This is a genomic window from Brevibacillus sp. HD3.3A, assembly GCF_013284375.2.
GTDB classification, from domain to species: Bacteria; Bacillota; Bacilli; order Brevibacillales; family Brevibacillaceae; genus Brevibacillus; species Brevibacillus parabrevis.
The window spans coordinates 999,754-1,047,500 of sequence record NZ_CP085874.1 but is presented as its reverse complement, the minus strand read 5'-3'; the positions used below and the strand labels follow the sequence as shown (position 1 = coordinate 1,047,500).

Here is a 47,747-nt window from a genome sequence, read left to right as displayed (position 1 = left end):
TGGGCATCCAAGATCAGTCCTTGCTGAAGAAACTCTTTTGTCTCGTGGAAAAAACGGAGGAGTTGGGAATACTCCCTACAGATAAACTTTTTTTGCAGCGCAACAGGCAGACGACTCAGCCGACTCTTCATCTGCTTCATATAACCGTCTTTGTCCCAGACAATATCCGCTCTCCAAAGCAACGCAGCCAGACGTTCATCCAGACCGCTAACCGCCCCTTTTTCAAGCTGCCAGGTACTAATCTGTTGCTCCATGACCACTCGTCCCTGAATGTGCAGACGGCGGATTTTTCCCTCTGCTTGCGGCTGGTTGACCACGACAAGATAAAAGGCGCCATCGCGAAACGGAACCAGCAGATCCGAAACAGGCAAAACCAGCACAGCTTGTACATCCGGGCGCTGCCGCAGCTTATTCAGATACGTTTGCTGACTCTCCTCTCGCTTCATTGCCATGTCAGTGTTCCTCCCTGCCCCTGGGTTGAACTTATGGATTCTACACGATTTGTCCGTTTCCTGCTTGTCAACAGACAAATCCTTTGTATGCTATACTGTATAGTAGGAGGAATGATGATGAAAAAAACTGAACGCCTGAGCAAAATCAAACGCATGCGCACATGGGGTAACTGGAGCATGGTGATCGGCATTTTGCTGATGTATACAGGGTACGCTTTTTTCGGAGGATATCTGGACTTTATACCTTTCCTTGGCAACCTGTTAAAAGGCTCTCACATCTTCATGACGCTGCTTTTGATCATCGGCTTTATTTTGACGATGGGCAGCACCGTCTTGTTTATGATCTCCGGCATGGTATCTACCTCTGCTCCTCAAGTAGAATGTCCTTCGTGCCAAAAAGTAACGAAAATGCTTGGGAAAGAAGATGCCTGTATGTTTTGCGGACAGCCTTTGCGTCTGGAAGACGGGCAGCCCCAGCAAAACCAGACATGATCGATTTCTCATTCGTTCGAGATGCAATAAGCCACCTGCACTTTCCCATTCGGGCAGCAGGTGGCTTCTTTTTTACTGAGCGGTTATAGCGTTTTTCAAGCCTTCCTCGATGGTCGGCCAAATCTCCGGCACTTCGAAGCCTCGCCGCCACGAGGCGACTCCAGCCAAATCGTATTTCTTCACTAACTCCATCCGCTTTGCCATGGACGAGACGTCCTCCAACCACATCTTGTAGACATTCCCGTCTTTGGGATCGCGGTATTCCACATACTGCTGACCAGATGCTTTATCCAGGACCGGAGTCAGCTTTCGCTCCGCTATCCACTCCTGCGCTCTCGGCATGGACAGCGCCTTGGAGCTTACCTTGACTGTTCCGTCAGCCTGCTTGGCTTCTGTCCACAATCTTGTGTAAAAAGGAACACCCAAAAGCAGCTTTTCGTTCGGCACTTCTTCCAATACTCCTTGCAAGCCTGCTTCGACCCATGGCAATGACGCCACCGAGCCTGCTTTCGGGCTTGCCGCCCAATGCTCATCGTAGGTCATGACAGCCATGTAGTCGACGACTTCGGCCAATGCTTTGCGATCCAGAAACATCGACCACGTCTTGGCGTTGGACTTGATTGTCACATCGATGGAAACGGTTAGTCCTTGCTGATGCAAGTAAGGCGTCAGCTCGCGGACAAACTGGACGAGCCGCTCCTTGTCCTCATAATACACGTTTTCAAAGTCGATGTTGATGCCGTCCAAATCATACAAGTGGGCATAGTGGATCAACTGGACAATCAGCTTGTCTCGCTTGTCGTAGCTGCCGAGAACGGATTGGGTCCAGTCCGGGTTGAAGCCGTTCGTGACCAGCCCCCACACTTGGTAGCCGCGCTTATGCGCCCATTTTACATACGCCGAGTCCGCTCGGTTTATAAGCGTTCCTTCTGCATCTTTCAATTCAAACCAGGTAGGTGCGATCACATTGACGCCAGGCAGCGTCTCGATCTGGGCGACATTCGGATTTTTGCTGACGACGTGCTCCCAAACCATGTTCACCTTTTGCCCATCAGGCTTCCATGCGACTTGCTCGCCAGAAGACCCGGCATGCTGCAAGCTGACCTTTCGCTTTCCGGACATCTCAACGCTTTTCTCCGGAAGAAAGCCTGCAATCCCGGATGCTGTCAACACGCGGTAATAGCCTTCCTGTTCTCCGAGAACATCAACTGTATCCCCGGAGGATAGCTCGCTTACGATCGGTGTCCGGTGAGAGGCTCCAACACGGACGAGCTGCTTTTCCTCTCCACCGATCACATGCGCCTGCTCGATCTCGTACCCTTCCTGCTCTACAAGGAGCACGCCTGTATCGGCTTTTCGCTCGAAGGCAAACGGATACAGCTTGGTGAGCGGATCAAGCGGCACATAGCGCTTTCCTTCCACTTCCTTCACGGGCACCTGCAAATTGACTGGCTGCTTGTTCAGATGAGCTACGACTTCCCCGCTCTCCATCCGCAAAACTTTGTCCTTCGTCGTCACGATTACAGAACGGGTAGGCTCATCCCAAAAGATCGCCGGGTCGATTTTCTCTTTAATGAAATCAAAAGGAAGCAAGATTTGCTCCCCGTCGAGCAAGTAAGTGGCATCCATGCGCTTTCCTTCAAAGACGATGACATCTTTGGCGCCGTCGTACGGCTGCACATGTTCCGTTGATGCCCGCAGCACGAAAAACCAGTAAATGCTCCCAAAGATGGCGAGCAAGAAAAACATCAGCATGAAAAGTCTGCGCAGCGCTCTTCCCCTTCTGCGTCTGGGACGAGGTACTGTATTAAGCTGCATGCTCACGGTTATACCCTCCTCCCAACCAACGGGCTTTCGCCACGGTTCCGATCATCTGTATCATTCCTGCAATATTTCGATCATAGCCTTGGTTCAAACGATTCACAACCTTTTGTATACTGGAAAACGCAGGACGAGCCGTTCTCCCTCCAAAAAAAGACGTTTGAAACAGCCAAAACGTTACACATTTCAACAGAAAAACACCTTCTGCCTCAACTCTTCGACATTCGTTGAGGCAAAAGGTGTTCATCCACATAACTCAATTTAGGGTACTCTTTTGACAGGACTCGCAGACGCCATATACTTCCATCCGATGGCCGGTGACTTTGAACCCGATATCTCTCGCCGCAGCCTCTTCCGCCTCCCGCAAGTACGGGAAATGGAAGTCCCGGATCGCCCCACAGCTAGAGCAGATCGCGTGGTAATGGTCTTCTTCCACATTGGCATCGAAGCGGCTGGAAGCATCCCCGTAGGTCAGCTCAATTACCAAACCCGCATCTTTAAAAACCCTGAGGTTGTTGTAAATCGTCGCGACGCTCATATTGGGGAATTTGCCTTCGAGAGCTTTGTATATTTCGTCAGCCGTCGGGTGAGTCATCGTCTCCAGCAAATAGGTTAAGATTGCATGGCGTTGAGGTGTCATCCGAACCCCGGTGTTTTTGAGGATTTCTACAGCTTTTTCTACACGCTGTGCCATATTGTCACACCCCACAGTCTTCGCAAGACAAAAGATCAATCAACTCTGTTTGTCATTGATTAGAATTACTTTAAATAAGTGTACGTCTATTCGGCGAAAACTGTCAATATCCATTCCGCCGGATTGCGGAGAAAGAAATGGAAATCAAGCTTTTGCTGCCTTTTTCGCTTCGGTCAAAGCGTATTTGCACATGGATTGCAATTGGCATTGATCGCATTTCGGATTGCGCGCCGTGCACACTCTTCTCCCGTGCCAAATCAGCCAATGATGCGCATCCGACCATTTTTCGCGCGGAATCTTCTTCATCAGCTGGCGCTCTACTTCGTCCACATTGTCGCTCTTGGCAAGGCCCAGGCGATTCCCGACACGAAACACATGGGTATCGACCGCAATCGCCGGAACACCGTACGCATTGGAGAGTACGACGTTGGCCGTTTTTCTACCTACTCCCGGCAACGCCTCCAGCTCGGCGTGCGTTCGCGGCACCTCTCCATTGTACTTTTCGTACAAGATTCTACAGGTCTCCAAAATGTTTTTACTCTTATTCTTGTACAAGCCCAGCCCTCTTATATGCTCTTCCATTTCTTCCTGCGTCAGATGCAAATAGTGTTCCGGCTGGTTCAGCTGTTTGAACATCGGTTCTGTAATTTCATTCACCCGCTTATCCGTGCACTGCGCCGAAAGAATCGTGGCGATCAAAAGCTCAAACGGGGTTGTATAATTCAACTCGCAGTGTGCATCCGGGTACATCTGCTGAAGTGTGTCCAGAATGTCTGCAACGGGTACTTTGCGTTGTGCCATAAATATATCCCCCCTTTTTCCTACATTATACCGATCTTGAACAGCTCGGCAATCGTCGCAAGCCATGGAAAGCAGTTCGTGACCTGATGTACAATAAGCTTGGAATCATTTAACAGGGGGCGATATGAATGAAAGTTTTCCTGACAGGAGCTACCGGCTTTGTCGGCAAAGGCGTGCTGGATCGTCTGATTGCAGAAGGCTACGATACCGTTTGCTTGTCCCGGCCAGGTCGGGCAGATTCAAAAGGCAAACTGCTCCCTGAGGTGACTGGTCCTGGAAGCGTGACGGAAGTGGCTGGGGATATACTGGACGCTGAATCGCTGAAAACAGCCATGGCAGGCTGCGACGCCGTCATTCACCTGGTCGGAATTATTCGCGAGCAGCCGGGAAAAGGAATCACTTTTTCGCGGATTCACGTCGACGGCACGCGCAACGTACTGGAAGCAGCCAAACTGCATGGCGTAAAACGCTTCGTCCACATGAGCGCACTCGGTTCAAGAGAAAACGCGACGAGCCAGTACCATCTTACGAAATACAAAGCGGAGCAACTTGTCAAAGCAAGCGGCATCCCTTACGTCATTTTTCAGCCATCGGTCATTTTCGGGCCTGGCGACGAGTTTGTAAACATGCTGGCCGATCTTGTTCGCATGCCAGTCACTCCTGTGCTCGGAAACGGCTCTTACCTGTTGCAGCCTGTAGCGCGAAAAACAGTAGCGGACGTCTTTGTCCAAGCCTTGAACCATCGCGAGGCAACCAATCAGACGTACGAAACAGGCGGGCCTGCTCCCGTCTCCTATGAACAAATTCTCGATACGATCGGCGAGGTGCTCGGCAAGCAAAAAGTGCGCAAAATCCACATCCCGCTCGCCTTCATGAAACCAGTCATCAACGCAATGGAGGGCTTCTCCTTTTTTCCGATAACCAACACCCAGCTGACGATGCTGCTCGAAGGCAATGCCTGCCGGGACGCCGAACGGCTGTACGACACGTTTTCCACAGAAAAAATCGCCTTTCGCCCGGGAATCTCCACCTATCTTTCATAACGATCCGCCAAAAAGCAAAAGCCCCTGAAAAATCAGGGACTTTTGTTTATTCATGCAGTGTTTTCTCCACAGAACCCGTCTCTTTGTTCACGTGACGGGCGACGACGAACAGATAGTCAGACAGGCGGTTGAGATATTTGACCACCGACGGATTCACCTGTTCCTGCTGGGCAACGTGGACGGCTTTTCGCTCTGCGCGTCTCACCATCGTGCGGGCGACATGGAAGGCAGCAGCAGCGGGATGTCCTCCCGGCAAAATAAAGTTCGTGAGCGGCGGCAGACTGGCATCCAACTGGTCAATCTGCCCCTCCAGGAACGTAACATCATCCTCTGCAATCGGCCAGCCGACCTTTTTCCCTTCCGGCGTGGCAAGTTCTGCCCCTACGTGGAACAGCTTGGTTTGAATGATGTGGAAAACATCCTGCAGCTCTTGCCACGCATCGGACGCAGGCAACAAGGACAAGGCAAGCCCGATCTGGGAGTTGGCCTCGTCGCACGTTCCATACGCCTCGACGCGATCTGCAAACTTGGGCACGCGCACTCCCGCTACCAATGAAGTTTCGCCTTTGTCTCCCGATTTCGTATAAATCTTCATTCCGATCCCCGCCTTCATTGGTTTTTGTCTGGAACAAGTAAGCTACACAGACTCACAAACGACAATCAGCTCCGTACTGCTCGCATCAAAAGGCGCTCTGGCAAACGTTCCGTACCGTTTGGTCACTTTCAGTCCGTTCAACCGCAACAAGTGATGAAATTCGGACGGATAAATGTAGCGCAAGGCAAAACGTCCCTTCAGCCGCTCGGTTACCACTCCGTTTGCATCTGTGCGCTCGTAGATGCGGGTCACTTCGCACAACTGCTGGAAGTGATCGTAGCGGGTGTAGTCCCACATCGACAGTTCTTCTCCCGAAGGCAACATCTGTGTGCCGCGCAGGGACATCTTTTCATTTTCTTCGTAAAAATGATTGATCTTCGGTACAAAGACGTTCATGACGAGCTTGCCGCCTGGCGCCAAATGCTTGCGAATACAGGCAAGCGCCTTCATTTGTTCCTGAACGTGCAAGAGATGTAAAAACGAGCGAAACGGGATCATGATCAGCGAAAAGGTTTCCCCCAGCTCGAAGCTGCGCATATCTCCCTGCAACAGCTTCAATCCGGCGCTGACGCCTTGCGCATCTGCTTTTTCCTGCGCCTTTGCCAGCATCTCCTGCGACAGGTCGATCCCCGTAACCTCGATTCCGGCCTGAGCCAGCGGAATCGCAATCCTTCCCGTCCCGCAGGCCAGATCGAGCACTTTTCCGCCAGCTTGCTTCGCTTCTTCCAGATAAAACTCAACATCGCCAGCAAGTCCGCGCTGCATCAGGTCATAGTAATCAGCCCATTGATACATATTGCTCATGCCGCCCTCCTATGCTTGCATGTCCTCGGAAGCCAGGTAAGCCATGACGAGCTTCGCTGTATTGTCGAGCGCTTCTGTATGCGTGCGCTCATGGGAGTGGGAGGCATCCACGCCAGGACCGATCAAGCCGTGAACAATGTCGTATCCGGCCCTGAGCGCCGCGCTCGCGTCTGATCCGTAGAACGGATAAATGTCTACCGCGTAATTCAGTCCATTTTGCTGCGCCAAACGTGTCAAGTGGCTGCGCAATCCGTAATGGTACGGCCCGGAGGAATCCTTCGCGCAAATCGAGACGCAATATTCATCGGTCGTCTGTCCGTCGCCGATCGCGCCCATGTCAACCGCCAAATACTCGACGACGTTGGCCGGAATGCTGGAATTGCCGCCATAACCGATTTCTTCGTTGTTGCTGATGAAAAAGTGGGTTGTATACGGCAGTTGTTGGCCCGTCTCGCGAAGCGCTTTCAACACGCCCAACAGAACGGCAACGCTTGCCTTGTCGTCGATGTGACGCGATTTGATAAAGCCGCTGTCTGTTATCGTCACGCGCGGATCGAACGAAACAAAATCGCCAACCGAAATGCCCAACGCCTGTACTTGCTCGCGGTTTGTCACTTTCTCGTCCAGACGAACTTCCATGTTGGAGTCGGTTCTTTCTGCCTTGCCTGCTTCGCGGCCATAGACGTGAACAGATGCTTTCGTAGACAAAATCGTCCCGGTCACCAGGCGGCCACTCGCTGTTTCCACTGTGCAGTGCTCGCCTTCCACGGCATTGAACTCAAAACCGCCGATCAACGTCAGCTTGAGGCGTCCGTTGCTTTTGATTTCTTTGACCATGGCTCCCAGCGTATCAACGTGCGCCGTCAGCAAACGCGCCTTGTCATCACGCGCTCCCGGCACGGTAGCGACAATCGCTCCCTTGTTCGTCCGTTTGTACTCCACGCCAAGCTGCTCCAGCTCCCCGGCGACCCACGCCATTACTTTTTCTGTGTTACCAGACGGACTCGGGATATTCGCCAATTGGCAAAAAGCTTGAACGACATACTCGGTAGACACACCCATGAGAAAATCCTCCTTTTATGTACTATGACTATGTATTAAACGCCGATTTTAGCTTTGCAGCTCTTCCTTGATAAACTGGAGCACTTCCTGTACGTGCCCTTTTACTTTCACTTTCGGCCACACCTTGGCGATGTTGCCTTCCTTGTCGATCACAAAAGTGCTCCGCTCAATTCCCATGTACTCGCGGCCGTACATTTTTTTCAGCACCCAAACGCCGTACGCCTCCGCAACTTCATGCTCCGGATCGGTCAAAAGCACAAACGGCAGCTCGTGCTTCGCAATAAACTTGTCATGCGACTTCACGGAATCCGGGCTGATTCCGAGCACGACAGTGTCCAGCTCCGCGAACATCGGGTGATAGTCTCTAAAATCGCACGCTTCGGTCGTGCAGCCCGGCGTCATGTCTTTTGGATAAAAATAAAGCACGACATTTTTTCCGCGGTATTGCGAAAGCGAAATCGTCTGTTCATTGTTTGCCTGCAAAGTAAATAAAGGCGCGGCTTGTCCGGTTTCGATCATGCTCATCCCCCCGTAAAAATCACTGGTTTCATTTTACCACAAGCTTACAGGTACTTCATCCGCATATACGTTGCGCTTTCTAGCAGAAAACGATAGAATTAATTAAGAAAAATAAAAAAATGGCCTAGTCAGTTGGATGGTGAGAATTGGCATGAAAGAGTTTTTTGAAGTAACGGATCCAGAAGCGCTTAAATCCCTTGCCATAGCAGAACGGGTTAAGATTCTAGAACTCTTCGAGGATTTGGAGCCGCGTACGGCCAAACAAATCGCTACGGAACTAGGCGAAAATGCTGCACGTCTTCACTACCACGTGAAGGAACTTGTGCGTGTTGGTTTGCTCGAACAAGTAGATACCCGCGTCAAAGGTTCCATCGTGGAGAAATACTACGAGCCAGTCGCCAAGGTGATTCAGGTTAAGCTTCAGCTTATGATTGAAGAAAATGCACAGCAATTGAGTGACGTCATGTTCACTCCGTTTCGCACCACAGAAAAGGATCTCATGAGGACACTCAATCGTTTCGTTGCAAGCGATCAGGATGTTCGCAAGGAATACCAGAATACTTTTGCTTTCAACCTGACTGAATTTTATTTGAGCCAGGAAGAACGCAATCAGTTGGTGGACGACATCAGCGACCTGTTGCAAAAGTACAAAGGCTTCAAAAACGAGCAAGGCCGCCGCAAGTTCAAGTTTTTCGATGTCTTGTTTCCGCTGACGCCTGCTGAGCCGACAGACGATTCGGAAGAGCAGTTTGAGGAGCAAGACGACCAGAACAAGCCGCTGTAAAGCTGTAAAAAGGAAATCGACCAACACCAGGAAAACCATCAAGAGAGATGGTTTTTCTTTTTTTATTCCAAAGGAGGGGCAGCCATGCGCACGATTTTGTTTGATTTTGACGGTACAGTCGCCGATACGCTCCCACTCATTTTCACGGCCTTTCGCTCTACTTTTCAGCGCTTTTTGCAAGAGCACTACTCCGATGCGCAAATCGTAGCGATGTTTGGTCCAACCGAAACTGGCATTTTGCAAAACAAGCTGCCCGCCCATGAACACGAAGCCGCTCTCGATCATTTTTTCCATGTGTACACGCTTGAGCACGCTCAGGTGCAAAATCCTCCGCAGCTTGCAAAGATGCTTGAACAGTTGCATTCTGCGGGCATTCAGATGGGAGTCGTGACGGGAAAAGGGCGCAGAAGTGCAGATATATCGCTGCGCGAGTGGGGATTGGAAAAGTATTTTTCTGTCGTGATCACAGGCGATGAGGTGACCGAGCCGAAGCCGAAGCCGGAAGGCATTTTCACAGCGCTGAAACAGCTGGGAGCTACAGCCGAGAATGCGATTTTTGTGGGCGACAGCGACGCAGACATCATCGCGGGACGCGCCGCAGGGCTGACTACGGTCGGCGTTGACTGGCTGCTTGTCACCCAGAAGGCCGGGAGCTTCGATCCTGAGCCGGACTATCGCTTTTCTGACGCGCAGGCGTTTGTTGACTGGGTGCTTGGCCGCTGATTGATTCGGGTTGCCTAACCTGCTATTACTTCGTTAATAGACAGTCTTGCATGGCTGAGATTTTTTCATATACGGATTTTGACCGCATAATACGAAGGGGCTGCCTCAAAAGTCGATTGCTCGACGAAGAGACGCCCCCTTGTCATTTTATTGATTTATATTGTTTCGGATTCGTTGCAAAACTTCTTCGGAATCGAGTTGAACGTGAGGAGAAAGCTCCAGAAACTGAGCAGCGCGTTGATCGAGCCACAAGCTTTCCTCCCCTTTGTTATCAGTAGCAACAAAAACAAATCCGCCTGCATAACTAAAGTACATAATGTTGACATTGTCACCAAGATCGTTTTTTATTTTTTCATGAAGGTCAAACAATTCAGGGCCGGTTTTTTCACCACCTGCCATGATTGGCTCCGTATCTGTTGCTATAGCGATACCTTTTACTTCATCACCTTCCATAATAAACGAAAGCTTCTCATCATGCGCAGTCAATAACTCATGAACGTTTGAACCTTTGTATTTGCTGATTTTATCCGCTTCTGACAATAAAGCTCCTGGAATTGAGAAGTCTGACAGCGTAAAATTATTGCTCGATTCGTTCAAAAATTTGTTCTCTTGATTCCGGGCTTGTTCCATTTTCTTGTATGCATTTAGTGCTTCCTTGTTCCCTTGATTGGATGCACCAGCCCAAGTAGCCAATGATATTCCAGCAACTATAACTGCACCGAACAATGTCCAAACATATCTCTTCATACAACTGCCCTCCTTAAATTATTCTGACTCAAAACCATACAATGAGCCAATCCATTCTTGTCTTGAGCTATCCAAGAAAGAGTCATAAGTCATAGTAAAATGTTGACCATCCCATGGGTCCATGTACATTACATACTTCGTGGAGTCGTTTCTATAACCATCAATAAAAATACAAAATATTCACTTTTATGTATATACTTTTTACTCGAATGATAAATTACGTTAATGGAAATACTTTACAACCTGCCCGCACACGCTGACTCCTGTGGATGCAAAAAGGAGTGCTCCGTTACGTACGGGGAGCACTCCCTTGTTTGTTTTGTTTATTAAATGAAACCTTAGTACGAACGGCCAAACCAAACCGTATGCTTCGCCTCTTTGCCGCAGCAAATGCAGACCGATTTTTGCGCAGGCGGTTCAAACGGAATGTTGCGGGACGTGAACTTCGTCTCTTCCTTGACCTTGGACTCACACGCGTCGTCTCCGCACCAGCCTGCGAGCACCCAGCCGCTTGGCGTGTTTTCGTTCTCACATTTTTCGATGTGCGCGGACAGCTGCGCGAGCGTATCGATTTCGAGATGCGAATGGGCTTCCCGGAAGGCCAGCGCTTTTTGGAACATATTTTGCTGGATGTCTTCGAGCAATTGGGCAATCGTCTGCGCAATGCCTTCCAGTGGCACGGTTATTTTCTCTCCGGTATCGCGGCGGGCGAGAATCGCCTGGCCGTTTTCCACGTCGCGCGGCCCAAGCTCCAGGCGCAGCGGCACACCGCGCATCTCCCATTCGTTGAACTTCCAGCCCGGAGTTTCCTCGCGCAAGTCTGCCCGGACGCGAACGCCTGCCGCTTTGATCTCGTCGAACAGCGGATCGAATGCAACCATGACCTGATCGCGCAGCTTCATCGGTCCGACTGGGATCATGATGACCTGAGTCGGTGCCATCCGCGGCGGCAAAGCCAAGCCGCGGTCGTCGCCGTGCACCATGATCATCGAGCCAATCAAGCGGGTAGAGCTGCCCCATGAAGTCGTATGCACGTATTTGAACTGATTGTCGCGATCCAGGAACTTGATCTCAAAGCCGCGCGCAAACTTGTCGCCCAAGTAGTGGGAGGTTCCGGCCTGCACCGCTTTGCCATCCTTCATCATCGCCTCGATGGAGTACGTGTCGACTGCTCCTGCAAAGCGCTCGCTTGGCGTTTTTTGCCCTTTCCATACCGGAATCGCCAGCTCCTGCTCCACAACCTCGCGATAAATCTCCAGCATTTGCATGGTCTCCTGGCGCGCTTCTTCCTCGTTCGCATGGGCGGTATGGCCTTCCTGCCACAAAAATTCTGAAGTACGCAAGAATGGCATGGTGCGCTTTTCCCAGCGGAACACGTTTGCCCACTGGTTAATCAGAATCGGCAAGTCGCGGTAGCTCTGAATCCACTGCGCGTACATATGTCCGATGATCGTCTCCGAAGTCGGGCGCAGGGCAAGCTTTTCCTCCAGCTGCTCTCCTCCCGCTTCCGTCACCCAAGGCAGCTCTGGGTTGAAGCCCTCGATGTGCTCTTTTTCTTTTTGGAAAAAGGACTCGGGAATCAGCATTGGGAAGTAGGCGTTGCGGTGTCCCGTCTCTTTGAATCTTTTGTCCATCGCCTCCTGGATGCGCTCCCACAGCTCGAAGCCATCCGGTTTGAAGACGATGCAGCCGCGCACTGGCGTGTAATCCATCAAATCCGCTTTTTTGATCGCATCGATGTACCAGCGCGAGAAATCTTCCGACTGCGGTGTCATTTCTTTTACGAACGCTTTGTCCTCTTTCATCCTTCTACGCTCCTTTTTTCTTACATGAAAATGCAAAAAATCCCCCATCCCAAAAAAGGGACGGAGGATTCACTTCCGCGGTACCACCCTGATTGACCATGGCACAAGCCATAAGTCCACTCAACAACCCGATAACGGCGGGCAACCGGACCAGCTCGTCGCTGGCGGCTTCAGGATGGGGTGCAGGTACGCCTCGTATCAGCCTTCCAGACTAGGGCCGACTCTCTGGAACCAGGATATAGCTGCGGGTCCTTTCATAGCCTTTTCGCTAAACTGCTTTTTGTTAGGGAATATCTTAGCAAGTCGCGCAGCCGTTGTCAATTTGTGGTTCTGAGGGCAATGCGCGCACCAAGCTTGGCGTAGACCGGATACGCGACCAGCGCGAGCACGACCCCTTTGAACAGGTTGAACGGAACGATACCGACCATGACCAGGGACCAGACGCTGGTTGCGTTGAACATGGCCAACAGCTCTGCCATCGGCATCTGATAAAGAGCGGCGTATGCCGGGAGCAGGACGTACGCATTGGCAACAGCCATGACAATCGTCATCAGCAACGTCCCAAGCGCGAGGCCCGATAAAAAGCCTTTTTTCCCTTGACCGCTGCGTTGCAGAAGGACGGCTGGCAAAATAAAGCTGGCGCCCGCCACGACGTTGGCAAGCTCTCCGATCAACAATCCGTCTGTATTTTTAAAGAGCATGTGCAATGTATTTTTCAAAACTTCGATGATGATGCCGGCTACAGGGCCGTACATGAGTCCGCCGATCAGCGCTGGCAACGTACTGAAATCAAGCTTCAAAAAGCTCGGCATCAGCGGAACGGGAACCTCCAAATACTGCAAGATAAAAGCAACGGCTGCCAGCATCGGAATCGTCACGATCCGCTGGGTTGCTCTGCGCGATGTGTGCAGGGCTGTTTCTTTCATGTGTACCATCTCCTCGTTTTTTCTCCTTCTGAGGAATGGCAACAGCGGTCTTGCCCACACGTGCCAAAATGTCTACGCTTTTGCAAACATAAAAATACCCTGAGAATAATTCTCAGGGCAGCTTACAGGCGTATGACAAAGCATGTGCAATAAATACAGGTTCAAGAAACAACGAGGCGGCTCATCATGCATGCCTCATCGCATCTGTCCTGCCAGCACAGGCAAACAAGCACGTGTGTGGTAAACGTACTGTCGTCATCCTTCTCCCATCCAGACTGTACTGTCGGCTCTGGAATCTCACCAGATCCTGCACTCCGTCGCTGTCAACAGCTCGGGAGGCTCGCGGGCTTGACGTGCTGATTGCACCATCACCGCCGGTCGGGAATTTCACCCTGCCCTGAAGGAATTGTGTAGTTGTATACAGCATATTATACTGCGCTTTTTCGATTTGACAATAGACGAAACTGTTAAATCGACATTTTATCTTTATTTTCCAATTGATTTAGTTGGATATATTTTTAAAAAAATGGGGCTTCTCAGCCTAAAGTCGCCACGTGCTATAGGTAGTTACCTGGACCAAAAAGAAATAGACCGCCCTTGAGTTGACTGCTCCTCGGCGGTCTATTCTTCACCAAATTTTGAGCCGTCCCCTTTGAGGGAAGCCTCGTTTGTACAGACCAGACCGTTCCGGTAGCCGCCGGACGGTCTTTTTTTCTTTCAAGCTCGTTACCTCTAATATTACCTGCTCCTGCCTACCAAATCGCACCAAAAGTAGCTTCTGCCACTACGACCCCGCTCCCCGATACTTGGTGACGCCCCAGTTCCAGACGAGCAAGCCGATGCCAAAGAAGATGACCGCGACTACCGGAGTAAGTGCTGCGTACGTATACCACACTTCTTTTCGCAAAAAGTAAGCCGCCGGGTAAATCCCGACAAAAGCAAACGGCAACACGTAAGTCAGCACGAAGCGAATCGCCTTGTTGTACACATCCACGGGGTAACGCCCGTACTGCTGGATGTTGTAAATCATCGGGGCAATTCCTGTCCGGGAATCGGAGAAAAAGCTGACAGCGGCAATCGCCGTGTACACCCCGCCGTAAATCAGGGCGCCGCTGATCACAAGCCCGATGAAGATGAACAGGTCGTACCAGTAAAACGTCAAATCGAGCTGAAAAGCAGCATAGCCCATGATGATCAGCCCTGTGATGACGCCGAAAATCCGGTCCGGTGCGATCGACTCCAGACAGACCTGTGCCAGATTGTGGATCGGCCTGGTCAAGATGCGGTCCATTTCGCCCCGGATAATATAGCGTTCGTTGAAGTCCCAAAACCCGAAAAACATCGAGAATAAGGCATACGGCACCAAAAAGAAACCGTAAATGAAAATGATTTCGTCCCGCGTCCATTCCTTCATCAACGGCACATGCGTGAAGACGACGATGATGAACACCAGATTGATCAGCTCGGAAATCAAGTTGGACACAAAATCCCCGAGAAAGTCAGCCCGATAGGCAAGTCTCGTCTTGAAATACTGGCCCAGGTAGTCGGCGAAAATACCGAAAATGTGTTTGACGTTTTGCATATGCTACCCCCCTTGCACGACCAGCCGATTTCGGGCCATGCGCCACAAAATCAGAATCGGAACCAGAATAACAACCATCCAGATCGCCTGGAAGCCGATCAACTCCCAGGAACGCCCCGGAGTAATCGCCCCTGTGAAAATCAGGCTCGGATAGTAGTTGACGGCCTGGAATGGCAAAAAGCCCATAACCGTTTGCGCCCAGCCCGGGAAAAAGCTGATCGGCAGCACCAGGCCCGACATCAAATCAACGACGACACGCTTCGCCCGCATCATCCCGTCGTTGCGGAACAGGAAAAAGGTGAACAGCCCCGTCAGCAGGTTGATTTGCGTGTTGATCAAAAAAGCAAACATGAGACTGATCAAATACAATCCCCAGCCAGTCGCTGTCGCGGGAAAATGAAACGGGATAATCAGGCTGATGAGAAAAATTCCTGGCCCTGCGAAAAACAGGAAGCGGAATATCCCTTCCCCAAATGCTTGCGCTGTCTTGACCGACAAGTAATTGTAAGGGCGGATCATCTCGATCGCGACCTTACCCTCCCGTACGTCCTGGGCAATTTCCGTATCGATGTTGTTGAAGTAAAAGGCGCGCGACATCCAGGCAATCGCGACGTAGGAAGTCATTTGCTCGACCGACAGGCCGCCAAGCTGCTGCTGGCCGCCGTAGATTGCGCCCCACAAAAAGTAGTACGCTCCGATGTTGATCGCGTAAATAATGATCCCGCTGTAGTAATTCACCCGGTAAGCGAGCATGGTCAAAAAGCGCATGCGGATCAGTTCCATGTAGAGCTTATGCATGGCCCCGCACCCCTGTATCCACCTGGTAAATGTTGCGGACAATATCTTCTGTGCTCGTCTCCATGATTTTTACGTCGCTGACCTCGAACGTCGACATGACCGTTGACAGGACAAACGGCAGCATTTCCTGGCTCTGCGGCACTTTCACACTGATTGTATATTCGTTTACCTGGGAAATTTCGCACGGCATCTCGCCAAGCGTCTTGCGCAGCTCGTCGGCGGGTGTGCGCTTTTTCATCTGGAAAGACACCTCTGTGCCATTGCCCCACTTTTCCTTCAGGTCACTGAGCAGGCCGTCAAAAATCAGCTTGCCTTTGTCCATGACCAGCACCCGCTTACAGAGCGCTTCAATATCGGAAACGTCGTGGGTCGTGAGCAGGATGGTCATGTTTTCCGTTTCGTTCAGATTGCGCAAAAACTCGCGAATTTTTTGCTTCACCAAGACGTCCAGCCCGACTGTCGGCTCGTCGAGGAACAACAGGCGCGGCTTGTGAATCAATGACGCCGCTACCTCGCAGCGCATCCGTTGACCCAAACTCAGCTTGCGCACAGGCTGGCTGACAAACGAGTTGATCTCCAGCTCCTCGATCAAGCGGTCGAGCCACTTATCTCCCTCTGTCCCGTCGACCTTGTAGACGCTTTTCAGCAAACGGAACGACTCCATGGGCGACAAATCCCACCAGAGCTGTGAACGCTGTCCGAATACGACACCGATGGAGCGCACGTATTCCTCGCGCTGTTTGAACGGAACGTAGCCGTTGATGACGATCTCGCCCTCGCTTGGCGTCAAAATGCCCGTCAGCATTTTGATCGTCGTCGATTTCCCGGCGCCATTTTCCCCAATCAAAGCGAACATTTCCCCTTCTTCCACGGTAAAAGAAAGGTCATTCACTGCCTTGACGGTCTTATACTCGCGACTAAACAAATCACGAAAAGCACCCCCGAGACCCGCTCTGGCCTGGTGGATGCGAAACTCCTTTTGCAGGTTCTTCACTTGAATCATGGATAACCATCCTTTTTTTAGTGGAAAAACGCCTTGACGTTTTTCATGCAAAGAGATGTGACCGCTTGCGGCTGGCAAAACGGTCATGAACAACTGTTAGTGTATATGAGCGCATGAAAATGTGCAAAAGGCAAACTGTAACAAACTGTCAGCGCAAATTCACGACAATGCCCGTCTTGTCGTCCGACTTTTTGAAGCGGGCGTAGCGGATGCATTCGGGATCGTTGTTTTCCAGTGCGATCAGCTCATCCGTGTAACGTTGCAGCCCTTTGTGGACGATTGGCAATACCGTTTCTTCCCACCCCGGTTCTTTTCCGCCTGTTGGTCGTGGCATGAACAGACCGTCTGTCGCCAAAACAAGCGCCTTCAATCCGATCCGATTGATCCGTCCATACTCTATGAAATCCGCACAAGCCGCATCTCCGTTCAAAACGCCATATCCTCCTGATCCGTTCGCCTGATAGCGGTTATGAATCAGGATGTCCTTACATCGCTCGTGCAGCTCGGCTCGGGTAGACAGCCCCTCGCGAATCCCGTCTTCCCACCGGGCAATGGCGTTTTGCTCCAGCAGCGAAACTTGCGGAAACGTCAAAGGCCGCACCGTATCGTCTTCATAGACCGCAAAAATCATGCAATCGCCAGTCTGGGCATACTCGATGTGCTGCTCTTTCACCCGAACGACTGCACATGCCGCTCCCCACAATGCTTCTTTTTGCTTCCAGTCAATCTCGCTCTCGCGCATCAATTCCCGCAGCTTTTCGTTGACAAACGTCAGGTAATCGGACAGCACAGCGTCAGGCGGCATGATTTCCAGCTTCCTTTTCACCAGCTCGGCTGCAATCGCTCCTCCTGTCTGCCCGAATCGGTTTTCGTACGGAACGAGCGACGAGACGCCGTCGATCACCGCGTACACCTGATCGGCCTGCGAGATCACATAGGCGTCCTCATTGGTATTGCCGGTTCCTTTGATGGAGATGCACTCAAGTTTCATGGTGGATTACCGCCTTTTACGTGAAGTGATTTGCTTGAAAATTGTATCATTTTTCCTTTTCCCCAGCTATAGCTCCCCATCCATATCCAGGTGACTTTTGCTGTGTTAAGATTAATGAAGGACTTTTTTGAAAAGAAAAGAGGGAAAATCGCATGAAACGTGAACGATCCGCGCAACTGCACGAACAAGCCATGGATGTTATTCTCGGCGGGGTAAACAGCCCTTCCCGTTCTTTCAAGGCCGTAGGCGGGGGAGCGCCCGTTACGATGGAGCGTGCCCAGGGCGCGTATTTCTGGGACGTGGACGGCAATCGATATATTGACTACTTGGCGGCGTATGGCCCGATTATTACCGGACATGCTCACCCGCACGTCACAAAAGCCATTACGGAAGCGGCGGCCAACGGAACGTTGTACGGTACGCCAACTCCTTGGGAAGTCACTTTTGCGAACATGATCCGCGAAGCGATTCCATCCATGGAGCGCATCCGCTTCAACAACTCCGGTACGGAATCTGTCATGACGTGCATTCGCGTGGCACGCGCCTACACCGGACGCGTGAAAATCATCAAATTTGCGGGCTGCTACCACGGTCACTCCGATCTCGTGCTGGTTGCGGCAGGCTCCGGTCCTTCCACACTCGGCATCCCTGACAGTGCGGGTATTCCGCAAAGCATCGCCAGCGAAGTGATCACGGTTCCATTCAATGACGTTGCAGCGTTCGCCGAAGCGATGAACAAATGGGGCAACGAAACGGCTTGCGTCCTGGTCGAACCAATCGTCGGCAACTTCGGTATCGTCACGCCGGAGCCAGGCTTTTTGGAGGAAGTGAACCGCATCACGCACGAGGCAGGCGCGCTCGTTGTGTACGACGAGGTCATCACCGCATTCCGCTTCTGCTACGGCGGTGCGCAAAACTTGCTGGGCGTAACGCCAGACCTGACCGCGCTCGGAAAAATCATCGGTGGCGGCTTGCCAATCGGAGCATATGGCGGACGCCGCGAGATTATGGAGCAAGTCGCGCCGCTCGGTCCTGCCTACCAAGCGGGCACAATGGCGGGCAATCCCGCATCGATCCGCGCCGGAATCGCATGTCTGGAAGTGCTGAAACAGCCTGGCGTGTACGATGAATTTGAGCGACTCGGCGCGCTGCTGGAAAAAGGCATCCGCGATGCAGCGAGCAAGCACGGCGTCACCATCCAGCTCAACCGCGTCAAAGGGGCCATGGCTGTGTACTTTACAGACGAGCCTGTTCGCGATTACGATGCAGCGCAAAAAGCAGACGGCGAGCTGTTCGCCCGCATGTTCCGCCTTTTGCTGGATGAAGGCATTTGCCTCGCTCCTTCCAAGTACGAGGCGTGGTTCATCACCACCGCGCACACGGAAGATGACATCCGGCAAACAATCTCGGCTGTCGACCGCGCCTTCGCACAGTTGAACGCGTAGCGTAGCTTAGCTGCGTACGTGAAGCCTGACGCCGAGACAAGCATTGCCAAGCCCGGTTTCCTGCCTTTTGGAGATACTAACGATTGCAGTGAGTATCATCGCGAGGAGGAGATCTAGGTGTCAAAAGGCGAAAAAACGTACCCGCAAGCTCCGGAAAAGACGCTGGATTCCAAAGAGAGCAGCAAAATGCTGGAGGTCGTCGGCTTCCAAAACCCGCGCAAAACCGAGCATCACAAAACGCAAAACCACGATCGGTAAACGGCGAAAAGACAGACACATTCTTCACGGATGTGTCTGTTTTTTTATGTGAGGAAAAGCTGGCTTCACATGTAGCAAGAGTCAATCTGCACATATAAGCAGGTGGTGATATTGTCAAGAATGGTCAGAGATTGTACAATAAAATTAATGAAACTGCCCTGACACTTATTCGTATACATGGATATGGGACAAAATGTGTAAGGAACTGCTATTGTGTTTCTTCATGCAGATAAAAAGGAGTGATTGTTCAATGTTTTTTCACCCGATGGATTTTCTGATACTCATTGCATTCGGACTGTCTCTCTGGGCTCAATTCCGAGTAAAAGGCACCTTCAACCGCTATGCCGAGGTCCCTACTTCTTCCGGTTTGACCGGGGCTGAAGCGGCGAGACGGATGCTCGATGCAAACGGTTTGACCAACGTTCCCGTCGAACATATTCCAGGTACGCTGACTGACCACTACGATCCGATGTCCCGTGTGGTTCGCCTGTCCGATCCTGTATACTTTGGCAACTCCATCGCTTCGCTGTCTGTTGCTTGTCACGAAGTCGGCCATGCGATCCAGCATAAAGTTTCTTATCCGATGCTCGTAGCGCGCCACCGCATTTTCCCGGTTGTCAATCTCGTATCGGGTGTTGCGCCGCTTTTGTTGCTCGCCGGTTTCTTCTTCCATATGTCCGGTCTTTTGCTCCTGGGGATCATTTTCTTCTCCGGTGCCGTTGCCTTCCAGCTCATCACGTTGCCAGTCGAGTTCAACGCCAGCAGCCGTGCCAAAGAGCTGATGGTGCGAATGGGCTTTATCCGCAACGAAGAAGAACGCGGGGCAAGCAGAGTGCTCGGTGCTGCCGCCCTCACTTACGTCGCCGCCGCTCTGATCTCTGTACTCGAACTCGCGAAGTACATCATGATCTTCCGAAGCTCGGACGACTAATCGCATCGCTTTTGACAAAGCCAAAACCAATACAAGCTTAGTACAAGGTACAGTCTCTTCCCTACCGGGAGACTGTACCTTTTTGCGTAGACTTACGATACAATGGGACGGGAGGTTTTGCACATGCGCATCGGGATTATCGGATTAGGAAGTATGGGGCAAATGCTGGTGAAGTCTTTTTGCAAAAGCGCAGTGATTTCCCCTGAACACATCGTCGTTTTCAACCGCACGCGGGCAAAAGCGGACGCGCTGCAAGCCCGTTTTGGAGTAGCTGTCGCGGATAGCGCCCAAGCGATTTGCGAGCAGGCCAGCCTGATTTTCATCTGTACGAAGCCACTGGACATCCTGCCTGTTCTGGAAAAGCTGACGATTCCTCGCGAGAAGCACATCGTCTCTGTCGCTGCCGGAGTCAGCATCTCCGACCTGGAGAGCGTTCATGCCGGGCCAGTCAGCAAAGTGATTCCTACCGTGACGTCATCCGAGCTGCACGGCGTTTCGTTGTATACGGCAAGCGACAGGGTGAGTTCAGAGGAACGAAGCCGCTTGTTCACCCTGCTGTCCGCAATCGGCGAAGTGCAGGAAGTGACAGAGACGAATATCGAAACAGCCACAATTTTGAGCAGCAGCGCACCCGGACTGATAGCCGGGATACTCGATTCGTTTGCACAAGCAGCGGTCCGCAAGACGCCGGAGCTTGATATTGCGACAGCCAGAACCATTCTCGTGGAAACGATGCTCGGCACCGCTTTGCTTTTGAAAAACGAACAGCTTGGCTTCGACCAGCTAATCGAGCGCGTTGCGACAAAAGGCGGAATCACCGAAGAAGGGCTGCGCGTGCTCGCCAAAACATTGCCGGGCGGCTTCGACGAGCTGTTTGCCATGACCGAATCGAAACACGCTGCCTTGAAAGAGCTTGTGCAAAAGCAGGTCGGAAAACAAATGGATGAAAAGGAGTAATCAGACATGATCATAGGTTGGATTGGCTTGGGCAACATGGGCGTACCGATGGCAAGCAACTTGCTGTCCGCAGGCTACGCTGTCCGCGTCTGGAACCGCTCACCCGAAAAAGCGGCTCCGCTCGTTGCGCTCGGCGCGAAGCAAACCGAATCACTCGCGCAACTGGTCGATGAATGCGATGTGTTGTTCACCATGGTAAGTGATGACGAGGCTGTGAAAGCCATTTATACAGGAACAGACGGCTTGCTGTCTGCCCGCGTTTCCGGCAAGCTCGCGATCGACATGAGTACGATTGCTCCGGAGACTTCCCGCTTTTTGGCGGAGCAAAGCAAAAAAGCCGGACTGCGTTTTCTCGACGCTCCCGTCTCTGGCAGTGTCGGTCCGGCGAAGGAAGCGCAACTGGTCATCATGGTCGGCGGCGAGAAAGCGGATTATGACGTAGCGAAGCCGATGCTGGACAAGCTCGGCAAAGCAGGTGTTTACCTCGGGTCGCATGGAGCGGGAACGTCTGCCAAGCTGGCGATCAACCTGCTGCTCGGCATCACGGTACAGGGAGTAGCGGAAACGTTGCTGTTCGCCCGCTCGCTTGGCATCGACACCGAGCAAATGCTGGAGATTATCTCGCAAAGCGCAGTAGGAACCCCGCTGATTCGCGGCAAAGCTGCCTCGATTCTCGCAGACGACTTCCCTGCCGCTTTTGCCTTGAAGCATATGGCAAAAGATTTGCGGCTTGCCCGCGAGGCTGGCGTAGCTACTCCTTTGGCGGAATCCGCGCAGGCCACCTATCGCCACGCCCTGGAGGAAGGATTGGGCGAACTCGATTTGATGGCGATTTTGCGCCATCTGAAGGGCGCGACTCCGACCAGCAAATAGCTTTTTAAAAAGCAAAAGAAACCTCACCATGTGTGGGGTTTCTCGACAATCTGGGACCGGATTTCCGGTCTTTTTTTCTGCCTTATTGCTGCGATTTCAGCCACGCATTGAGCTGCTTAGCCGAAGCCACAGCCTGCGCATCCGCGAGAATATCCCCCGGCTTGTTGCCCTCGCCAATGATGTAGCCGGCATACGGCATTCCCACAAAAGAAAAGACGTACTGAAACTGCTGGATCAGCGGCAGTCCTTTGATCCTTGGCTGGTCGCCGCCCGTCGTGATGACATAAGCCTGTTTGCGCCCGAGCGATTCCTTGAAGGCATAACGTTTGTCCCGCAGGCTTTGCGACCAGCGATCCACGTAATTTTTCATGTAGCCGGACATGCCGTACCAGTAGATCGGGGTGGAAAAGATCAAAAAATCGTGGGCCAAAACGGCTTCCGTCACTTCGTCGTAATCATCTGCTACCGCCGTGAAGCCACCTTCCACATGCCGCTGATCGTGGATCGGAAGAATGTTTTTCTCCCGCAGGTGAATGCTTGTGTGCGGGATTCCTTCCAGCGCGATATTCGTCAGCTGTTCGGTATTGCCACCCTCTCTTGAGCTACCATGCAAAACGAGAATGTTCATGCGGCTCACTCCACTCCTTGTTTTCTTACCTGTCATTGTATCAAAAAACCCTCCGGCAATCTGATATTATCCCCTTTAAGTAGACAGTAAAAAGAAAGACCATTACTGTTTATTTGGAGGGGATATTCTTTATGGGGAAAATGACATACTCGCTTGAATTTAAGACACAAGTAGTGGAATGGTTTGAACAAGGAGCTACGTATAAACAAATTCAAGAAACCTACGGTTTGGATTTACGGATGTTCCGTAGATGGGTTAGAAAATACAGAGATCACGGTGTACAAGGATTGGTAGACCAAAGAGGCAAAGCCGGAGGGATGAGCATGGGAAGGCCTCGTAAAAACCCCATGGCTTCAGATGAAAGAATTAGGCGTCTTGAAGCGGAGGTAGAATTCTTAAAAAAGCTCTTAGAAGCCAGAAAGGGGGAAAGAAGAAGGATCAGGGAAAAACAGTAATTTTTCGGATTATTGCTGAGATGGCGGATCGTTATCCAGTTCTGTTACTATGCAAAATTGCTCAAGTATCAAAAAGTGGTTATTATAAGTGGCTGCACTTACAGAAGAACCCGACGAGAAAATACGCGGAAGACCAAGAGTTAAAAAAGCTGATTTTGCATTGTCATCAAGGGGTCAATGGAATATACGGATATCCTCGAATTAAGATGTGGCTATACCGGGTCCATGGCATTCGAATTAATCATAAGCGTGTGTACCGACTGATGAAAGAGTTGGGGATCCAATCACGTATTCGCAGGAAACGAAAGTATTATGGACGCAAAGAGCCAATCGTGATAACAGAAAACAAGTTGAACCGTGAGTTTGCTGCGTCACGACCTACTGAAAAATGGGCTACAGATATTACCTATATCATTTTTAACGGGAGACGGCTGTATCTGTCTGTCATTTACGACCTTTTCAATAATGAGGTAATTGCCTATAAAGTCAGCAAACAGAATGATTTATCCCTCGTCTTAGATACTGTGAAGGCAGCGACACAAAAAAGAGACGTGAATGGCGTCCTGCTACATAGCGATCAGGGAAGCCAGTACACGTCCAGAGCATATCAGAATCTATTACAAGCGTATAACATAACTCCAAGTATGTCGAGAAAAGGAAACTGCCTGGACAACGCTTGTATCGAAAGCTTTTTCAGCCACCTCAAAACAGAATGTATATATTTGGATTCCTTCGGAACCGAAGAAGAGGTGAATAAAGCAATCGAACGTTACATTCATTTTTACAATCACGAACGGATTCAAGCTCGTTTACGCAGTCTCAGCCCAGTTCAATACCGAGCTGAGGCTGCGTAAAGCAAGGGCTTGTTTTGAACTGTCCACTTGACGGGGATAAGACCAATCGCCAGAGGGTTACATGTTTTAGACAGTTTGCTTGCGCGCACTTGCGAGTTGCTTTTGCCGCAAACGCCAAACGAAAAAGGCTGCGCCTGCCAAAAGCACTGCGGAGAGCAAATAAACCGCTCTCGGGCCAAGCCACTGCGCCAGCGCCCCCATCAACAGCGAGGAAAGTCCAAACACCAGCGCATCGATGGTCCCTTTTGCTGACAGAACGTACGGCAGCATCGGCGTCTCTGTCTCCTGCTGCAAAATTGTCTGCTTGCTCACCAGGGCTATCTCCAAAAACGGCCCCAGCGCAAAGGAAAAGAGCAAGGCAGCCAGCGGATACGTCGTACTGCCAAACAGCAAGGTCATCGCAGCAGCCCCGCCAACACCTGCCAGCAGCCAGCGATACAGCTGGCGATTCATCTTGTCCGCGTACTTCAGCAGCAGCGTGCCCCCCAAAATGGAGCCGAGCAGGTAGCCTGCATTGATGTAGCCCCACCACTCTTCTCCTCGGCCCAACGCTTCCAGCACGTACGGCAACAAAATAGCCGCAATCCAGACCGCTCCCGAGACGCCCATGACGACATCCAGTGCGACGAGCTGCCGCAAGAGCGGCACATCGCGAATCGCTTTCCAGCCTGTCAGCCAATTTTCCTGCGGCGGTTCGACAACCGTCATGTCTGGAGCAGCTTTTTCCGGCTTGACCGCGAGCATTGCCAAAGATGCCAACACATAAGCCGCTACCGTTCCCCACAAAACCGCACTTGCTCCGAGGAACGCCACGAGCAGTCCACCCGCTGCCCAACCGGCAAAATGAACCGTCTGATCGGAAGTTGCAAGCAAGCCGTTCGCCCTGATCAGCTGCTCGCGTTCCACAAGCTGCGGCACCAACGCATTGCGTGCGGGATTGGCCCAGCCATCCATAAAGGCAATCAGCCCGCCCAATCCGAACAGCAGCCAGATCGCCTGACCGTTGGTGCCTGCTGTCCTGTCGACAAGCACAGCCGCTGCCGCGAGCAAGCACGTCTTCAGCGCTTGCGACAGCACCAGCATGGACGGAAGCGACAGTCTGCGAAAAAGCAACGGCGCTGTCAAGCCGCTGACCGATTGCGCCGACAAAATGACCACCGGAACAAACGCCGTGTACATGACAGAACCGGATATGGCGTAAATGACCGAAATGAACGCCACAATATAAAAAACATCCCCCAGATTGGCCAATGTCTGACCCGCCCAGAGGAATAGAAAACGTCTATGCCACACGATGCACAACCTCCTGTCGGTTCAGGACATGTTTCCATCGCCCTGACGGAATATGCGATTATTCCTGCCGACCGATCATCACAATGGAGGTGCACCTCTTTTCATCCAATATGTTTTAGTCTATTCCAGAATCTGTAGATTGTACAGTTTTGTTGCGGAAAAAGCTGTAGTACACCCAGCCTGCATTGATGAACAAAAAAGCACTCGTCATAAAAAACACGCCGTTGATGCTTACGTAGCCAGCCATAAAACCGCCGATCATCGGCCCGAGCATGCTTCCGATGCTGACGAAGCTGTTGTTGTAACCGTAGACGCGACTGACCATATGGGATGGCGTGGCCCGCCGCAAAAGCGCATTGACTGACGGGAGCAAGCCTCCCAGCGACAAACCGAGCAAAAACCTTAGCACGACCAGTTGCCACACGGTCCAGACAAGCCCCTGCGGAATAAACAGGATCGCTGCTCCAAGCAAGGCGAACAGCAGCACCTTTTGCGAGCCAAAGCGATCACCCAAGCGCCCGAGCTGCGGAGAAGCAAACACATTGGCAATCCCCATCGCCGCCTGGACGATTCCGGCCCACAGCGCGACTTTTGCTCCTTCTGATTGGACCAACTGCGATATGTAGATCGGCAATACAGGCACGATGCTGAACAAGGCAAACTGGATCATCACGGTTACAAAAAAGAGCGCCGGCAGCTCTTTGGACGAAAAGATCATTTGAAAATCTTCCTTCAGGCTGGACCGGTCCTTTTTTTCAGGTGGAACGAAGCTCTCTTTTACCGTAAACGTAATGACCAAAGTCGCCAGCAACAGCAGACTGCCTGTAATCAGGAAGATCATGCGAAAGCCGATTTGATTCGCCAGCACTCCGCCAAAAAGCGGTCCCATAATCGTCCCTGCCGTGATAAACGATTGCAAAAGCCCTTGCGCCCAGCCGATGCGCTCTTTCGGAACGGAAGAGGCAACCAGCGCCGTACTGGCCGGGATGATTCCTCCCACCAGTCCGTTGATCAGCCGCAGCGCCAACAGTTGCCACAAACTGCCTGCAAAGCCTGTCAACGCTACCGTGATCGACATGAAGTAGCCGGATCGCAAAATCATGATCTTGCGTCCGTGCTTGTCAGCCAAGTTCCCCCAAATGGGAGAAACGAGTCCGGCGGTCAAAAAATTGGCCCCGAAAATAATTCCCGCCCATGCTGTCACCTGATGCGGATCGTCAATTCCGAAATCTTGCTGAATGTACAGCGGCAAAAAAGGCATGATCATACTCATCGCCACCATGACGACAAACAGCGATCCGCATAACACGTATAGATTGCGGCGCCATATTTCCATCAGATTCCCTCCATTCCCCCTCGATCAATCCCCAAATCCTGGACGCTCCACAGGCCATAGTACACGCCTTTTTGTTCCAGCAACTCCTCATGCTTGCCCTGTTCCACAATTTGTCCCTCGCGCATGACGATGATTTTGTCTGCATGGGTGATCGTGGACAGGCGATGCGCCACAATGAGCGTCGTGCGCCCTCTGGTCAGGCGATTCAACGATTCCTGGATCATATGCTCCGACTCCAGATCGAGAGCAGAGGTCGCTTCATCCAAAATCAATATTCCCGGATCGCGCAAAAACACCCGGGCGATAGCGACCCGCTGCTTTTGTCCCCCCGACAGCTTCACGCCCCGCTCGCCCAGCTCTGTATCGTATCCTTCTGGCAGCTCGCTGATAAAATCGTGGGCATTGGCGGCGCGGGCAGCTTCCTGAACCATATGTTCATCCGCTTCCGGATTCCCCATCAAAATATTGGCTTTTGCCGATTCGCTAAACAAAATGTTGTCTTGCTGCACCAGTCCGATATGATAGCGCAAATTTTGCTGCTTCAAGTCGCGGACATCGACTCCATCGATGGTAATCCGCCCTTCCGTCACGTCCCAGAAGCGCGGCAAAAGGCTGATCAAAGACGATTTCCCGCCACCGGACATTCCGACGATGGCGACCGTCTCGCCAGGTTGAATCGTCAGATTGACGTCGCGCAAAACAAGCGGCCCTTCTTCCCGGTAACGAAACGATACATGCTCAAAGCGAATTTCTCCGCGGATGCGTCCCGTCGCCGGATCAACAGGCAGCTCGCGAGCGTTTGGACTATCCTCAATATCGTACGATTCATCCATGAACTCGAACATCCTGTCCATCGAGGCAATCGCTTGCGTCAGCACCGTGCTGGAGTTGACCAAGCGCCGCAACGGGGTATACAAGCGTTCCAAATAAGCGTAAAAAGCCACCAGTGTCCCTACGCTCATGCTTCCGCCGATCACCTGGTAGCCTGCATAGGCGATCACGAGCAACGGCGCGATATCCGTGACGGTATTGACGACAGAAACCGTCCGGGCATTCCAGCGGGTATGCTCCAGCGCTTTGTCCAAAAACTGGTTGTTTTCCTTTGCGAAGCCTTTGCTTTCGTGACTTTCCAGAGCAAAACTGCGGATCAGCGCCATCCCGTTCACTCGTTCATACAAATACCCCTGGAGCCGCGCCAAAGCAGCAGAGCGTTCCCGCGTCAGCTGTCTCAGTTTTTTGTAAAAAAATTTGACAGAGAGACTGTACAGCGGAAAAACGACGATCGCTACAAATGTCAGCTCCACATCCATGGAAAACATGATCAAAAGCGTCAGTACGATCGTAATCAGATCGAGCCACAAGTTCATCAAGCCTGTTTCCACGAAGCTTTTCGTCGATTCCACGTCGTTAATAACCCGGGAAATGACCTCGCCCGTCTTCGTGTTGTTGTAGTAACGCATCGACAACCGCTGCAAATGGGCGTACAGCTGGTTGCGGATATCAAACAAAATGCGGCTGGACACCCACTGCGCGAAATATTGGCGGATATACTCGACAGGCGCCCGTACGACCGTAAACATCAAGAACGTCCCAAGCATCAGCCAAAACAATTGTGTCAGCTTATCCTCGCGGGGCATCGAGCTGGGGAGCAGGTCGTCAATGACGTATTTGATCAGGAGCGGCAAGGCAAGCGGAATGGAAAACTTGATGATACCTATCAATATAGTGCCCAAAATTTGTTTCCAATAGGGCATGACATATGCCAAATAGCGGCGTATGCTCAACCAGCATACCTCCTTCCCATAGCAAACTTGGCTGTACCCGATATGTTCAGGCACAGCCAAATTGGTACGATCTTCTTCGCCATTTCCAACTTTCTGACACTACAAGGAAATCCCTCCCCCGAATAACGGGAAAGGGATTATTCCTCATCGTCTCGCACTAAAAGATACCGCTCGTACCAGCGTTGCACGAAGCCGTTCTGAAAAGGGCCGCGGCGCGCGCTTACCCAATCCAGTACCTCTCGCAACGCAGTCTGTACCTTTTCCACGACAAACGGAGGGTAGTTCATCTGTTTGCTGTGCAACAGAAACTCCTCTTCATCGAGAATCGAATACGTCATGTCGGGAAACACCTTTACATCGAGATCATAGTCTATGTAGCTGAGCAGCTGTCCCTTCATGCTGAAGGGCGAACCAATGTTGCAATAATAGTAAATGCCGTCGTCGCGAATCATGGCAATGGTATTGAACCATTGGCCCCGACCAAATGTGCAAATGGCCGGTTCACGCGTACGCCACTCCCGCCCGTCTGCTTCTGTCACCTTGACCCGATCGTTTCCCCCAATCACCACCGCATCACTGGTATGAATCAACGTGGATTTGTCCCAAATGCGGTGCAGCGAATGATCATGTTTATAACTTTCAATGCGGATATTGGAGCCCGGAGTTGGTGACATGACTCTCCCCTTTCTTCTCTTCTCTTTTGAATGGGGACAAGCCTCCTTTAGGAAGAGAGCTTTTTGGAAAGTGTAACAAATTTTTGTACTTCGTAGCCAAGCGAAAGGTAAAACGGAAGGATCTCCGGATTTGCCTGATTGACCATGATCAGGACGTTATTGACGCCTCGCTGTTTGAAGCGCTTTTCGATGGCAGCCACGAGTTCGCGGCCGATACCGGAACCTTGCATCTCGGGAAGAACAGCCAGCCGGTAAAAATAGGCTCGTGCTCCGTCGATCGTGCCGACCACGACCCCAACAACTTTGCCGTCTTTTTCCGCAACCATAACCAAATCGCTGTCCCATGCCAACTGTTGGGCCAAATCGTTCAACGACACCGTGTCCGATTGGTCCAAGCCCGTCTGTTGCCAGATACTTGTGATAGCCGAATAGTCACCGAGTCGAAACGGACGAATCAGCATACGTTGCCTCCTTCGTAACCTTCTTCCTCTATTGTACAACACATGGACAACTTTGTCTTGTGTAGTGAGACGTCAAAGTCGCCAACTCCTTGTCACCGCTCCTAAAAATCAACTAGGTCAAAAGAGAGATACCACCATCAACGATCAAGGTTTGTCCGCGCACCATCCAAGCCTTGTCGGAAACGAGGAACATCACGGCATTCGCCAGATCTTCCGGCTCGACAATCCGGCCTGCCGGCGTGCGTTCTGCGGAGCTGCCCAGCAGTTCTTCGCGGTTCGGGAAGTGTTTGAGCGCATCTGTATCCACAGCGCCGCCAGATACTGCGTTGACTACGATGTTATGCGGAGCAAGCTCCACTGCCAAATAGCGCGTAATCGCTTCTACAGCTGCTTTGGACACGCCGACTGCCGTATAGTTGTCCAAAACGCGAATCGAGCCGAGGCTGGACAGGCTGACGATCTTTCCGCCGTTGCCACCCTTAATCATTAGTTTTGCCGCTTCTTGCGCGCAGAACAACAAGGCTTTACTGTTAATTTCCATCGTCCAGTCCCAATGGCTTTCTTCCAGCTCCATCAGCGGGCGCAAAACCCCGGAAGCTGCATTGTTGATAAACACATCGAGACGGCCAAATTCCTGGTCAATCTCTGCGAACAGTTCCTTGATTTTTGCCACGTCGCCAACATTGGCTTTCACCAGGTGCACGCGCGCTCCTTTTGCTTCCAGCTCGGCTGCCGCTTCTCTCGCAGCAGTCCGGTTGCGCAAGTAGTTCAAAACCAGGTCGTACCCTTGCTCAGCCAGTTGCAATGCAATTGCTTTTCCGATACCGCGCGTTCCGCCGGTAACCAATGCTACTTTTTTTGTATTCATAATCAGAAATGCCTCCTACTCACCAACTATTAATAGCAGGTACTAATCAATCAAAATCACATTTTTCATTATACAACTCCCCTTCCGCTTTTGCTACCGGAAGCCAAAATCTCGTCTGACTCATTCCTCGCTGAAAAAGCCATACTAAACACGCGCAAAAACAGAGGGCAGGCATAAGATCAAGGGAGGAATCAAACGATGTACATAGGACGCGACCTGTCCGAATTGACGATGGTCCCGCTTTCCCAGTGGGAAATCAACGAGCTTTTGTACTTTCACGATACCTTTTCCCAGCTCGCCGCATACTTGAGCGCAGAAGGGGCTTCCCTGCATGTGAAGGTCATCCGCGAATTGGAATCACGCGGGCCAGTAGGCGGCGACAGCGGTGCCTGGGATCACGCCTCCAAACCTATTTACGATTGATGTTTGATGCTTGAAAAGGAACGGGCAATAGCAAAAAGCCCGGCGGCAAGAGAGCGAATCACTCCTGCGCCAGGCTTTTTCCCTATATCTTGAATTTGCCAATCTGATCTTGCAAATCTTCTGCCAACCGCTCCAACGACATCGCGGAAGAAGCGATCTCTTCCATCGAAGCCAGTTGTTCCTCGGCTGCTGCGGAAACGCTTTGCGTCCCATCGGAAGCTTGCATCGTGACATCAGAAATATGATTGATCAATTCGACCACCAGTTGCGTCTGTTCGGATATATCGTGCGACGCTTGCGAGACTTGTTCGATTTTGTCCGCCACATCTTCCACCGCAGACTGGATTTGTTCAAATGACTTCCCGGCCTCATTCACTTTGCCGATTCCTTCGGTTACTTCGCGTTTGCTCTGCTCCATCACATCGACGGCATGGTCGGTCTCTTGCTGGATCGCTTTGATCAGATGGCTGATTTGCTCCGCCGAAGCAGATGACTGCTCAGCCAGCTTTCTTACTTCGTCAGCGACGACAGCGAATCCGCGACCAGACTCTCCGGCGCGTGCGGCTTCGATGGCTGCATTCAGCGCGAGCAAATTGGTCTGGTTGGCAATCGCCGTAATGACATCTACGATTTTGCCGATTTCCTGCGAGCGTACTCCCAGGCTGTCCACCACTTTTGCCAGACTGAGAATCGACTCGTTGGAAGCGTTCATTTGCTGAACCGCCGACTGTACGGAGCGATTGCCTTCTGCTGCGATGCTTGCTGTCTCTTTGGCTGTGTCGGACACCTCATGCGTATAGCTGGCAATCTGGGCGATTCGCTGCGACATCTGCCCGACTGCATCGGTGCTTTTTTGTGTATGCGATACTTGCTGTTCTGTTCCCGTCGCCATATCCTGCATCGTCGTGGCAATCTGCTCTGTCGCCTTGCTCGTCTGGTCAGCGCTTGCCGACAGCTCCTCTGCGGAGGCTGCGAGCTGCTGAACGGAATCATTCACAGAGAACAAGAGAGAGCGCAGCGATTCCGCCATATGGTTGAACGTTTTGGCCAAGACGCCCAACTCGTCGTCGCTTTTCACTACCACCTGCTGGGTGACGTCTCCCTCGCTCATTTTTTTCGCGGCTGCTGTCAGTTGTTGCAACGGGCGAAGCAAGGAGCGCAAAATGCCAAACACAAGCCCTGCCCCAATCACAATCGTGATCGCAATTACCAGCATTGTCCGGTAAAAAATCGGGCTGGCCGCATCCGCTGCTTCCGTCCTGTACATGACGCCCATCAGCTTCCATCCCGATTGATCATTGGTGACAAAAGCTGCTTTGGCTTCCTTGTTCTCATCTGTGAAGTCAAACGTCCCTGCCGCTTTGGCGTACAGATCGCCAATCCAAGGCGCTGTCATGTCTGAGCCAGGTGTTCCTGTCGGATGGATCAACAGCTTGTGGTTGGCATCGAGGATGGTCATATAGCCATTCGTTCCGATTTTCGCCTGCTTCACCGTTTCGTTCAGGGCGGTCAGCTGAATATCGATCCCGAGCACGCCGGAGCGGTCAGGCAAAGCTTTGGCTACACCCACGATCACATTGCCCGTAAATGCGTCGATATACGGGTCGGTAATAATCGATTTGTCAGGCGTCTTCATCGCTGCTTGATACCACGGACGCTGGCGCGGATCATAGCCGTCGGGAAGCTTGGCGCCAGTCGCTGTCAGCATGTTCCCTGTTTCATCTCCGACGTACGCTTCCCCAATATCCGGGTGCAGCTTGAGGAAAGTTTGCAGCTTCTTATGCAGTTCGTCTCTCGCCTGATCCACCAGGTCAGCTTTTGTCAAATCGGACACGATGAATTGCAGGTCTCTGGATTGGGCTTCCATTGTACGGTCAATCAGCTCGTCCACCAAGCGCACATTTTCCGATGCTGTCGTCAGCAGTTGCTCTTCAAGACGATCCTTTGCGCTCTGGTACGAAAGCAGACCAAGAGCGAGTACAGGTATAATCAAAATAAGGGAGAACGAAGCAATCAGCTTGGCTCTGACAGTCAATCTTGGCATTTTCATCCGCATTTCCACACCTTTTCGCATAGTCTCGTTGTCAGATATACTTACCCATTATAGCAAGCATTTTAAACCAAAAATCGCCCGCAACTTTATTTTTTATTATATTTTATTATTTTCAGAATTAACTTTCTTTAGAATTTAGGTAAAAAGTGCTTTACAGCAAGAAAAAAATGCCATATTCTAAGGTTACGTTTTACACCACTACTACTCGAAGGAAGGAGGATGCAACATGATGATGAATGTATGGGATTTTGCATATGATTTCGCTGATCGTCTTATCGTTGCAAAAACTGCATATAGAAGCGCCTCCTGGTCCGACGAATTGTAGATGCATTCGTATCTTCAACATTCTCTTTCGTCAATTACCAGACCATGGGCGTAGTAGCTTGTGGTCTTTCCTTTTCTTCGTGCGCCCAAAAGACCGCAGGCATCAGCCCGTGGTCTTTTTCTTGGCGACAAACATCCAATTTTTACCAATGAGAGGAGGTGATTTGGTATGGTACTGAATTTCTTGTTTTTCACCATCAAGATCGAACGCAATCACGTTCAACCAGAACAACGCCTGGCTGCCTATGCGCGCACACGTTATTTGGAAGAACGCGCTGAGGCTCACGCCTTTGAAGCAGCCCAACACGTTAGCCGCATCTAATTTCGTCTTCGCATTCCAAACCAGGAGGGATTTCAATGAAAAATAAACAAAGACGTCAGATGATGAGATTTACAGGAGTCAAAGCGATAGATGGCGACTAACTGCACGATTTATCAGGGATGGGAGGTGGATTTTCATGCACATTCCAATGATTTTCTTCACGATTATTATCGAGAAGCGGAAATTGACCCCAGAACAGCGCGAGGCGCAATATTTGCAACAACAAGCAATCGCTGAGTGGGAACAACGGAAACATCAGATCGCAATGCAGTTTCCGGAATTTCTGTACAGATAATCGACAACGACAGTCCATGAAAATAACGAGACGGCCATTGCATGGTCGTCCGAATGAAAAAAGCTGCCGAGTTTATCTCGACAGCTTTTTGGCTTCCTGTCCTACTTGCTTTTTTGTCCGAGCAATTCCCTGATTTTGTGATGGGCCATCGGAAACGTGTACGTGTCCAGCTCACTCCAAGCGGCAAACCTGGCATGAGCGGGCAGCTTGTCTCCGTCAATCCAGTCACAGGACCAAACCTGCATATTCCACTGCAAATGCGAAAAGATGTGCTGCACGGCACCGAGCGGTTCCAGCACTTCGATATCGATTCCGAATCGTTCGCTGATTCCGCTGGCGAGCGCCTCTGCTTTGGCACTGTCTTTTTGCTGCTCCGTCTCCACCATGGGAAACTCCCACAGTCCAGCCAGCAGCCCTTGCTCCGGCCGTTTGTTAATCAGCACCTTGCCATCGCGAACCACGATTGCCACCTGCAAATCGACAGGGCGCGGAGGTTTTGCCTTTCCTTTGATCGGCAGTTCCTCCTGTACCCCTTCCTTGCGGGCCATGCAGTAATCGAACACAGGACAGGTCAAGCATTGCGGCGAGCGCGGCACACAGACCATCGCGCCCAGCTCCATCAAAGCCTGGGTGAAATCACCTGCTCGCCCTTCCGGAATGACTTGGCGCACGAGATGCTCAATCTTGATCCGGGTGGCGGGCTTGGCAATATCATCCGACAGGTACAGCAAGCGGGAAAAGACGCGCATGACGTTTCCGTCGACAGCCGGCTCCGGCTTTCCGTAGGCAATGCTTAAAATCGCACCCGCTGTATACGGCCCCACGCCTTTCAGCGTGGCGATCTCTTCAGGCGTGTCAGGCACGACGCCGCCATAGCGAACGGTTACCTCGCGAGCAGCAGCCTGCAAATTGCGAGCGCGGGAGTAATAGCCAAGTCCTTCCCACGCTTTGAGCACTTCTTCTTCTGGTGCATTTGCCAAATCCGACACCGTCGGAAATTTCTCCATGAAATTCGCATAATAAGGTTTAACGGTTTCTACCCGCGTCTGCTGAAGCATGATTTCCGACACCCAGACACGATACGGGTCGCGGTTGATCCGCCACGGCAAATCCCGCTTTTGCGAGTCGTACCAGGCCAACAAATCCTGGGCGAAACCGAACACATGAAACTCTTCGGGAAGAGTGTACTGCAAGCTGTTGTCTTTTTTTCTTGCCATGTCTTTCTTGTCTGCTCCTTTTATTTTGGATACTCGGCGGGGCGAAACGCCCAGACGTGCAGCTTGGCCGCTCCGCCCGTTATACAGTCGCAAAACTGCTGATCCGCCAAACGGTGTGCTTTGATTTGTTCATATTCGTGTACAGTGGAAACGTCAAAAGTTTCCACAAACAATCCCGGCTGGTCAAGCCCCTCGAAGGAGCGATATTCGCGTGCTCCCCATGCTGCAAGCCGCGAAGCCATGGATGCAAGCAGTCGCAAAGCCTGCTCCCGTTTTTCCGGTTGCAGCTTGTATTCGATAAAGACAGTTAACATACGACTTGTCCCTCCTTGATCTATTCATCATACCCTTTTTGCAAAAGCGGGAACAAGCTCACAATTTTTTTCAGCAGAGGGGGGAATTATGTCATCTCTCACGCTATAATAAACATAACAACAGCCTGGAAGAAAAGGAGGAAGACAACGATTCCATGGATACAGCCACTCACTTTGCCATGGGCTTCGGATTGGCCGGGCTCGCCTACCTCGATCCTGTCGTAGCTTCTTCTCCATCGCTTGCAGCCGCCGTGATGATCGGTACGGTCATCGGCTCGCAAGCACCTGATCTGGATGGGTTGGTTCGCCTTCGCGGCACTGCGGCCTACATTCGCAATCATCGAGGCGTTTCCCACTCTGTACCTGCCCTGTTTCTCTGGTCGGGAGCCATTTTTGTTCTCATACAGGCCCTGATGCCGCAAGCCTCCTGGCTCCATTTGCTGGGCTGGATCTTTTTGGCCGTCTGCCTGCACGTTTTTGTCGACTTGTTCAATTCCTATGGCACAAAGGGTTTGTATCCGTTTCGCGATAAGTGGGTTGCCCTGAACGCCATTTTCATTTTTGATCCGTTCATTTTTGCCGCTCATCTCGTCGGCTTCATGCTCTGGGCAGCGGGCGCGCACCCTGGCCGATCCTTTTTGCTGATTTACCTGGTGATTGCGGGCTACTACTATTGGCGCTGCCAGGTGCAAAAGCGGACGACAGAGCAAGTTCGCGCGCGAATCGGCAAGCCGGGCATGTACACGATCATTCCTACCCTGTCCTGGACATTCTGGACTTTTGTTGCCAAAACGGAGCAGCACTGGTATGTAGGCGAGGTGAACTCCGGCGATGTCAGTATTTTGGACACATTTGCCATCAAACCCGAGAGCGAAGTCGTTGCCGCTGCCAAACAAGATTCCAAGGTGCAATCGTTCCTCGCCTTCACCCACCACGTCCACGTGGAAACAAAGGAACAGCCCTTCGGCTATGAAGTCAAATGGATCGACTTGCGCTATCGCTCCCGCTTCCAAGGGAAAAGCCACTACATGTTCGTCGCCGTTGTCCATCTCGATCCTCAACTGAACATCCGCGATTCTTTCGTCGGCTGGATTCACCGCGGGGAAGAGCAGCTTGCCAAGAAACTCGATTCCAAGCGACAGCTGGGATAATCGCCCATCGCACAGCAACTGAATACTGAATCAAAACCGCTCTTGAGAATGGAGCGGTTTTTTTATATCTGAATCTGACCTGCTCGATTAAGCCTAAACTGCACCTTTTTTCCAAGTCAAAAACCGACTACGATCAGGCTACATCGAAAAACAGAACTGTCTGACTGGGGGATTACCAATGATACCTATCCGCTATTCCAAACGCACCATTACTGATCAGGAGCAGATCGCTTCGTTTTTGCACACAGCAAAAGTCGGCCACCTCGGAATGTCCAACGAGCGCGAGCCGTATATCATTCCGCTCAATTTTGTCTGGTGGAACGGCTGTATTTACTTTCACGGCGCAGACTCTGGGCGAAAGATCGAGATGATCAACGAAAACAACCGCGTCTGTTTCAGCGTTTGCGAAGAGCACGGCACGATCGCTTCGCCTGTTCCGGCGCATATTGATACCGCTTATATGAGCGTGTTTTTGTCGGGTACGATCGAGCGCGTGCAGGAGCCGGCTGAAATGCGCGATGCGATGCAAGCGATGATCGACAAATACGTGCCAGGCTACTTTTCCGATCCGCTGCCTTTGCAGCACGTGCTGAAGTATCGCTCGTCCATGGGCAGCGTAACCGCTATTTTTCGCATCACCCCGGATACGCTCACGGCCAAAGGCAATCCAGGCTCGGAAGAAAACCAATTTTATCCGGGTAGAAAAGTAGAAATGGATGTGTAACAAAAACGACACGCCCCTTCCTTGGGAACGTGTCGTTTTCATTCGTCTGTCCGCAACGTATTTAGCGGTTGTACGGGGCAAACATGCCTGTCGAGATGGCGATGCGGTTCCAGCTGTTGATCGTGTTGATCGCCATGATCAGCGACGTGTACTGATTCTCGTCGAAATGCTCTCTTACTTGCTGGTAAAGGGCGTCGGGAACGCCGTCTTTCGTAATCAGCGTCACTGTCTCGGTCAAGGCGAGAGCCGCACGCTCGGCATCCGTATAAACAGCGGACTCGCGCCAAACGCTGAGCAAATAAATGCGTTGCTCTGTCTCGCCGAGTTTGCGCGCGTCTTGCGTATGCATATCCATGCAAAAGGCGCATCCGTTTATTTGCGACGCACGAATTTTGATCAACTCGATCAGCTTTTTGTCGAGGCCGCTTTCGTTCACGAATTTTTCCAGTTGCAGCATGGCTTGGTACGCTTGCGGGTTCGCCTGGCGATAGTTGAATCTTGTTTGCATGTTCATCTTTCCTCTCCACTCGAATGTGATCTTTCAACCTCAAAGACGAGTGGCTTTCCGGTTTTGTGACCGATTGGAAAAATTACTTTTGCAAATGCGCCAATTTGTCCGGGTTGACGACCATGAACAGTCGTTCGATCCGGTCTTCCGCTTGATTCAGGCTGATTTGAAGCGTCATTTTCACTTGGCCTTCGGAAATGACGACGATGCCATCCTGGCCGTTGATGGAGCGAACCTCCATGTGCGAATGATCCGCCCAGCGCGGCCAGACACCTTTCCAGAACGAGGCCACGCGGCGATTGGTGAAAATCGGGCGCAGCGCAGCCCTGGCTTTTCCGCCCCCGTCGCTGACAAGCACGGCATCCTGTGTCAAAAGCTGTACCAATGCACTCGCGTCTGCTTTGGAAATCGCATGCATCAGCTGTTCAATCAGCTTTTTGGCTGGGGCGGGTACTGCTGTGACTTGCAGGCCTGGCTCTTTCAGCCTTTGCTGTGCGCGGCTGTACAGCTTGCGGCAGCTCGCCTCTGTTTTTTCCAGCAGGTCAGCGATCGTTCGGTACTCAAAGTCGAGGGCTGCGCGCAGCACGTAGACGGCCCGCTCCGCCGGAGACAGCCGATCGAGCAAGACAAGCAAGCTGTAGGATACGTGTTCCTGCGCGATCACGGTTCGCAACGGGTCATTCTCGCCGCCGTCGTCAAACAGCGGTTCGGGCAGCCATTCTCCTACGTACTGTTCGCGTTTCCAGCGCGCTGATTTCAACGTGTCCAGGCAACGGTTTGTCACGGCTTTGCACAAATAGCTTTTGACGTGTTGAATATCGTTGATGTCAACGCCCGCAAGCGCAACAAACGTTTCCTGGACAATGTCCTCGGCCTCCGCGACAGAGCCTGTCATCTGGTAGGCGAGGGTAAACAGCAATCCTTTGTATTGGAGATAAACTTCTGCGATCCCCACGCTCATTATTTGGCTTCACCAAACTGCCAAATCGTATGGCTCAGGCTGCCGTAACGAAAACTCATGTGCAGTCGCTTGGCGGTGCGCTCGTCATCTGCTGCTCCCATCACGTAAAGAAGCGGCACAAAATGTTCGCTGCCATAGGCAGGAACCGCTTTTTCCGCGTGCGGCGCAAGCTCGCGATAACGGGCCAAATCGTCCACTTTCCATCCGCTCAAGGACTGATGCAGCCATTCTTCAAACTCCAAGGCCCACTCGAAAGCGCGTCCTTGCGTTTCACGCATGTCGATGTATGAAAAGTTATGAACGGTTCCACCCGAGCCAATAATCAGGACGTCTTTTTCCCGCAGCGGGCTGAGCGCTTTGCCGATCATGTATTGCTGCGCAACAGTCAGATTCGGATTAACGGACAGGGCAACTACCGGGATATCTGCGTCCGGGAAAATATGGCGCAAAACTACCCAATGCCCATGATCCAGACCTCGTGTCGTATTTACCGTGACAGGCACGCCTGCATCACGCAGCAATTGAACCGTCTCATCGGCAATCTGTTGGTCGCCTTTTGCCGGATATTGAATTTCGTACAGTTCTTGCGGAAACCCGCCGAAATCGTGGATGGTCGGGAATGTCTCCATCGTGCCGACCATCTGGTCAAATGCTTCCCAGTGCGCAGAAAACATGACGATAGCGCGCGGACGGCGCGGAAGCAGGCTGGAAATCTGATGCATGGCTTGTGTATAGGAATTGTTTTCGATAGCAAGCAGCGGAGCGCCATGTGCAACGAAAAAGGATGGCATCATGAGAAACACTCTCCTCTATATTTTTTAAATAAGGTTACTTTTAGTAAGTATTATAACTAATATTTGTTCTCATGGCTATCCTTTGCGGAAAATAAGTTTTCTTGCTTACTTGATTCTGCGATTCTGCAGCCGTTCGGGGCAGATGGCTTGAATTGGCTCGTGTTATGGACAGCTTACACTTTTTCTTTGCATGATAAAAGCTTGCTCGGAGTGATGCTTTGTAGTCTGCTTCATCGATACTTTAGGCGTGGCGAGGAAAGTGACGAATCGCTGTAGCTTCTTGGGATACCCCCTGTGGGTTTAGACTGCACGGCTCCGGGGAAAAAGCGAAACCACGTCAAAAGCAGTAGTTCACAGAAGCAGGAGCACGTTGATGCTTAAAACCGTGTTTCGCTTTTTCCTCGCAGCCTCGGTCGGTATCCCAAAGAGCTTTCGCGGATTTCGTCTCTTTCCTCGTCAGCGGCTGGGTGTGGTCGGCGCGAGTTTTAAAGAAAATGCTAAAGGCTGAATACATAAAAGTTGGCTTGGGTAGCGATTTGCAGTTTGCTTCATCGGTACTTCAGGCGTGGCGAGGCTGGTTAAGGGGTGATGGAGGGTTTCAAAAAAAGACATAGAAACAATGATTAAGATTCTTCTTGAAGACGGTTGCTTCATGCCACCAGTTCGGGGAAAGCTTGCTCACTTCCTGCCCTGGATTTCCCGCCCTTGAGCAACCTCCAAAAAACAATATCCGACCAAAGCGTACCGTCGGCCGAGGAAACAGGAGAAACAAGCGAAAGGGCTTTGGGACTCCTTCCGAGGCGAAGGTGAAAAAGGAAAACACGCTTTTAAGCGGCAACGTGCGTCCGCTTCTTCGATCTCGCTGCTTTTGACGCGGTTTTCCTTTTTCGCCGGAGACGGAACCCAAAATAAAAAGCTTGCCGCCCACAATCGAGCAACAAGCTTTTATCATTGCAAAAAACAAGCTTACTTCGCAGCAGCAAACCGCTTGCTTACTTCATCCCAGTTCACTACGTTCCAGAACGCGCCGATGTAGTCAGGGCGTTTGTTTTGGTAACGCAGGTAGTAAGCATGCTCCCATACGTCCAGGCCGAGGATAGGTGTTTTGCCTTCCATGATCGGGCTGTCTTGGTTAGGAGTGGAAGAGATCGCCACTTTGCCGCCTTCAGCAGTCAACCAAGCCCAGCCGGAACCGAAGCGAGTAGTTGCTGCTTTTGCAAATTCAGCTTTGAAGTTGTCGAAGCTGCCGAAAGCCGCGTTGATTGCGTCAGCCAATTCACCAGTTGGTGCGCCGCCGCCGTTCGGGCTCAGGATTTCCCAGAAAAGAGTGTGGTTAGCATGTCCACCGCCATTGTTGCGCACAGCTGTGCGGATGGATTCAGGCAGAGCGTCCAGGTTGCTGATCAGCTCTTCCACGCTTTTTTCTTGCAAGTCTGCATGAGCTTCCAAAGCTGCATTCAGGTTGTTAACGTAAGTAGCATGGTGGCGTCCGTGGTGGATTTCCATGGTTTGCGCGTCGATATGAGGCTCCAGTGCGTCATGTGCATAAGGCAATGCTGGAAGTTGATGTGCCATTATAACATTCCTCCTCAAAAATATGTATGGTTCAAGCTACGAGCTTATTATACTACAAGACAACCACTTTTACAACAAATCAGTATGCAAAGTATATTAATCTATCAGCCATTTTCAGAGATTTCCAGCTTGCATTCAAAAAAGAGAGTGCTAGACTTGTTTTATTGCATACATACTTAGAGAATCAGGTGATCATGAATGGAACTGGACTTATTAACGGTAGTGTTTCTCGCTTTCTTCGGATTCGTCGCAGCCTTCATCGACAGTACAGTTGGCGGCGGCGGATTGATTTCCTTGCCCGCTCTGCTCGGTCTGGGCATGCCTCCCTATCTCGCGCTCGGCACGAACAAGCTCGCCGGCACGATTTCCTCGGCCACCAGCTCATTCACTTTTATCCGCTCGGGAAAATACGACAAGAAGCTGATGCTCATTCTCTTCCCCGTCTCGCTCGTCGGTGCCTTTTTCGGAGCCAAGACGGTGCTGTTCGTTCCCCAGGAAATGTTGAAAGTATTGGTCATCGTCATGATGGCGCTGATTTTCGTCTACACCTTGTTCAATAAACGGTTCGGTCAAGACTCCAACTACAAAGGGATGACCAAGTTTACGCTTGGGCTAGGCATTCCTTTTACTTTTTTGATCGGTTTCTACGACGGCTTCTTCGGCCCGGGAACGGGTTCTTTTTTCGTGTTTTTGATGGTACTTCTGTTCGGTTATGACTTCGTAATCGCAGCAGGCAACGGCCGGATCTTGAATTTGGCCAGCAACCTCTCCGCGCTGTTTGTTTTCCTAGTAGAAGGCAAGGTCATTTTCCTGACAGGTCTGGTCATGGGGATTGCGATGCTGCTCGGTGCCAGCATCGGTGCGAAAGTCGCCATCAAAACCGGCGTTCGCTACGTCCGCCCGCTGTTTTTGATCGTCTCGATCACCTTGATTACGAAAATGATTTACGAGCTGATTTTTACCCCCTAACAACAAAGACGACCAGCCGGATGATCGCACAGGTGATCCGACTGGTCTTTTTTACGAAGCGCCAAAATAAAAAGCCTGGCCAAAGCCAAGCTCCCCCTACTCGTCTTTTCCTTTTCGTTGCTTCATGCGCAATATGATGCCGTCGATGAGAAGACCTATGCCCGCTCCATAAAAAGGGGCTGCGAATCGGGTCCCTTCCCCCATAGGCAGATCTTTCAAATACACGATCAATACACCCACAATAAAACCGATCATCGTGTAGCGTAGACGGGTCGGTCCCATAACGACACCCCCTTCGCACTACTTCCCGAATTTATTTGGCATTTTCATATTTTTCATCGTGCGGCTCATTTGCTTCAGCTGTTTTTGGTTGAGATTCATTCCCATAGAACGGGCCATGGCTTGCAGCTGTTTGTCGTCCATCTGCATGTTGGACATCTGTTTTTTCAAATAATAAGTGCCTCCGGCAAAACCGCCCACGAGGCCGAGTAACAATGTAACGATCGGGATTACCCAGTTGTACCAAGCCATCAATACATTACCATCCTCTATGCGTAATTAAGAACTCTTTCATTGTACCATAGATGGGCTTTCTGTACATTGCAACGCGCGAAAATGATGAGACTGCCCCAAGCCATGTCGGCCTTTCCAAGCATATTCTAAGAACAAGAGGTGATGCATAAATGGCTCCTATCCTGATTGTGGACGCCGGGCACGGGGGAGTCGATCCTGGCGGCGGAAACAATGCGCAGTTTCTTGAAAAGAATATGACCTTGCAAATTTCCTTGTACCAGTTCAACCGCTTCAAGGAACTGAACATTCCGGTCGCGATGACGCGGACCAGCGATACTACGCTTTCAAGCGATGCACGGACTGCCCTGGTGCGAAACAGCGGCGCCCGTTACTGCATCTCCAACCATATCAATGCAGGGGGCGGCAGAGGCTCTGAAGTCATTTACTCGATTTATGGGTCAGCCGTATTTCCCCGCATGATCCAGGAAGAGCTTGAAGCAGAGGGAATGCCGAACCGCCGGATTTTCACCCGTACGCTCCCCAACAACCCGAACCGCGACTACTACTACATGCACAGGGAAACAGGAAGCGTGGAGACGGTCATTATTGAGTACGGCTTTGCAGACAATCCACTGGACGCAGATACGCTCGCCAAGGACTGGAAAAAACTCGCCGAGGGGGTTGTCCGCGCTTTTTGCGAATATGCCAAACTGCCTTACCGCCCTCCAGTAGCTCCTACTCCTACACCTACTCCCGCGCCAACACCGACACCGACGCCCACACCTGCGCCTACTCCCACCCCGACGCCTGCGCCTACCGCTTCCCCCAATCCCGGAGATGGAGGTGGAGGAACAGTGCCCGACTGGAAACAGGAAGGGATCGACTGGATGTTTGACCAAGGCTTGTTGACCAACGAAGACTGGCGCAATCAAGCTGACAAGCCTTTGCCGCTTTGGGCCGAGGCCATCATATTGAAGCGCCTGTATGAGCAATTGAAAAAATAAGATTTGGAGGTAGTGCCCCGTGGGCTTCGATCTCGGTTTAATCATCGCCTTTGCCCTGGCCGGAACCGCTACCTTGTCCGATGTGCTTCGCATCCCGAAAAAGCTGCGCAGTTGGGTAGCCGTTGTCTTGATTGTCGGGCTGTACATGGCCAATCAATGGCTGTACTATCCCGGATTTGACTGGAAAACAGCGCTAATGGAAGGCGTAACAGCGGGCTTGGCCAGTGTAGGCATTCACTCTTCCGCCAAAAACACGATCGAGCAAGTAAGCAACAGCAAAAACAAGAAAACCGATTCTCAATCTGCCGTATAACGCGTCAGCGGCGTATCCGACAGACCTGAATAATTTTTTCTCGCCGGCACACTCAATACATCGTCCTCCGGGAAGCGATAGGCGGTCAGCATTCCGCCGAAAACGCAGCCCTGGTCGATATTGATTGTGCCGTTTTTGCGTTTCGGCTCCGGGTGCGGATCGTGTCCCCAGACGATCGTCGGACTTGAGACTCTGCGTTCTTTTGCCCACTCTCTGCGAATAGGGCGGCCATCCGGACCAGTCCCGGCCACATCGCCGTATCGACAAAACGTATGCACCGCAGGAGATTCCATGCCAATATAGTCATCCCTGATCCCGGCGTGAACAGCTACAGCAGCCAGCTTGTCATGACGGCGGATCATCATGTGCGACGGCGAGGAAAAAAGCAGCCGCCGACTTTGCTCCCGCAGCAAAGAAGCTTTTTTCGGCCCAAATTCATGCTGATAAAGCTTCAGCTCCTCTTCCACTTTTTCGTCGCCGTGCGCCAAGGTCACCGGCCTGCCATCCAGCCAGCGGGCGATCTTCCAGCCGTGATTGCTGTCTACCATCTCTGCCAGCCCAGCCGTGACGTGGAGGTGGAAAAATTGCAACATCCTGATCGAATGCGGTCCGCGGCTTGTTATATCTCCGAGGGAAAGGAGCTTTCGGCCCTTTGGATGTCGGTAGGCACCGTCTTTGCTTTGCTCGTACCCGAGCCGCTGGATCAGCTCCATAAACTCGTCGTAACAGCCGTGAACGTCTCCGATGATATCCACGCCGTTGTCGGCCGAAAGCACCTTGGAGCGTGTCTGAGGTTTATGCCTCATAGCGCGTTCCCTCCTTTCCCAATCTGTTACTTACTATCTTTACCATAACGGCAAAAAAAACTCAAAAAAGCCCCTCATCATGAGGAGCTTTTTTACGGCAAAATCAACCGAGATCGTGCGTATGAACGTAAATCGCCGCCTGCGTCCGGTCCTCTACATTCAACTTGGCAAGAATGTTGCTGACGTGCGTTTTGACCGTTTTGATGCCGATAATCAGCTCATCGGCGATTTCCTGATTCGACTTGCCCTGACCGATCAGCTTCAGCACTTCCAGCTCACGCGGTGTCAACTGTTCGTGCGGATGCGATTCCTGGCCGTGCCGGAAACGGGCCATGATTTTCCCTGCCACTCGCGACTCCAGTACAGGTTCTCCGGCCGCTGCCGAACGGATGGCCTTCGCGATCTCCGCCGCCCGCGAAGTTTTCAGCAAGTAGCTGAAAGCCCCCGCTTCAATAACCGGATATACCTTCTCGTCATCAATGAAGCTGGTGAGAACGATGACCTTGCTGGCCGGACATGCTTCGCGAATGCGTCTGGTCGCTTCCACGCCACCAATGCCTTCCATGACCAAATCCATGAGGACAACATCCGGCCGCAGCTCGACAGCCATCCGCACACCTTCTTCACCACTGCCCGCTTCTGCCACAACCTCGATATCATCCTCTGTTGACAGGTAAGCCGCCAGTCCCATCCGTACCATCTCATGATCATCTACCAGTAATACGCGAATCACAGCATTTTCACCCTTCCCGTTCCGGCTGTAGCATCAGGGGAATCCGCACCTCTATTTGCGTTCCCTTGCCGACCGCTGAATAAATCTCCATCGAGCCTCCTACTTCTGCCACGCGCTCCTGCATACTGCGCAGTCCGTATGACGTCATCTTTTCCCCATCCGGGTCAAAGCCGACACCATCATCTGTCACCCGCAATCGCACCTGCTCCTGCAAAGTGAACAGCTTGACCGCGATCAGGCTGGCCTTGGCGTGTCGCAGCGTATTGGACAAAGACTCTTGCAAAATGCGAAACAAGTGGTCTTCGATGCCGCTTGGCAGCCCTTCGACGTCTTCAATCTCCCACGTCAGTTCCATTGTATTTTTACGAGTCAGCTCTTCTAAAAGTTCCATCATCGCTTCTTTCAGCGATTTGTTTTGCAGCGTGGCCGGGCGCAGATGCAACAGTAACGCCCTCATCTCAGCCTGAGCCGCTGCTGCCATCTCCTCGACCAGCTCGATTTGCTGGGCTGCCCGTTGCGGATTTTTCTCCACCAGCCGCTTCATCGCCGCTGTCGTCATCGCGATGGCAAACAACTGCTGACTGACTGCATCATGCAGTTCCCTTGCCAAACGCTGGCGCTCCTCTGTCACGGCTGCCTGTTTGACTTGCTCCGCCAAAGCAGCGTTATGGTTGGAAAGTCGCTGCAAAGACGCGACCTGCTCCTCCCACTGCGAAGCCAGGCGGTTCAGCTGCCACCCCAGTTCGCCGACCTCGTCGACGCCCAGATCGGGCACACGGTATGACAGCATTCCCCGTCCCAGCTTCATGGCTGCTTCCCACAGCACGCCAAGCCGTTTTTTCAACAAATTCCCGAAGATATAGGAAATAATCAGGGCAACCAGCACACCGACAGGAAGCGATATGACAAAAGCGACTAGCTGGACCAACCCGTCAGGCTGTGTGGGCAAGGCCAAGCCCAAGTAATCCTGCATCCACAAGACGACTCTCGGGTCACTGATCAGCCTGCTGTATGCGCGATGAACCTCCGGCATGTCTTTCCAGGAAAAATAGAGCCAAAAAAAGCAAACAAACGAAACCGTAACTGCACTTGCGGCGAGCAGGACGCCGTAGCGCACATATTGCCACTGAATACTCGCTAATCGCTGTCGACGCATCCGCCAGTACCTCCTAGATGTACTTGACTTTTATATCGCCGACAAGCAGCGAGATATGCAAATTCACTTTTTGAGCCGCCTCCTCGTATTGCTCGGAACGAATCATCACACTCCGGTTGATCCCTCCCTGGCGGTGGCTCAATACTTCCAGGTCGCCCAGACTCAGCTCGGCGTTCACAGAAACCGGAAGATCGACAGGGACATAAACGGTGACATCCCCTACCCATCCTTCCACAATAAGAGCGGCCTCGTCCTGCATCAAAACCGCGCGGGACAGATCAATCACCACATCCCCGATCCCGTGCCATACATGCAAGGTGCTCAACTCAAAACGCCCGGAAGTCAGATGATAATCGCCAATCAACGAACTGCGAGAATCTTTGGGCAAAATTCGTTCACGCCCAGTTTCCTCTTCCTTCTCAAGCAGCTTGCTGCGGGAAGGCTTCCACTTGCTCAAGCTGTCCAGCCATTGTGCAGCGTCATGCCGAATGCCGTTGTGTGTATGAACAGGCTGATCCTCGCTAGTCATAGCCGGACCAGAAGGCTCTTCCCGTTGTTCCGGAAACGGGGGAAAAGAAGCTCGGTTCCCGCCCCCTCTCGTTTTGCCGCGAATCAATCGGAAGCCAAAATAAATCAACAGGATGGGAACTGCCAGTTGGAACAAGTCATCCACACCGATACCGAACCACATGTCCAGAGCAATAATGATTCCCAAACTGAACAGAATGCCGCCGCCAATCCGTTTGTTCTGACCCCAGAGGCGAACGCCGAAGTAGACGAGCACCATCGGCCACAGATCAAACAGACCGAACGAAATGATATGCAAACTGTCTAATAAAAGGCCGATGCCTGTCAAAATGATCAGGACGCCAGCCAACATTGTGTGCAAGCGGGACAGTTTCACAAAAGTCTCCTCTCTTACGCCCCATGCCGATCTTTTTCACTTTGTCTGTTTCGACACGTATAAATGAATGCAGGTGGGATATTCAGCAAGGTGAAGTCTGTCTCTACCCAAGGAAAACGCGCCTGCAGCTCAGCCTGGAGTTGTAGCGAATATTGGAATGTAATGAACAGGCCGCCTGGTTTTAATACGTTTTGTACTTCATCCAGAATGGCTGCTCGCAACTCTTGTG

At 51.7% G+C, this 47,747-nt stretch carries 56 protein-coding genes and 1 riboswitch (2 of these 57 only partly in view); of the genes, 20 read left to right on the top strand and 36 right to left on the bottom strand.

Features of this window, described 5'->3' with window-relative positions; genetic code table 11:
• A protein-coding gene (locus HP435_RS05370) for a nucleotidyltransferase-like protein (RefSeq protein WP_173600099.1) crosses the window boundary here: on the bottom strand, positions 1-452 show its 5' portion. It extends 424 nt beyond the left edge of the window; the window shows 452 of its 876 coding nt (coding positions 1-452); the start codon lies at positions 450-452; the stop codon falls past the left edge of the window.
• A 117-nt stretch (positions 453-569) separates the two neighbouring features.
• Here HP435_RS05370 and HP435_RS05365 point away from each other — a divergent pair, with 117 nt between their 5' ends.
• Positions 570-944 (top strand): YgzB family protein, encoded by a 375-nt coding sequence (locus tag HP435_RS05365; protein WP_005827746.1) that lies wholly within the window; start codon positions 570-572, stop codon positions 942-944.
• A 72-nt stretch (positions 945-1,016) separates the two neighbouring features.
• Here HP435_RS05365 and HP435_RS05360 read toward each other — a convergent pair whose 3' ends face one another.
• The 3 genes from HP435_RS05360 to nth form a co-directional block, all read right to left on the bottom strand.
• A complete protein-coding gene (locus HP435_RS05360; RefSeq protein ID WP_122966362.1) occupies positions 1,017-2,762 on the bottom strand; it encodes a glycosyl hydrolase family 18 protein in 1,746 nt (581 codons plus the stop codon).
• Between the two features lie 259 nt (positions 2,763-3,021).
• On the bottom strand, positions 3,022-3,459 hold the full coding sequence (perR, locus tag HP435_RS05355) for a peroxide-responsive transcriptional repressor PerR (protein WP_063228727.1): 438 nt from the start codon (positions 3,457-3,459) through the stop codon (positions 3,022-3,024).
• A gap of 144 nt (positions 3,460-3,603) precedes the next feature.
• The gene (nth, locus tag HP435_RS05350; protein WP_122966122.1) at positions 3,604-4,260 is read right to left on the bottom strand and encodes an endonuclease III; all 657 of its coding nucleotides are present in this window, start codon (positions 4,258-4,260) and stop codon (positions 3,604-3,606) included.
• Positions 4,261-4,388: 128 nt separating this feature from the next.
• Between nth and HP435_RS05345 the strand changes: the two genes are divergently transcribed.
• Positions 4,389-5,303 (top strand): complex I NDUFA9 subunit family protein, encoded by a 915-nt coding sequence (locus tag HP435_RS05345; protein WP_122966123.1) that lies wholly within the window; start codon positions 4,389-4,391, stop codon positions 5,301-5,303.
• 46 nt (positions 5,304-5,349) lie between these two features.
• Here HP435_RS05345 and HP435_RS05340 read toward each other — a convergent pair whose 3' ends face one another.
• Genes HP435_RS05340 through bcp form a run of 4 tightly spaced genes read right to left on the bottom strand, consistent with a single transcriptional unit; the run spans position 5,350 to position 8,283 of the window.
• Complete coding sequence (locus tag HP435_RS05340) at positions 5,350-5,898, bottom strand: cob(I)yrinic acid a,c-diamide adenosyltransferase (RefSeq protein ID WP_173600100.1); 549 nt, start codon at positions 5,896-5,898, stop codon at positions 5,350-5,352.
• Between the two features lie 42 nt (positions 5,899-5,940).
• Positions 5,941-6,702: a class I SAM-dependent methyltransferase gene (locus HP435_RS05335; RefSeq protein WP_173597072.1), complete on the bottom strand. Its 762-nt coding sequence runs from the start codon at positions 6,700-6,702 to the stop codon at positions 5,941-5,943.
• Between the two features lie 9 nt (positions 6,703-6,711).
• Complete coding sequence (locus HP435_RS05330) at positions 6,712-7,764, bottom strand: M42 family metallopeptidase (protein WP_122966126.1); 1,053 nt, start codon at positions 7,762-7,764, stop codon at positions 6,712-6,714.
• Positions 7,765-7,812: 48 nt separating this feature from the next.
• On the bottom strand, positions 7,813-8,283 hold the full coding sequence (gene bcp / locus HP435_RS05325; RefSeq protein ID WP_173600101.1) for a thioredoxin-dependent thiol peroxidase: 471 nt from the start codon (positions 8,281-8,283) through the stop codon (positions 7,813-7,815).
• 151 nt (positions 8,284-8,434) lie between these two features.
• Between bcp and HP435_RS05320 the strand changes: the two genes are divergently transcribed.
• Together HP435_RS05320 and HP435_RS05315 are read left to right on the top strand one after the other, a co-directional pair.
• Positions 8,435-9,067 (top strand): ArsR/SmtB family transcription factor, encoded by a 633-nt coding sequence (locus HP435_RS05320; RefSeq protein ID WP_063228734.1) that lies wholly within the window; start codon positions 8,435-8,437, stop codon positions 9,065-9,067.
• Positions 9,068-9,151: 84 nt separating this feature from the next.
• A complete protein-coding gene (locus HP435_RS05315) occupies positions 9,152-9,790 on the top strand; it encodes an HAD family hydrolase (protein WP_173600102.1) in 639 nt (212 codons plus the stop codon).
• 147 nt (positions 9,791-9,937) lie between these two features.
• Here HP435_RS05315 and HP435_RS05310 read toward each other — a convergent pair whose 3' ends face one another.
• The 7 genes from HP435_RS05310 to HP435_RS05280 all read right to left on the bottom strand — a co-directional run bounded on the left by HP435_RS05310 (position 9,938) and on the right by HP435_RS05280 (position 17,642).
• The gene (locus HP435_RS05310; RefSeq protein WP_173600103.1) at positions 9,938-10,537 is read right to left on the bottom strand and encodes a hypothetical protein; all 600 of its coding nucleotides are present in this window, start codon (positions 10,535-10,537) and stop codon (positions 9,938-9,940) included.
• Between the two features lie 338 nt (positions 10,538-10,875).
• Complete coding sequence (proS, locus tag HP435_RS05305) at positions 10,876-12,342, bottom strand: proline--tRNA ligase (protein ID WP_173600104.1); 1,467 nt, start codon at positions 12,340-12,342, stop codon at positions 10,876-10,878.
• A gap of 317 nt (positions 12,343-12,659) precedes the next feature.
• The gene (locus HP435_RS05300) at positions 12,660-13,268 is read right to left on the bottom strand and encodes an ECF transporter S component (protein WP_122966131.1); all 609 of its coding nucleotides are present in this window, start codon (positions 13,266-13,268) and stop codon (positions 12,660-12,662) included.
• A gap of 254 nt (positions 13,269-13,522) precedes the next feature.
• A riboswitch (FMN riboswitch) is annotated at positions 13,523-13,677 on the bottom strand.
• A gap of 375 nt (positions 13,678-14,052) precedes the next feature.
• Complete coding sequence (locus tag HP435_RS05295; protein WP_122966132.1) at positions 14,053-14,850, bottom strand: ABC transporter permease; 798 nt, start codon at positions 14,848-14,850, stop codon at positions 14,053-14,055.
• A gap of 3 nt (positions 14,851-14,853) precedes the next feature.
• Positions 14,854-15,648 (bottom strand): ABC transporter permease, encoded by a 795-nt coding sequence (locus HP435_RS05290; RefSeq protein WP_063228740.1) that lies wholly within the window; start codon positions 15,646-15,648, stop codon positions 14,854-14,856.
• Entirely contained in the window at positions 15,641-16,651 is a 1,011-nt protein-coding gene (locus HP435_RS05285) for an ABC transporter ATP-binding protein (protein ID WP_063228741.1), read from the bottom strand. The genes HP435_RS05290 and HP435_RS05285 overlap by 8 nt, the downstream gene beginning before the upstream one ends.
• Positions 16,652-16,799: 148 nt before the next feature.
• A complete protein-coding gene (locus HP435_RS05280; protein ID WP_173600105.1) occupies positions 16,800-17,642 on the bottom strand; it encodes a protein phosphatase 2C domain-containing protein in 843 nt (280 codons plus the stop codon).
• A gap of 152 nt (positions 17,643-17,794) precedes the next feature.
• Between HP435_RS05280 and HP435_RS05275 the strand changes: the two genes are divergently transcribed.
• The 5 genes from HP435_RS05275 (at position 17,795) to HP435_RS05255 (ending at position 22,106) form a co-directional block, all read left to right on the top strand.
• Positions 17,795-19,087 (top strand): glutamate-1-semialdehyde 2,1-aminomutase, encoded by a 1,293-nt coding sequence (locus HP435_RS05275; protein WP_173600106.1) that lies wholly within the window; start codon positions 17,795-17,797, stop codon positions 19,085-19,087.
• A gap of 117 nt (positions 19,088-19,204) precedes the next feature.
• The gene (locus HP435_RS05270; RefSeq protein WP_167470371.1) at positions 19,205-19,345 is read left to right on the top strand and encodes a hypothetical protein; all 141 of its coding nucleotides are present in this window, start codon (positions 19,205-19,207) and stop codon (positions 19,343-19,345) included.
• Between the two features lie 250 nt (positions 19,346-19,595).
• Positions 19,596-20,276: a zinc metallopeptidase gene (locus HP435_RS05265; RefSeq protein ID WP_063228744.1), complete on the top strand. Its 681-nt coding sequence runs from the start codon at positions 19,596-19,598 to the stop codon at positions 20,274-20,276.
• Between the two features lie 123 nt (positions 20,277-20,399).
• Complete coding sequence (locus tag HP435_RS05260) at positions 20,400-21,233, top strand: pyrroline-5-carboxylate reductase dimerization domain-containing protein (protein WP_122966136.1); 834 nt, start codon at positions 20,400-20,402, stop codon at positions 21,231-21,233.
• A 6-nt stretch (positions 21,234-21,239) separates the two neighbouring features.
• Positions 21,240-22,106, top strand: coding sequence for an NAD(P)-dependent oxidoreductase (locus tag HP435_RS05255; protein WP_173600107.1), 867 nt, complete (start codon positions 21,240-21,242; stop codon positions 22,104-22,106).
• 82 nt (positions 22,107-22,188) lie between these two features.
• Here HP435_RS05255 and HP435_RS05250 read toward each other — a convergent pair whose 3' ends face one another.
• The gene (locus HP435_RS05250; protein ID WP_173600108.1) at positions 22,189-22,734 is read right to left on the bottom strand and encodes a flavodoxin family protein; all 546 of its coding nucleotides are present in this window, start codon (positions 22,732-22,734) and stop codon (positions 22,189-22,191) included.
• 131 nt (positions 22,735-22,865) lie between these two features.
• Between HP435_RS05250 and HP435_RS05245 the strand changes: the two genes are divergently transcribed.
• Positions 22,866-23,189, top strand: coding sequence for a helix-turn-helix domain-containing protein (locus tag HP435_RS05245; protein WP_173600266.1), 324 nt, complete (start codon positions 22,866-22,868; stop codon positions 23,187-23,189).
• A complete protein-coding gene (locus HP435_RS05240; RefSeq protein WP_173600267.1) occupies positions 23,126-24,043 on the top strand; it encodes an IS3 family transposase in 918 nt (305 codons plus the stop codon). The genes HP435_RS05245 and HP435_RS05240 overlap by 64 nt, the downstream gene beginning before the upstream one ends.
• Before the next feature lie 66 nt (positions 24,044-24,109).
• Here HP435_RS05240 and HP435_RS05235 read toward each other — a convergent pair whose 3' ends face one another.
• The 6 genes from HP435_RS05235 to fabL form a co-directional block, all read right to left on the bottom strand.
• Positions 24,110-25,336 (bottom strand): MFS transporter, encoded by a 1,227-nt coding sequence (locus HP435_RS05235; RefSeq protein ID WP_173598638.1) that lies wholly within the window; start codon positions 25,334-25,336, stop codon positions 24,110-24,112.
• Positions 25,337-25,451: 115 nt separating this feature from the next.
• Positions 25,452-26,672, bottom strand: coding sequence for an MFS transporter (locus HP435_RS05230; protein ID WP_122966140.1), 1,221 nt, complete (start codon positions 26,670-26,672; stop codon positions 25,452-25,454).
• Positions 26,672-28,456: an ABC transporter ATP-binding protein gene (locus HP435_RS05225; protein WP_280649060.1), complete on the bottom strand. Its 1,785-nt coding sequence runs from the start codon at positions 28,454-28,456 to the stop codon at positions 26,672-26,674. The genes HP435_RS05230 and HP435_RS05225 overlap by 1 nt, the downstream gene beginning before the upstream one ends.
• A gap of 137 nt (positions 28,457-28,593) precedes the next feature.
• On the bottom strand, positions 28,594-29,130 hold the full coding sequence (locus HP435_RS05220; protein WP_005827695.1) for a DUF402 domain-containing protein: 537 nt from the start codon (positions 29,128-29,130) through the stop codon (positions 28,594-28,596).
• A 47-nt stretch (positions 29,131-29,177) separates the two neighbouring features.
• Positions 29,178-29,591: a GNAT family N-acetyltransferase gene (locus tag HP435_RS05215; RefSeq protein WP_063228750.1), complete on the bottom strand. Its 414-nt coding sequence runs from the start codon at positions 29,589-29,591 to the stop codon at positions 29,178-29,180.
• Positions 29,592-29,703: 112 nt separating this feature from the next.
• Positions 29,704-30,459, bottom strand: coding sequence for an enoyl-[acyl-carrier-protein] reductase FabL (fabL, locus tag HP435_RS05210; RefSeq protein WP_063228751.1), 756 nt, complete (start codon positions 30,457-30,459; stop codon positions 29,704-29,706).
• A 198-nt stretch (positions 30,460-30,657) separates the two neighbouring features.
• Here fabL and HP435_RS05205 point away from each other — a divergent pair, with 198 nt between their 5' ends.
• The gene (locus tag HP435_RS05205) at positions 30,658-30,882 is read left to right on the top strand and encodes a hypothetical protein (protein ID WP_173598639.1); all 225 of its coding nucleotides are present in this window, start codon (positions 30,658-30,660) and stop codon (positions 30,880-30,882) included.
• 82 nt (positions 30,883-30,964) lie between these two features.
• On the opposite strand, the gene HP435_RS05200 is transcribed toward HP435_RS05205, so the two are convergent.
• The gene (locus tag HP435_RS05200; protein ID WP_173598640.1) at positions 30,965-32,932 is read right to left on the bottom strand and encodes a methyl-accepting chemotaxis protein; all 1,968 of its coding nucleotides are present in this window, start codon (positions 32,930-32,932) and stop codon (positions 30,965-30,967) included.
• A gap of 496 nt (positions 32,933-33,428) precedes the next feature.
• Here HP435_RS05200 and HP435_RS05195 point away from each other — a divergent pair, with 496 nt between their 5' ends.
• Both HP435_RS05195 and HP435_RS05190 read left to right on the top strand, forming a co-directional pair.
• Complete coding sequence (locus HP435_RS05195) at positions 33,429-33,581, top strand: hypothetical protein (RefSeq protein ID WP_167470372.1); 153 nt, start codon at positions 33,429-33,431, stop codon at positions 33,579-33,581.
• A gap of 136 nt (positions 33,582-33,717) precedes the next feature.
• Positions 33,718-33,876: a YrzI family small protein gene (locus HP435_RS05190; protein ID WP_122966144.1), complete on the top strand. Its 159-nt coding sequence runs from the start codon at positions 33,718-33,720 to the stop codon at positions 33,874-33,876.
• A 101-nt stretch (positions 33,877-33,977) separates the two neighbouring features.
• Here HP435_RS05190 and mutY read toward each other — a convergent pair whose 3' ends face one another.
• Both mutY and HP435_RS05180 read right to left on the bottom strand, forming a co-directional pair.
• Positions 33,978-35,093, bottom strand: coding sequence for an A/G-specific adenine glycosylase (gene mutY / locus HP435_RS05185; RefSeq protein WP_122966145.1), 1,116 nt, complete (start codon positions 35,091-35,093; stop codon positions 33,978-33,980).
• A 20-nt stretch (positions 35,094-35,113) separates the two neighbouring features.
• A complete protein-coding gene (locus HP435_RS05180; protein ID WP_122966146.1) occupies positions 35,114-35,407 on the bottom strand; it encodes a hypothetical protein in 294 nt (97 codons plus the stop codon).
• 155 nt (positions 35,408-35,562) lie between these two features.
• Between HP435_RS05180 and HP435_RS05175 the strand changes: the two genes are divergently transcribed.
• Both HP435_RS05175 and HP435_RS05170 read left to right on the top strand, forming a co-directional pair.
• Positions 35,563-36,558, top strand: a complete 996-nt coding sequence (locus HP435_RS05175) for a metal-dependent hydrolase (RefSeq protein ID WP_122966147.1) — start codon at positions 35,563-35,565, stop codon at positions 36,556-36,558.
• 178 nt (positions 36,559-36,736) lie between these two features.
• The gene (locus HP435_RS05170) at positions 36,737-37,282 is read left to right on the top strand and encodes a pyridoxamine 5'-phosphate oxidase family protein (RefSeq protein ID WP_173597080.1); all 546 of its coding nucleotides are present in this window, start codon (positions 36,737-36,739) and stop codon (positions 37,280-37,282) included.
• A 61-nt stretch (positions 37,283-37,343) separates the two neighbouring features.
• Here HP435_RS05170 and HP435_RS05165 read toward each other — a convergent pair whose 3' ends face one another.
• The 3 genes from HP435_RS05165 to HP435_RS05155 form a co-directional block, all read right to left on the bottom strand.
• Positions 37,344-37,790: a carboxymuconolactone decarboxylase family protein gene (locus tag HP435_RS05165; RefSeq protein ID WP_173598721.1), complete on the bottom strand. Its 447-nt coding sequence runs from the start codon at positions 37,788-37,790 to the stop codon at positions 37,344-37,346.
• 82 nt (positions 37,791-37,872) lie between these two features.
• Entirely contained in the window at positions 37,873-38,751 is an 879-nt protein-coding gene (locus tag HP435_RS05160) for an RNA polymerase sigma-70 factor (RefSeq protein WP_173598641.1), read from the bottom strand.
• Positions 38,751-39,545, bottom strand: a complete 795-nt coding sequence (locus tag HP435_RS05155; protein ID WP_122966151.1) for a dioxygenase family protein — start codon at positions 39,543-39,545, stop codon at positions 38,751-38,753. Before HP435_RS05155 ends, HP435_RS05160 begins: the two co-directional genes overlap by 1 nt.
• A 373-nt stretch (positions 39,546-39,918) precedes the next feature.
• On the opposite strand from HP435_RS05155, the gene HP435_RS29045 reads away from it, so the two are divergent.
• On the top strand, positions 39,919-40,053 hold the full coding sequence (locus HP435_RS29045; protein WP_255679204.1) for a hypothetical protein: 135 nt from the start codon (positions 39,919-39,921) through the stop codon (positions 40,051-40,053).
• A 458-nt stretch (positions 40,054-40,511) separates the two neighbouring features.
• On the opposite strand, the gene HP435_RS05150 is transcribed toward HP435_RS29045, so the two are convergent.
• The gene (locus HP435_RS05150) at positions 40,512-41,120 is read right to left on the bottom strand and encodes a superoxide dismutase (RefSeq protein WP_063228762.1); all 609 of its coding nucleotides are present in this window, start codon (positions 41,118-41,120) and stop codon (positions 40,512-40,514) included.
• 198 nt (positions 41,121-41,318) lie between these two features.
• Between HP435_RS05150 and HP435_RS05145 the strand changes: the two genes are divergently transcribed.
• Positions 41,319-42,089: a TSUP family transporter gene (locus tag HP435_RS05145; RefSeq protein ID WP_122966153.1), complete on the top strand. Its 771-nt coding sequence runs from the start codon at positions 41,319-41,321 to the stop codon at positions 42,087-42,089.
• 96 nt (positions 42,090-42,185) lie between these two features.
• Here the strand turns inward: HP435_RS05145 and HP435_RS05140 are convergent, their stop codons facing one another.
• Positions 42,186-42,371: a hypothetical protein gene (locus HP435_RS05140; RefSeq protein WP_122966154.1), complete on the bottom strand. Its 186-nt coding sequence runs from the start codon at positions 42,369-42,371 to the stop codon at positions 42,186-42,188.
• 18 nt (positions 42,372-42,389) lie between these two features.
• Entirely contained in the window at positions 42,390-42,620 is a 231-nt protein-coding gene (locus tag HP435_RS05135) for a YneF family protein (RefSeq protein WP_063228765.1), read from the bottom strand.
• 152 nt (positions 42,621-42,772) lie between these two features.
• On the opposite strand from HP435_RS05135, the gene HP435_RS05130 reads away from it, so the two are divergent.
• Complete coding sequence (locus HP435_RS05130; protein WP_173598642.1) at positions 42,773-43,606, top strand: N-acetylmuramoyl-L-alanine amidase family protein; 834 nt, start codon at positions 42,773-42,775, stop codon at positions 43,604-43,606.
• A 19-nt stretch (positions 43,607-43,625) separates the two neighbouring features.
• The gene (locus tag HP435_RS05125; protein WP_173598643.1) at positions 43,626-43,919 is read left to right on the top strand and encodes a hypothetical protein; all 294 of its coding nucleotides are present in this window, start codon (positions 43,626-43,628) and stop codon (positions 43,917-43,919) included.
• On the opposite strand, the gene HP435_RS05120 is transcribed toward HP435_RS05125, so the two are convergent.
• The 5 genes from HP435_RS05120 to HP435_RS05100 form a co-directional block, all read right to left on the bottom strand.
• Positions 43,904-44,725 carry a bis(5'-nucleosyl)-tetraphosphatase PrpE gene (locus HP435_RS05120; RefSeq protein WP_122966157.1) on the bottom strand — a complete coding sequence of 274 codons (822 nt, stop codon included), beginning with the start codon at positions 44,723-44,725 and terminating at the stop codon, positions 43,904-43,906. The genes HP435_RS05125 and HP435_RS05120 overlap by 16 nt on opposite strands.
• 103 nt (positions 44,726-44,828) lie before the next feature.
• On the bottom strand, positions 44,829-45,458 hold the full coding sequence (locus tag HP435_RS05115) for a response regulator (protein ID WP_063228769.1): 630 nt from the start codon (positions 45,456-45,458) through the stop codon (positions 44,829-44,831).
• 7 nt (positions 45,459-45,465) lie between these two features.
• A complete protein-coding gene (locus HP435_RS05110; RefSeq protein ID WP_122966158.1) occupies positions 45,466-46,614 on the bottom strand; it encodes a HAMP domain-containing sensor histidine kinase in 1,149 nt (382 codons plus the stop codon).
• Between the two features lie 13 nt (positions 46,615-46,627).
• Entirely contained in the window at positions 46,628-47,518 is an 891-nt protein-coding gene (gene liaF / locus HP435_RS05105; protein WP_122966159.1) for a cell wall-active antibiotics response protein LiaF, read from the bottom strand.
• Positions 47,519-47,532: 14 nt separating this feature from the next.
• On the bottom strand, positions 47,533-47,747 hold the 3' end of the coding sequence (locus HP435_RS05100; RefSeq protein ID WP_173597081.1) for a class I SAM-dependent methyltransferase. It continues 364 nt past the right edge of the window; 215 of the gene's 579 nt are visible here — the last part of the coding sequence; the start codon falls outside the window, past its right edge; the stop codon is at positions 47,533-47,535.

What these genes read in the sequence shown, in the direction of transcription:
- HP435_RS05220 (WP_005827695.1), bottom strand. Translation starts at nt 29,130, where the DNA reads ATGTCACCAACTCCGGGCTCCAATATCCGCATTGAAAGTTATAAACAT.
- HP435_RS05120 (WP_122966157.1), bottom strand. Translation starts at nt 44,725, where the DNA reads ATGAGGCATAAACCTCAGACACGCTCCAAGGTGCTTTCGGCCGACAAC.
- fabL (WP_063228751.1), bottom strand. Translation starts at nt 30,459, where the DNA reads ATGAATACAAAAAAAGTAGCATTGGTTACCGGCGGAACGCGCGGTATC.
- HP435_RS05365 (WP_005827746.1), top strand. Translation starts at nt 570, where the DNA reads ATGAAAAAAACTGAACGCCTGAGCAAAATCAAACGCATGCGCACATGG.
- HP435_RS05160 (WP_173598641.1), bottom strand. Translation starts at nt 38,751, where the DNA reads ATGAGCGTGGGGATCGCAGAAGTTTATCTCCAATACAAAGGATTGCTG.
- HP435_RS05155 (WP_122966151.1), bottom strand. Translation starts at nt 39,545, where the DNA reads ATGATGCCATCCTTTTTCGTTGCACATGGCGCTCCGCTGCTTGCTATC.
- HP435_RS05265 (WP_063228744.1), top strand. Translation starts at nt 19,596, where the DNA reads ATGTTTTTTCACCCGATGGATTTTCTGATACTCATTGCATTCGGACTG.
- HP435_RS05320 (WP_063228734.1), top strand. Translation starts at nt 8,435, where the DNA reads ATGAAAGAGTTTTTTGAAGTAACGGATCCAGAAGCGCTTAAATCCCTT.
- HP435_RS05335 (WP_173597072.1), bottom strand. Translation starts at nt 6,702, where the DNA reads ATGAGCAATATGTATCAATGGGCTGATTACTATGACCTGATGCAGCGC.
- HP435_RS05170 (WP_173597080.1), top strand. Translation starts at nt 36,737, where the DNA reads ATGATACCTATCCGCTATTCCAAACGCACCATTACTGATCAGGAGCAG.
- HP435_RS05360 (WP_122966362.1), bottom strand. Translation starts at nt 2,762, where the DNA reads ATGCAGCTTAATACAGTACCTCGTCCCAGACGCAGAAGGGGAAGAGCG.
- HP435_RS05145 (WP_122966153.1), top strand. Translation starts at nt 41,319, where the DNA reads ATGGAACTGGACTTATTAACGGTAGTGTTTCTCGCTTTCTTCGGATTC.
- HP435_RS05175 (WP_122966147.1), top strand. Translation starts at nt 35,563, where the DNA reads ATGGATACAGCCACTCACTTTGCCATGGGCTTCGGATTGGCCGGGCTC.
- HP435_RS29045 (WP_255679204.1), top strand. Translation starts at nt 39,919, where the DNA reads ATGCTTAAAACCGTGTTTCGCTTTTTCCTCGCAGCCTCGGTCGGTATC.
- HP435_RS05255 (WP_173600107.1), top strand. Translation starts at nt 21,240, where the DNA reads ATGATCATAGGTTGGATTGGCTTGGGCAACATGGGCGTACCGATGGCA.
- HP435_RS05330 (WP_122966126.1), bottom strand. Translation starts at nt 7,764, where the DNA reads ATGGGTGTGTCTACCGAGTATGTCGTTCAAGCTTTTTGCCAATTGGCG.
- HP435_RS05245 (WP_173600266.1), top strand. Translation starts at nt 22,866, where the DNA reads ATGGGGAAAATGACATACTCGCTTGAATTTAAGACACAAGTAGTGGAA.
- HP435_RS05215 (WP_063228750.1), bottom strand. Translation starts at nt 29,591, where the DNA reads ATGCTGATTCGTCCGTTTCGACTCGGTGACTATTCGGCTATCACAAGT.
- HP435_RS05110 (WP_122966158.1), bottom strand. Translation starts at nt 46,614, where the DNA reads ATGCGTCGACAGCGATTAGCGAGTATTCAGTGGCAATATGTGCGCTAC.
- HP435_RS05230 (WP_122966140.1), bottom strand. Translation starts at nt 26,672, where the DNA reads ATGGAAATATGGCGCCGCAATCTATACGTGTTATGCGGATCGCTGTTT.
- HP435_RS05250 (WP_173600108.1), bottom strand. Translation starts at nt 22,734, where the DNA reads ATGAACATTCTCGTTTTGCATGGTAGCTCAAGAGAGGGTGGCAATACC.
- HP435_RS05300 (WP_122966131.1), bottom strand. Translation starts at nt 13,268, where the DNA reads ATGAAAGAAACAGCCCTGCACACATCGCGCAGAGCAACCCAGCGGATC.
- HP435_RS05205 (WP_173598639.1), top strand. Translation starts at nt 30,658, where the DNA reads ATGTACATAGGACGCGACCTGTCCGAATTGACGATGGTCCCGCTTTCC.
- nth (WP_122966122.1), bottom strand. Translation starts at nt 4,260, where the DNA reads ATGGCACAACGCAAAGTACCCGTTGCAGACATTCTGGACACACTTCAG.
- HP435_RS05295 (WP_122966132.1), bottom strand. Translation starts at nt 14,850, where the DNA reads ATGCAAAACGTCAAACACATTTTCGGTATTTTCGCCGACTACCTGGGC.
- HP435_RS05315 (WP_173600102.1), top strand. Translation starts at nt 9,152, where the DNA reads ATGCGCACGATTTTGTTTGATTTTGACGGTACAGTCGCCGATACGCTC.
- HP435_RS05290 (WP_063228740.1), bottom strand. Translation starts at nt 15,648, where the DNA reads ATGCATAAGCTCTACATGGAACTGATCCGCATGCGCTTTTTGACCATG.
- HP435_RS05180 (WP_122966146.1), bottom strand. Translation starts at nt 35,407, where the DNA reads ATGTTAACTGTCTTTATCGAATACAAGCTGCAACCGGAAAAACGGGAG.
- HP435_RS05260 (WP_122966136.1), top strand. Translation starts at nt 20,400, where the DNA reads ATGCGCATCGGGATTATCGGATTAGGAAGTATGGGGCAAATGCTGGTG.
- proS (WP_173600104.1), bottom strand. Translation starts at nt 12,342, where the DNA reads ATGAAAGAGGACAAAGCGTTCGTAAAAGAAATGACACCGCAGTCGGAA.
- HP435_RS05195 (WP_167470372.1), top strand. Translation starts at nt 33,429, where the DNA reads ATGGTACTGAATTTCTTGTTTTTCACCATCAAGATCGAACGCAATCAC.
- HP435_RS05310 (WP_173600103.1), bottom strand. Translation starts at nt 10,537, where the DNA reads ATGAAGAGATATGTTTGGACATTGTTCGGTGCAGTTATAGTTGCTGGA.
- HP435_RS05135 (WP_063228765.1), bottom strand. Translation starts at nt 42,620, where the DNA reads ATGGCTTGGTACAACTGGGTAATCCCGATCGTTACATTGTTACTCGGC.
- HP435_RS05275 (WP_173600106.1), top strand. Translation starts at nt 17,795, where the DNA reads ATGAAACGTGAACGATCCGCGCAACTGCACGAACAAGCCATGGATGTT.
- HP435_RS05150 (WP_063228762.1), bottom strand. Translation starts at nt 41,120, where the DNA reads ATGGCACATCAACTTCCAGCATTGCCTTATGCACATGACGCACTGGAG.
- mutY (WP_122966145.1), bottom strand. Translation starts at nt 35,093, where the DNA reads ATGGCAAGAAAAAAAGACAACAGCTTGCAGTACACTCTTCCCGAAGAG.
- bcp (WP_173600101.1), bottom strand. Translation starts at nt 8,283, where the DNA reads ATGATCGAAACCGGACAAGCCGCGCCTTTATTTACTTTGCAGGCAAAC.
- HP435_RS05340 (WP_173600100.1), bottom strand. Translation starts at nt 5,898, where the DNA reads ATGAAGATTTATACGAAATCGGGAGACAAAGGCGAAACTTCATTGGTA.
- HP435_RS05165 (WP_173598721.1), bottom strand. Translation starts at nt 37,790, where the DNA reads ATGCAAACAAGATTCAACTATCGCCAGGCGAACCCGCAAGCGTACCAA.
- HP435_RS05130 (WP_173598642.1), top strand. Translation starts at nt 42,773, where the DNA reads ATGGCTCCTATCCTGATTGTGGACGCCGGGCACGGGGGAGTCGATCCT.
- perR (WP_063228727.1), bottom strand. Translation starts at nt 3,459, where the DNA reads ATGGCACAGCGTGTAGAAAAAGCTGTAGAAATCCTCAAAAACACCGGG.
- HP435_RS05280 (WP_173600105.1), bottom strand. Translation starts at nt 17,642, where the DNA reads ATGAAACTTGAGTGCATCTCCATCAAAGGAACCGGCAATACCAATGAG.
- HP435_RS05285 (WP_063228741.1), bottom strand. Translation starts at nt 16,651, where the DNA reads ATGATTCAAGTGAAGAACCTGCAAAAGGAGTTTCGCATCCACCAGGCC.
- HP435_RS05190 (WP_122966144.1), top strand. Translation starts at nt 33,718, where the DNA reads ATGCACATTCCAATGATTTTCTTCACGATTATTATCGAGAAGCGGAAA.
- HP435_RS05200 (WP_173598640.1), bottom strand. Translation starts at nt 32,932, where the DNA reads ATGAAAATGCCAAGATTGACTGTCAGAGCCAAGCTGATTGCTTCGTTC.
- HP435_RS05140 (WP_122966154.1), bottom strand. Translation starts at nt 42,371, where the DNA reads ATGGGACCGACCCGTCTACGCTACACGATGATCGGTTTTATTGTGGGT.
- HP435_RS05345 (WP_122966123.1), top strand. Translation starts at nt 4,389, where the DNA reads ATGAAAGTTTTCCTGACAGGAGCTACCGGCTTTGTCGGCAAAGGCGTG.